Source organism: Thermoactinomyces mirandus, assembly GCF_013868055.1.
Classification (GTDB): domain Bacteria; phylum Bacillota; class Bacilli; order Thermoactinomycetales; family Thermoactinomycetaceae; genus Thermoactinomyces; species Thermoactinomyces mirandus.
This window is the reverse complement of the sequence record NZ_JACEOL010000030.1, coordinates 1-57,671: the sequence shown is the minus strand read 5'-3', so window position 1 is coordinate 57,671 and position 57,671 is coordinate 1. Positions and strand designations below refer to the sequence as shown.

The following is a 57,671-nucleotide window of genomic DNA, read 5'->3' as shown; positions in this document are numbered from 1 at the left end:
ATAAATCGTTCTATATTCTCATTAACGACTTGATTTTTTGCCTGTGAAACAGAAAATCCAGCTATGGCAAAAAGTTGTATCAGAATATTCGGTGTCACTGATTCTCCGGGGGCTACCAGAGGTGACGATATTGTTATCCGGCATGCAGTCAAACACCGGAACACCGGAGCACTTTAACTGTTTCCTTTTAAAGTAAACCTCTCTGACTTGGCTTCGACCAGATCAGCGAAGTACATACAAGAGATCGACGGATTGTCTGGATTGAGCATCAGGGAAAGCGTTTACATAAAACATCCAATATAGCAGCCTTCATCTGTTTCGGATATCCAGTTAATAACGCACTAATCGTCGGAACCGATGATAACCCGCTTTTCTTCCAATAAACGAGACAATTCAGTTTCTTTCAAATTCCCATTAAGCGAAATTACCTCCTCTAATTATGTTAACGACCATTTATCAACCATCCCCAACAGTTGAATTGGCATACGTTTCACAAATTCATCCGAAGCCCTTTTCTATTTTACTGGACTTCCATACAAACAGGCACTTCCGGTTTTTCATAGATTAATAGTGGATCTTGAAAAGATCCTACCAAAAGGCGGGAGGAGACAATATATGAAAGATCACAAAGTAAAGCGGGTCGTACTGGATCCGCATCGAAGGAAAAGAAAAGTGGTCTGTTTAAGACGGGGGGAATCGGTGCTGGTCAAATGTTGCCCTCATGCAAAACACAAGAAAACCTGTTTTCTGGACCCGGGTGAAGCAGTAAAAGTCCGTTGTGGCCGAAGCAAGGCTATTGTTATCTGCGGACACCGGATCAAACGCTGGAATCGTCTGCATCTGAAACCGGGTGAAGCTGTCCTGATTCGCTGTCGGCACTGTTAAAGACAGCATTTGACAATTTCTTTCCAGGTATTTGCCTGAGAAGCATTTTTAGAGCAGGGACTTCGAAGAAGCCTAAGCAGGCGAAACGCTTTGGGGTTGACCGGATTCCCGGCCATTTCCCTGAAGAAACGAAAACAGAACCAGAATCCCCTCAGGAAATCCGCTTTTTTCGTTTGTGCGCCAGATTATTGGCGCTTTTTTATTTTTCCGGGACAGATGTCGTTTTTTAATTTTGATGATTCTTTATTAATGTTTTGCAATCAATATTCCCAAAATTTCAAGGACTGTGCTAAAATAATTTATTAAATACCAAAAAGCCAAAGGATGAGTTGAGATGAGCAAAGTGTTGGATGAAGTTCACGCTGAACAAATTAAAGTAGAGGATATTCTCATTGCCAGCCAGAGATTGAAAAAAGTGTGTGTGCACACACCACTTGAACATAACCGCCTTCTGTCTGACAAATATGAATGTGACATTCATTTAAAACGGGAAGATTTGCAAATCGTTCGTTCATTCAAGATTCGGGGCGCCTATAACACAATTTGCTGCCTTTCCGAAGAAGAGAGAAGGCGGGGCATTGTCTGTGCAAGTGCGGGAAACCATGCGCAAGGGGTCGCCTATTCCTGCCATCATCTCGGCATTCCCGGGAAAATTTTCATGCCGACCACGACACCGCGGCAAAAAATCAACCAGGTCAAGCATTATGGCGGGGAGTTTGTGGAAGTGATCCTGACGGGCGATACGTTTGATGATTCGTTTCATCAGGCAATGGCCTATGTCGAGGAACATCAAATGTCCTTTATCCATCCGTTTGATGATTACCGGACGATCGTCGGTCAGGGTACGATCGGGATCGAAATTCTCAATGACCTGAAACAGCCCCCGGATTATGTATTTGTAACGATTGGCGGCGGCGGGCTGATTTCCGGCGTCAGCTCCTATATCAAAAGCGTATACCCGCAAACCAGGGTGATCGGTGTTGAACCGGCCGGTGCCCAAAGCATGAAGGAGTCGCTGAAAACCGGCCAGATAGTGAATTTGGAACAGATTGACCCGTTTGTGGATGGGGCGGCTGTCAAACGGGTAGGGGATCTGACCTTTAAAATCTGCCAGGAACATGTGGATGAAGTGATTGCGGTGCCGGAAGGGAAAGTATGTACCACCATTTTAAACCTGTATAACCAGAACGCCATCGTTGTCGAACCAGCCGGAGCGCTGGCAGTCTCTGCGCTTGACTTTTACCGGGAACAGATCAGGAGGAAAAATGTAGTCTGCATCATCAGCGGCGGCAACAATGATATCGACCGTATGCAGGAAATGAAAGAACGTTCCCTGATTTATGAAGGACTCAAACACTATTTCATCATCAATTTCCCGCAACGGGCCGGAGCGCTGCGCGAGTTTCTTGACGATGTGCTTGGCGAAAACGATGATATCACCCGGTTTGAGTATACGAAGAAGAACAACAAGGAGAACGGACCCGCTCTGGTCGGAATCGAACTGAAATACCGGGAAGATTATCCTTCCCTGATCGAACGGATGAACAGGAAAGGCTTTCCCTATATTGAAATCAATAACGATCCCCATCTTTTCCATTTGCTGATATGATCCCTTTTTCCGGGACAAAACCACCACGATCCCCGTCATCAAGGAAGTGGTGGTTTTTATGTATTCAAAACGCTCCTTCAATATGCTGCACTTCTGTCCGCATTCCCTGCCTGTCCCATAGAACGGAGATGACATCAAAGCGAAATGATCCATAATACACAGGATTTTCCCGTAAATACTGCAATGCCAACTGTCTTAATTTCTCCTGTTTCCGGTAACCGACAGATTCCAGGCCATACCCGAATTTGCCGCTTTGCGTCGTCCTTACTTCAACAAACACCAATTGCTGGCCTTTCAGGGCAATGATATCCAGTTCACCCTGGCGAGTTGTCCAGTTTTGGTCAATGATCTGATAGCCGTTTTCCTGCAGGTACCGTGCGGCCAGTTCCTCTCCCTGGCGGCCCACCCGTTTTCTCATGTCACCGCTCATGTTTTCTCCCCCAATAAAGAAAGCTGCTCTCCCTGCTCCTCCAGTGCGGAACGGACAGGAGCAAAACTGCGCCGGTGGACCGGTGACGGACCGTATTCGTAGAGTGCCTTGAGATGCTCGGAAGTGCCATATCCCATATTCCGCTCAAACCCGTAAACGGGATACTTTTTTGCGATTTCAGCCATCCACTCGTCCCGGGTGGTTTTGGCAATCACCGATGCGGCCGCGATGGAGTGGCTAAGGGAATCTCCCTTGATAATCCCCTGTTGGGGAACAGACAGATTGGGAATGGTCACGGCATCCACCAGCACGATTTCCGGAGCAGGATCCAGCTGGCTGACCGCAATCCGCATTGCCTGAAAGGTTGCCTGCAGAATATTGCAGCGGTCGATCTCACTGGCATCCACCATCCCGATCCCGATAGCAATTGCTTCGGCCTCGATACGATCCCTCAACCGCTGGCGTTCTTCTGCCGTCAACTGCTTGGAATCGTTCAATCCTTCCGCCTGGAACTGTTCGGGCAACATGACTGCGGCTGCGACCACAGGACCGGCCAGAGGCCCCCTGCCCGCCTCATCGATCCCGGCGATCAGCGACAGACCCCGCTGGCGAAATTGCTTTTCATAATGCCACATCTTTTCCAACCGCGCCTGCTCTTTCTGGTGGCGATTCTGCTCTCTCATATACCGGGCGGCCAATTTGCGTACACCGACTCTGGGATCGTCTTGCAACCGGGCCAGTTCCTCTTCTGTCAGCCGCTCCTTAGCCTCCAGCCATCTCTTAATTTCCGCGATCGTCTCCTTCATCCTTCATCTCCTCTTCTTCTCTCCAATCTTCAGGAAATTCCAGGGAAATTCTTCCCAAAAGGCCTGATCTCAATTCATGGATGACGAGATCAGCCGTTTTATCGTAATCGATGGTTCCGCCGCGCAACAGGCAGCCCCGCCTTTTCCCGATCGCTTCCATAAGCGAAATTCCGTCCAGATCCCCGATTTGTTCCAGTTTGTACCGCTTCGCCAAGGCTTCCGGATACCGTTCTTTTAAATAATTCAATATGTACAAAGCCACCTCATCCGTCGGCAAAATCTCTTCCTTGATGGCCCCGCTTGCCGCCAGGCGCAACCCTGTGGCCGGATCGTCAAATTTGGGCCACAAGATCCCCGGAGTATCCAGCAACTCCATGTTTTTGCCGACACGAATCCATTGTTGCGCTTTCGTCACTCCGGGCCGGTCTCCTGTGACCGTTTTTGATCTTCTGGCCAGCCGGTTGATCAGGGATGACTTTCCCACATTGGGAATTCCCAGCACCAGAGCACGAAACTTGCGGGACTTGATCCCCTTTTTTTCTCGCTTTGCAAACAGGGGAGCCAACAATGTTTCACAAGCGGGCAGGATCTGGTTTACCCCTTTGCCGGTCTGGGCGTCTACCGGCAGGACCGCGACTCCCTGTGCCTGAAAATAGCTGATCCAGTCCTGGTTTACCCGGCCATCGGCCAAATCGCATTTCGTCAGCAGGATGATTCGCGATTTTCCCTGGATGATTTCATCCATCATGGGATTTCTGCTCGACAGCGGCAACCTTGCATCCAAAAGTTCAAACACGATATCTGCCAGTTTCAGCTTCTCTTCCACTTGCCTGCGCGCTTTTGCCATATGCCCCGGAAACCACTGAATGGCCATCTGTATCACCTTCTTCAACTCTTTTGCCAGTAAGGGGGAATTTTTCCAGTTTTCCTCAAAAGAAGAAGGAGCCATGATCTACTCCTTCACTTTTAACAATTACAATTCTTTCAAATCAGTTAATGGCCAGTAAATAAATTCGGCCCGCCCAACCAGGTCGGAAACGGAAATGGAACCGATGGCCCGGCTGTCCGTACTGTTCAGCCGATTGTCTCCCAACACGAAAACCTTGCCTTGCGGCACCTTTATTTCATCAAAGTCCATGGTGCGGACATGATCGGCGATATAGGACTCCTCGACGATCTTGCCATTGATCAGGATCTTGTTGTTTTTTGCTTCCACCGTTTCACCGGGCAATCCGATCACCCGTTTGATAAAATCCTTGTCTTCACTCGCATGAAAGACAACAATTTCTCCCCGCCTGGGTTCCCTGAATTTATAGACCAGTTTGTTGACCAGTACCAAGTCTCCGGTAACCATCGTTTCCTGCATGGATGGACCGGATACCGTAAATGGCTCAAATACAAACAAACGAATAACAACCGCCAAAATCACTGCAACCGAAAACGCCTGAAACCATTCCAAAGTTCTGCTCACTTTTGATTCCATTCTCTCCTGTCTGATTCTTTCTGTACGAGGGATGTATGAGTTCATCGGCTTTTCCCCCCACTCGGCCTGATAGCAACGGGATGTGAGAAAAAGGGCTTGAGAAAACACTCCAAGCCCTTTTTCCTAAGCTTATTATTTTTGATGAATTTCTTTAATCCGGGCAGCTTTACCACGCAGTTTGCGCAAGTAATACAGTTTGGCACGGCGTACTTTACCACGGCGAATCACTTCGATTTTTTCAATACGCGGTGAATGCAGCGGGAAAGTACGTTCCACACCAACGCCATAGGAAATCTTGCGGACGGTAAATGTTTCGGAAATACCGCCGCCACGACGCTGGATCACAACACCTTCAAAAACCTGAATCCGCTCGCGTTGTCCCTCTTTAACACGCACATGGACGCGAAGCGTATCCCCCGCACGAAATTGGGGAATGTCCTTGCGAAGTTGATCTTCCGTCAATTCACGAATAATCGGACGCATATCCATCCAACCTCCTTTCTCGATTCACTGCTCAATACCCGTTTTCCTGAATAGAACGGAGTTATTTTACCATAAGTACATGATCGAATACAATTTAATCATCCTGGTCTGCCTTCCTGGACAGATTCTTTAAAAAAAGGTGATCCTCTTCAGTCAGCAAAGCAGTCTGAAGCAAGTCCGGCCTCCTCTGCCAGGTTCTCAGCAACGACTGTTCCCGCCGCCATTTTTCAATCCTGGCATGATGTCCGGACAGAAGGATTTCCGGCACTTTCAAACCGCGAAATTCAGCTGGCCGTGTATAGTGGGGATGCTCAAGGAGACCTGTCGAGAAGGAATCAGTTACCGCAGACATTTTGTTGCCGAGCACTCCCGGCACCAGGCGGCTGATGCTGTCGATCAGTACCATGGCCGGCAGTTCCCCGCCTGTCAATACATAATCACCGATGGAGATTTCTTCCGTTACCAAGTGCTCCCTGATTCGCTCATCAAACCCTTCGTAATGTCCACAAAGGATAATCAGCTGGGAATTCCTGGCCAATTGCTCTGCTTTTTTCTGCGTGAACGTTTCACCTTGCGGCGACATCAACAAAATGGGGGGACGTGGTAGGCCTTGCGTCAAGTCATCGACTGCCCGAAACAACGGTTCCGGCTTCAATACCATTCCGCCACCGCCGCCATACGGCACATCATCCACCGTACGGTGGCGATCCGTTGCATAGTCGCGAAAATTAACGACATTGGTGGTAATCAGCCCTTTTTCGCGAGCCTTATGAATAATACTTGATTGCAAGAATCCTCCAAACATCTCAGGAAAAAGGGTCAATACATCAAAGCGTATGTGTGCCAATACTAAGCCAGTCCTTCCATCCATTCAATCGTGATGCGCTTCTGACCGAGATCCACATCTTTGACAATCTCTGAAATATAAGGAATCAAGATCTCTTTCCCTGTTTCAGCAGATCGGACTACCCAAACATCATTGGCCGGCAGAGGCAGAATTTCCTTTACCTCGCCGATTTCTTTCCCATCGGTCGTCACCGCGGTCAACCCGATAATCTGGTGAAAATAATATTCCCCTTCTTCTTCGTCAACAGGCACCCGGTTTTCCCTTGTCACTGCCAGCAGACCCTTTTTAAAAGGCTCAGCCTGATCAATACTGCTCCATTCCTGAAACTTCAGCAGGTAAACAGATTTGTGCGGACGGCTTTTCTCCACCATCAGCCAGATGGGGTCCTGCTTACCGGGCGGGAAAAGGATGAGTCTGTTTCCAGGAGCAAAGCGGACTTCCGGAAAATCGGTGTTCGACTGAACTCGGACTTCCCCGCGAATGCCATGGGTACCTACAATTCGGCCAACAAGCAGATACTCGGAGTTCAAGAGAGTTCCACCCATATCCGTTTATTCTCCTTCCAGGCAGCCACTTTCGCAACGGTTCGGATCGACTGGATGATCCGTCCCTGTTTCCCGATTACCTTGCCTACGTCCTCATCAGCAACGGACAGCCTGTAGACGGTTATCCCATCCTTTTCATATTCATCAACATGAATCTGCTCCGGATGGTCAACAAGCGCCTTTACGATGTATTCAACCAGTTCCTTCATGGTTTGTCCTCCTGTCTATCAAGAAGACGTTATTTCTTGACACTTTTTTGTTCATGCATTTTTTCCAGGATTCCTTCTTTACGGAACAAGTTGCGAACCGTGTCGGAAGGTTGCGCACCGTTAGCCAGCCAGGAAAGTGCTTTTTCTTCATCGATTTTAACGGTAGCGGGATCAGTGATCGGGTTGTAGTAACCGATTTCGTCAATCGTGCGTCCATCACGGGGAGAGCGGGAATCAGCTACAACCACGCGGTAAAATGGAGCTTTTTTTGCCCCCATGCGTCTCAGACGAATTTTCACTGCCATGAATCTCACCTCCTCACCATGATTAATCCGTTATTCATGACATAAATGGAAAGCGGAAACCTCCGCGTTTTTTCTTTTTCTTGCCTTTTGCCATCTGTGTAAACTGCTTCATCATTTTTTTCATATCGTTAAACTGCTTGATCAGGCGGTTCACATCCTGGACGGTCGTACCGCTTCCCCTGGCAATCCGTTTGCGCCTGCTGGCGTTCAGAATCTCCGGATGGGATTTTTCCTGCGGTGTCATGGAACGGATGATCGCCTCGACACGAACCAGCTGTTTTTCATCCACCTGGACGTTTTTCAGACCTTTCATCTGCCCCACGTCCGGCAGCATCGAAAGCATGTCTTCAAGCGGCCCCATTTTGCGCACCTGTTGCAGCTGATCGAGAAAATCGTCAAAGGTGAAAGTCAATGTGCGCATCTTCCGCTCAAGATCCCTGGCTTTCTCCTGATCGACCGCGGACTGTGCCTTTTCGATCAGCGTGAGCACATCGCCCATGCCCAGAATCCGGGAGGCCATCCGGTCAGGGAAGAACGGTTCAAGGGCGTCGGTTTTTTCACCCGTCCCCACAAACTTGATCGGGCAATCGGTGACCGCCTTGACCGACAGGGCGGCTCCTCCCCGTGTATCTCCATCCAGTTTGGTCAAAACAACGCCGGTTAATCCCAATTGCTGGTTAAAACTTTCCGCCACGTTGACGGCATCCTGTCCGGTCATCGCATCCACGACCAGCAGGATTTCGTCCGGAGATACCTGTTCGCGGATTTTCCTCAATTCACCCATCATCTCTTCATCGATATGCAAGCGTCCGGCTGTATCGATGATGACATAATCGAAACCTTCCTCCCTGGCTTTTTCCACCCCGCGTCTGGCGATAACAACCGGGCTCTCCTGGTCCCCCAGCGAAAAAACGGGTGTATCCAGGCTTTCCCCCAAAACCTCCAGCTGCCGAATCGCCGCCGGCCGGTAAACGTCTCCTGCCACCAGAAGGGTACGCCGGTTCTGCTTTTGAAAATAACGGGCCAATTTGCCGGAAGACGTGGTTTTACCGGTCCCCTGCAATCCAACCATCATAATGACTGTAGGCGACCGCAAAGCCTGATTCAGTTTGCTTCGCTCTCCCCCCATCAATTGGGTCAACTCTTCGTTTACCACCTTGATCACCTGTTGACCCGGAGTGAGGCTTCTCATCACTTCCTGTCCCACGACGCGTTCTTTCACCCGGTTGACAAAATCCCTGACAACCCTGAAGTTGACATCCGCTTCCAGCAAAGCCAGGCGAACTTCACGCATCGCTTCCTTCACGTCGGCTTCGGTCACTTTCCCTTTGCCACGCAGTTTTCGCATTATCGATTGCATTCTTTCCGACAATCCTTCAAACGCCATGATGCCCCCTCCTCACATGGCTGATCAGTCAAGCTCGGCCAGTTCTTCCAACAACTCCCCGATACATTCGTATGCTTCCGGCATTTGGCGTAATTTTTCCCTGATCTTTTCCATGATCTGCTGCCGTTTCAGATGCTGTTTCACCAGTCCCAGTTTCTCTTCCAGATCCAGCATCCGCAATTGGGCCCGCTTTATCGCCTCATAAACTGCCTGTCGGGAGACTTCCTGATGTTCGGCAATCTCGCCGAGCGACCAGTCCTCTGAATAATATAACTCAAGCAACGCACGCTGTTTCTCCGTCAATAACAAACTGTAAAAGTCATATAATAAGTTCATTTTTGTTGTCTGATCCAACACGGGAGTCACACCCCACACAGACCGTCAAGGTCATATCCTTTACAGATGTATAATATAACGAAGACTGGAAAGGATGTCAAGGATTTTTCCTTGAACCCGGCAAATATTTTTTACGAATTCCCTTCTTCCGCTTCAATCATGTCCCTGAACAGCGCATGCAGAAACTGGTCGGAATCAAAATCCTGCAAATCATCCGCTTTTTCGCCAAGCCCGACCAGTTTCACAGGCAGGTTCAACTCATGGTTGATGGCAATCACCATGCCTCCTTTGGCGGTTCCGTCCAGTTTCGTCAACACGATTCCTGACACATTGACAGCCTGTCCGAACTGCCTGGCCTGAACCAGCGCGTTCTGGCCGGTTGTTGCATCAAGCACCAGCAGGACATCATGTGGCGCTCCAGGGCTTTCCCGTTGCACCACGCGATGGACTTTCTTCAATTCTTCCATCAGGTTCACCTTGTTTTGCAGGCGGCCAGCCGTATCGCACAGAAGGATATCCGCTTTCCGGGACCGTGCGGCATGGATGCCGTCGTAAATGACAGCAGCCGGATCGGACCCGGCCTGATGCCTGATCACATCCACGCCGATCCGCTGGCCCCACGTTTCAAGCTGTTCAATTGCTCCGGCGCGAAAAGTATCCCCGGCAGCCAGGATTACTTTTTTCCCTTCATTTTTGAACCGGTGAGCCAGTTTTCCAATCGTGGTCGTTTTGCCAACCCCGTTAACTCCCACAAACAGAATCACTGTCAGCCCGTCTTCATTCAACCGGAGATGCTGTTCCTGCTCATTTCGTTTCAGAATTTCGCTGATCACTTCCGATAACAGCGATTTCAGCTCAGCCGGTTCTTTTATCTTTCTCGCCTTCACTTCTTCGCGCAGACGTTCGACCAGGTCTATGGTGGTTTTCACGCCTACATCGGCACCGATCAGGATCTCTTCCAGTTCTTCATACAGATCCTCATCAATCCTGTTAGTTCTGCTGAACAAATCCGAAATTGCACTGACAAAGTTATGACTGGTTTTGCTCAAACCGGTCATGAACTTTTGTGTCACGGTTTCTGTCTTCTGTTGAACACTCTCTTTTAATTTTTGGAAAAAACTCATGCTTTTCCTCCTATTGTCCTAATTACTGACCGTCTCCGTTCTTTCTTTATCATACTCTTCCAACTTCACAGATACCAGTTTGGAAACCCCTGATTCCTGCATGGTAATTCCATACAACACATCGGCACCTTCCATGGTGTGCTTGCGATGGGTAATAATAATAAACTGCGTCTTTCCGGAGAAATGCTTCATGTAGCGGGTATAGCGGGTCAAATTGGCTTCATCCAGGGCAGCGTCCACTTCATCCAGCACACAAAACGGTACCGGCCTGATTTGCAGAACGGCAAACAGAAGGGCCAGCGCTGTCAAGGCGCGCTCTCCGCCAGAAAGCAGATTCAGGTTTTGCAGTTTTTTGCCGGGAGGCTGGGAAACAATGTCGATCCCTGTTTCAAGCAGGTTTTCGGGATCACTTAATTTGAGATCGGCGCGCCCTCCGCCAAACATTTTGACAAATACATCCTGGAACTCCACCCGGATCAGCTGAAAGCTTTCTTCAAACCGCCGGCTCATCTCATCCACCAATTGACGGATAATCTCAAACAACTTTTCCTTGGCTTCCAGCAAGTCGGCTTCCTGAGTCCTGAGAAAATCGTAACGTTCTTTCAGGCGCGCGTATTCTTCAATCGCGCCAAGGTTCACATCTCCAAGGGCGGCAATTTGCCCTTTCAGGGAACGCACATCTTTCTCGGCCTGTTTCGGTTCATCCGGCACCAAATACAACTGTTTGGCACGTTCAAAACTGATCTCATATTCTTCCGCCAATTTGCCGAGCAGATGGTTCAGTTCCACATCAAGGCGGTTGGCCCGCACTTCAAGTTCGTGCAAATGCCGGTCCTGTTTGCGGTGTTCCTGCTCGATCTGACGGGTTCCCTTTTCCAGGCCTTCCCGCTCAAAGAGCAGCTGTTCACGTTCCAGGCGGATTTTGTCCAGTTCCGTCTGGATTTTTGCTTTCTTCTTCCGAAGCCCGGCAATCGTTTCTTCCAGCCGGTTCATCTCCGACTTGCCGCTTTCCCGCCAGTTTTCCAGTTCTTCCAGTTCCATGGCGGCTTGCCGTTTCCGGGCGGAAAGACGTTCTGTTTCTTGCCTGATCCGATCCTGATTCTGATTCAAATGGGAAATTTCCTGATGCAAGGCTGATACCCGGATTCTCAGGCGGGTCGAGTGCTCATGAACCTCTTTTCGGGCATCGGCCTGTTCCTTCAGTCTGAACCGGACATCGCGAAGCTGCTGTTCCAGCATTTCCTGGGCTGACTCCAGGTCGGCCGTTTTCTGCTCAATCTCTTTTATCAGTGCCTGGAACAGTTCTTGTTGCCGATTGGCCTGCTCCATTTCCGCCAGCAATGTCTCTTCTTTTTCGGCCAGTGTTTTCTGAAGCAGAACCAGTTCCCGCTCCCTGCCTCTGAGCTCCTGTTCTCTCAGCCTCCGCTCTTCTCCCTGTTTCCGCACCTGTTCCCATTCGTCATCCAACTGTTCCAGAGCCCGGTTAACGTCGGCCAAAGCCTGCCGGATCCGATCGGTTTCTTCTTCATGCTCCCTGATCATCTTCTCCAGTTCATCAATCTGGCGGGAGCGTCCCAACAGGTTGCTTTTGTTTTGTTTGCGGCTGCCGCCGGTCATTGCTCCGCCCGGATTGACCACATCGCCATCCAGCGTGACCACCCGGTAGCGATATGACAGGGTTCGGGCCAGAACATTGGCCTGCTCCAGACTGCGTGTCACCAACACAAGCCCCAGCAGATAGGCAATCAGCTGTCGGTAACGCGCTTCACTTTTTACCAGATCAGCTGCCACTCCCACAAAACCATCCGCTTTGCGGCACTGTGCCAGTTCCCTTTCCTGGAGGGAACGCGGCCTGATCACGTCAAGCGGCAAAAAAGTGGCGCGTCCCAATCTCTTTTCTTTCAGATAGCGAATGCCGCTTCGCCCTGTTGCCTCATCCTCCACAACGACATGCTGCACGGCTCCTCCCAAAGCCGTTTCAATAGCTGCTTCATACTCCCCGGGAACCTGCACCAGCTCGGCAACGGCTCCATGAATTCCTTGCAAGTGAGGCACTTCCCGATCCCGGGCACGCAGCACTTCCTTGACTCCCTGCATAAACCCCTGATGTTCCGCTTCAACCTCTTTCAGCCAATCCAGTTTCGAACGCAGCCGGTTCATTTTCTGTTCGGCCTTGCGGGCTTCACTGGTCCATTTTCTTTCTTCCTGCTCCAGCCGTGTCCGTTTTTCGGCCAGTGATTGCACCTGCTCCGTGGCAACCTTTAACCACTGTTCAACCGATTCCAGTTCGCCTGCCAGTTGGGCGGCCAGTTGTTTATGTTCCTCTTTCTCCTTGTCCAGCTTTTCTTTGGCCTCGTCTATGGAAACCATCCGTTCCCCGGTCTTGTCCAGGTTTTCCAGAGCATATTGCTTTTCGCTGGCCAGTTGTACCAGTTCTTTCCCCTGAACCTGCCATTTCCCGGTCAACGACTGCAACTGTTGTTCACTGCCATCTTCGGATTCCGACAACTTCCCTTGAAGCGTGGACAATTCCTTTTCCATCTGTTCCAGAGCCTGTTTTTTTTGCTGCAACTGTCTGGAAACCTGTTTGTCTTCCTCGCGCAGACGAAGCAGTTCACTTTCCAGCCGGGCAATCTGTTCTGCCAATTGCCGTGCGTTTTGCTCACGGTTCTTAACCCGTTCCGTATGTACTTCTTTCTGCCCTTCGGTTTTTTCCAGTTCCTCACTGACCGCAAGCAAATCGGTCTGTACCTGCTCCCAATTCTTCTCCTGCTCATGCAGTCGGCCTTTCAATTTTTGCAGGGCAATCTCCTTTTTGCTAGCCTCCGTGGCCAGCGATACCAGCGTTTCCTTTGATTTGGCCGCCTCAAGAGTTACCTTTTTCCATTCCTCATGCAAGCTTTCAATTTTATGTACATACAAGCCGATTTCCACAAGTTTCAGCTTCTCTTTCAATTCTTTGTACCGCCTGGCTTTTTCCGCCTGGTCATGAAGCGGTTCGATTTGCGTCTCAATCTCGTGGATCAGGTCGCAAATGCGGGCGAGATTCTGTTCGGTGGCATCCAGTTTTTTTTCGGCTTCCTTTTTTCGTGTCTTGTACTTGACAATGCCTGCCGCCTCTTCAAAAATAATGCGCCGGTCCTCCGATTTGGAACTGAGAATCTCGTCGATCTTGCCTTGACCGATCATGGAGTAGGCATCTTTCCCGATCCCCGTATCCATGAACAATTCATGGATATCTTTCAAGCGGCAGGGTTGCCTGTTCAGCAAATATTCGCTTTCCCCTGAACGGTAAACGCGCCTGGTTACCGTCACTTCCGAATAGTCGACCGGCAAACGTCGCTCCGAGTTGTCAAATGTCATCGACACTTCGCAATAACCGACAGGTTTGCGGGTATCGCTTCCGACAAAGATGACATCTTCCATTTTGTTGCCGCGCAGCGATTTCGCACTCTGTTCCCCCAACACCCACCGGATGCCGTCAGTCACGTTGCTCTTGCCGCTTCCGTTCGGGCCGACAACCGCCGTGATTCCCGGCACAAACTCCAGTTCGGTCCGGTCGGCAAATGATTTGAAACCGCTCATTTCCAATCGTTTCAGGTACAAAAACACCCCTCCTCTCCCACGCAAACTCATTAAAATCAACTGATATATTTTAGCATAAAAAGCAGATTGGGTCTGTTGTTTCCGATCGATCAATATACCCGGCTGCCCAGCGGTGCATCATGGTCGATTTCCAGCAAAGTGACTCCGCCTTCCAGTGAGTCCACGCCCAATACCAGTACTTCTGACTGGAAATCAGCGATTTTCTTTGGCGAAAGATTGGTCACAGCCACGATTTTTCTTCCTTCCAGTTCTTCAGGGCTGTATCGTTGGGTCACCTGGGCACTGCTCCTTTTTATGCCCAATTCCGGACCGAAATCGATCCATAGTTTATAAGCCGGCTTTCGGGCTTTGGGAAAGGACTCAACACGGACAATCTGCCCAATGTGCATTTCCACTTTCTGAAAATCTTGCCAGGAACATGGGTTCATTCAAACTCAGTCTCCTTTCAGGTATCTATATTACTTGATTATATTTGGAGCAACAATTTCCTGTAAAAAAATAAGCCAGCTTCGCTTTTTTTCGAAATGGCTTATGGAGAGGCTATATGGATTTGTTGTTTTCATCTTTTTGGTATTCCCGCGGACAATTGCCGCAACATCTTTGCCCGTCATTGGCAGATAGTATAAACAGCATGTTTTTCGAATCCTGACAGCTGAACCAGGACACTGTTGAGGCGGTTGATAGAAACGCTTTAGCAGCTGGACCTTCTCCTGAAACATTCCCGCTTTCGCACCGTAAAGCAAATGGTGAAAATCATCACGGCATGGAAAGAAGCCCCTGTTTTATTTACCTGCAATTTTTCTTCGTACAGCCAAGTATACATAGGCGGCCAGATTCCCCCACAATACAGATCGCGAAATTCCTGTCAAGCGATGCAGGTAATTCCAAAGCGGCGAGATATGATGGGTAAATAACGTTTTCAATAATTGCTCACGCCAATATTGGCGGCTGTGTTGCAGGGGCACCGCTTTCCAGTCATGAAGCTGCATCTTTAACGTCATCCGTTTCCGACTCTGCCCGGCAAAGTGGATCAGGACATTGTCCATTGAAAAATCCAGCCGTTCATTTAACGCACTCACAGCATCTAGAGCAGGAACAACGACAGTAAAGCTGTATTGTTTGGCCAGCTGGGAGGCAGCCACCACCAGATCCGCCTGCATCTGTTCTGACCACTTTAACAGCAAGGAAAAGCAAAATTGCCTGTTTAACAAATCACGGGCGGGAAACAGGCCGGATGAATGGGATGACAATCCTTTCCGGGAAAAAACACGGGAACTCATCCGGTAAAACGTCGATCGCACGGCCTGAAGGGGGCATGAGTAACTCCCCTTTCTGTTCTGTTTAATAATAATATTTATTATCAATTATAAAGCACGGCCAGATAAAGGTCTATCCCCGGTAAAAAAAATAAGTTTCTGTCCAATCGGTGTTTTTAGTTCTCCTTCTTGTCCGCCAGTCTCTCCAATGTTTCCCGGATTCCTTCCAGCGCCTTGACTGCCCGCCACAGCAGAACCAGGGCAAAGATCGCTCCCGTGACCGGCACACAACAATCGCCATGATCGAAAATAATTGAAAGAGATATGGTGCGATGACTTCCACGATTTCTCCCCCGCTTTCAAAACAAAAACCACCGTTATCTATGTATGCGGTGGTTTCTCTCTTTTATTTCTTCCAGCCTTGCAGTGCCTTTAAAGCAGCCTGCTGTTCCGCTTCTTTCTTTGAACGGCCCGATCCCTGACCAAGCGGTTTGTTGCCCAAATACACTTCAGCCACAAAATGGCGGTCATGAGCAGGCCCCTGCATATCGACAATCCGATATTCCAACGCACCAAGCCGCTCCTGTTGCACCACTTCCTGCAATTGGCTCTTGGCATCCATCATGCTTGCCAGCCATTCCTCGCTGATTTTTGAAAAAACCACACGTTCCAGGAATTTTTTCACCTGATCCAGCCCATGGTCAAGAAACAGGGCACCGATAAACGCTTCAAATACATCGGCCAGAAGCGACGGACGTGTACGTCCTCCCGTCATCTCCTCACCTTTGCCCAACCTCAGATACTGGCCAAACCCCAGTTCTTTGGCAAAGGACGCGAGCGAAGGTTCACATACGACGCGTGCTCGGGTACGTGTCAATTCACCTTCGCTCATTTTGGGATAACGATGAAACAAATACTCGGAAACCGCCAGTTCCAGAACGGCATCCCCTAAAAACTCAAGACGCTCATTATCCGGATGGATGCCGTTATTCTTTTTCTCATGTGTGAATGAAGTGTGGGTGAACGCTTGCTGGAATAGTTTACGGTTATGAAACTTCAATCCCGTGATTTGCTCCAATTGCGACAGATTCATCCCATTCACCTCTTTTCATTATGTTTCAAGGTACTCTTTCAGGGCAATCGTCGCATTATGTCCACCAAAACCAAGCGAATTTGACAAAGCCGCACGGACCCGCATCTTGCGCGCTTCACCCGGAACGTAATCCAAATCGCAATCCGGGTCGGGATTTTCCAGATTAATGGTTGGCGGAACGAGTTGGTTTTTGATGCTGAGCGCTGCCACAATCGCTTCAATCCCGCCAGCTGCTCCAAGCAGGTGGCCGGTCATCGATTTGGTTGAGCTGACTGCCAGTTTGTATGCGTGCTCCTTGAAGGCTCCTTTAATCGCCATCGTTTCAAACTTGTCATTATAATCAGTGGATGTACCGTGAGCATTGATATAATCAAAGTCTTCCGCCTTCATGCCGGCATCCTTGATGGCCTGCTCCATGCAGCGTTTCGCTCCTTCGCCTTCCGGAGCCGGACTTGTCAAATGGTAAGCATCTGCTGTCATTCCATAGCCTGCTACTTCAGCAATGATATTTGCTCCACGTTTTTGTGCATGTTCCAATGTTTCCATTACCAGAATACCTGCACCTTCTCCCATGACAAACCCGTTGCGGTCTCTGTCAAACGGGCGGCTTGCTTTCTCCGGTTCATCATTCCGCGTGGACAAAGCACCCATCGCTGAAAAACCTGCTACTGCCATCGGCAGAATGGTTGCTTCGGTTCCACCCGCAATCATGACATCGGCGTCGCCGCGCTGCAAAATCTTGAATGCATCCCCGACACTGTGGGTTCCGGTGGCACAGGCAGAAATCGCCGCACTGCTCGGTCCTTTTGCCCCAACCTGGATGGAAACAATTCCGGATGCCATGTTGGCAATCATCATCGGGACAAAGAAGGGACTAACCCGGCGTGGACCGCGGTTAAGCAATACTTTGTGCTGTTCTTCGAGCGTTGCCAGGCCGCCTATTCCAGAGCCTATGTAGGTGCCAACCCGTTCGGCATCCACTTTGCTCATATCCAGGCCTGCATTTTCCAACGCCATTCTTGCGGCAGCTACGGCAAATTGTACAAAGCGATCCATGCGCCTTGTCTCTTTTTTATTGATAAAATCCAAGGGATTGAAATCTTTTACTTCGGCCGCGATTTTCACAACAAAATCCGAGGTATCGAATTGCGTAATCGGACCTACTCCGGATTTACCCTGGATCATATTGTTCCAAAAAGTACTGATATCATTGCCAAGAGGAGAAATGACTCCAAGACCAGTGATGACTACCCGATTCATCTGGTCCACCGCCTTTCCTCATTCATACGAAGATGTGTGTGAAAGTCCCGCATGAAATACGGGACTTTATAAAATAAGTATGGAAAAAATACTTATTTATTTTTTTCAATATATCCAACCACATCACCAACAGTGGTGATCTTTTCAGCCTCCTCATCGGAAATCTCCATATCGAATTCATCTTCGAGTTCCATGATGAGGTCAACCACATCGAGAGAATCAGCTCCGAGATCTTCTTTGATGTTTGCTTCCATGGTTACTTCGCTCGGATCAACGTTCAAGCTCTCAACGATGATTTTTTTCACACGCTCTAATGTTTCCGCAGCCATTTCTTTCACCTCCCTTTCGTATTATACGAAAACGTATTGACACAAGCAATCAGAAGCTTACATGGCGATCCCGCCATCGACGTGGATGGTCTGGCCGGTAATATAGCGGGCGAAATCAGACGCCAGAAATTTCACCAGTTCCGCGATATCTTCCGGTTTTCCAAATGTGCCAAGCGGAATCGCGGATAACATCTGCTGCTTGATTTGCTCATCCAGAACCGACGTCATGTCTGTCTCGATATATCCTGGCGCAATTGCGTTTACCGTGATGCCGCGGCTGGCCAGTTCCCTGGCTGTTGTTTTGGTCAGGCCGATGACGCCTGCTTTAGCCGCCACATAGTTGGCCTGTCCCGGATTCCCGATCACGCCCACAACCGAGCTGATGTTAATGATTCGTCCGCTCCGCCGTTTCATCATCGACCGGGCTACCGCCTTGGTACACAGGAAAACCCCTTTCAGGTTGGTATCGATTACCTGGTCCCATTCGGCTTCTTTCAGCCTCATCAGCAGATTGTCCCGCGTAATTCCCGCATTGTTGACCAGAATGTCTACCTGACCGAAGGAAGATTGCACTTCTTTAAAAGCCTTTTCCACCTGATCGCTCCGGGAAACGTCCACCTGGAATGCCGCCGCCTTGCGGCAGGTTTCCTTGATCTTTGCAACCGTCTCCTCAGCCGCTGAATGGTTTCCGGCGTAAAATATGGCCACATCCGCTCCCGCTTCTGCCAGCGAAAGGGCAATTGCTCTTCCGATACCGCGTGAACCGCCAGTCACAACGGCTACCTTATCTGTTAACATCGAGGACTCTCCTTCCGTCAAGCACTTCTACTGCCTGGTTCAATGTCTCGGGATCCTGGACCGAGATCGTTTTTACCTTGCGATTCACTTTTTTCACCAGTCCGGACAACACATTGCCTGAACCAAACTCGACAAAGGTATCCACACCCTGCTCAAGCATGTAACGAACACTGTCTTCCCATAAAACGGGAGAAGCCACTTGTTTGACCAGCAGCCGTTTAATCTCTTCTGCCTCTGTAACACTTTCGGCAATGGCGTTGGCAATGACAGGCACGACTGCCATATTGACGGAGATGGTCTCCAGATGACCTGCCAAACGTTCTGCCGCCGGCTTCATTAGCGAAGAATGGAACGGTCCGCTGACAGAAAGAGAAATGACACGGCGAGCCCCCGCTTTAGCGGCTTTTTCCCCCGCTTCCCTGACAGCCTCTTTGTGACCGGATATTACGATCTGACCGGGAGAATTGTAATTGGCCGGTTCTACTACATGCTTTTCCTTAGATACCTCATTGCATACCTCTACCAGCTTCTCCCTGTTCAGATTCATCACTGCGGACATGGCCCCGACACCGGCCGGAACCGCTTCTTCCATGTATGTTCCCCTTTTATGTACCGCAAGGACAGCATCGGCAAAGGAAAGAGAACCGGCTGCAACCAAAGCTGTATATTCTCCCAGACTGTGGCCGGCCACAAAATCCGGCATCACATCAGACTGCTCACAAAACGCCTCAAGCAGGGCAACACTTGTCGTTAAAATGGCAGGTTGTGTATTTGCCGTCAGGCAAAGCTCTTCTTCCGGGCCTTCAAAGCAAAGACGTGATAAAGGATATCCCAGTGTTTGATCAGCGATAGAGTAAATCTGTTTCGCCCGTTTATTTGTTTTGTAAATTTCCAAACCCATTCCTGCTTTTTGTGATCCTTGCCCTGGAAAAATAAATGCAATTTTACCCATTGTCATCCCTCCTCACGCAATTCATCTCAGGCCCACCTGATAACTGTTGCTCCCCAGGTTAATCCGCCACCAAAACCACACAGCACGATGGTGTCTCCCTTTTTGATCCGGCCTGCATGTATGGCTTCATCAAGCGCCACAGGAATTGAAGCGGAAGACATGTTTCCGTAGCGATCCAGATTGACGATGACCTTGTCCTCCGTCAAGCCCAGGCGCTTTACGGCCGAATCAATAATGCGGATATTTGCCTGATGGGGAACGAGAAAATCAATATTCTCTTTCGTCAATCCGGCTTTGGCAAGCGCCTCTTCCGTTGCGCTTCCCATTACGCGCACGGCGAACTTGAATACTTCCCTGCCTGCCATGTAAATATAATGCAGACGCTGATCCACCGTTTCCGCGGTGGCGGGCAAGCGGGAACCGCCAGCCTGGAGTTTTAACAGATCGCCCCCGGAACCGTCTCCGCCCAATACGAATGATTGAAAGCCGTATCCTTTTTCAACCGGTCCCAAAACAGCCGCGCCGGCTCCATCTCCAAACAAGACGCAAGTATTTCGATCAGTCCAGTCCGTGATGCGGGACAAGCATTCCACTCCTACGACCAACACGTAATTGTATACTCCGGTGGCAATGAACTGGGCGGCAGTGGAAATCCCGTAAATAAAGCCGGTACATGCAGCAGACAAGTCAAAAGTTGCAGCCTTGCTGGCTCCCAGCCGGTCCTGAACCAGACAGGCTGTGGCCGGGAAGTTCATATCGGGTGTCACGGTAGCTACAATAATCAAATCGATCTCCTCGGCACTGACCCCCGAAGATTTCAGGGCTTTTTCAGCCGCCTTGACAGACAGGTCCGACGACGCTTCTTCAGGAGCAGCAATTCGCCGTTCGCGAATGCCGGTCCTGCTGACGATCCACTCATCATTGGTATCCACCATTTTTTCAAGATCACTGTTGGTTAATACTTTCTCAGGCAAATAAGAACCTGTACCCAAAATACCTACCGATCTCATTTTCCCACTCCTCTGTTTAACGGGACAATTCCTCTTCGATTTGTGAAATCACTTCTTTCTCCAAGAATCGGCGGGCCTGACGAATTGCATTGAAAAATGCTTTCGCATCGGAAGAACCGTGTGCCTTGATCACAGGGCCCCGCAAGCCCAGGAGCGGAGCACCTCCATGCTCCTTATAATCCAATTCTTGCGCAAACTTCTTCAGGCGCGGCTTCAATATGGCTGCCGCCAGTTTTGTAAACAGGCTTGCCGTAAGTTCCTGCTTGAAACGGCTGAAAATCGCCTTCGCCACACCTTCGGTATTTTTCAGCAAAATATTTCCGCTAAATCCGTCACAGACAAGTACTTCACATGGCCCTTCCAAAATATCCCTGGCCTCAATATTGCCCACAAACCGGAGGGAATGGTCTTCTTCCAGCATCGAAAATGCTTCTTTGGTCAAATCCGTGCCTTTCCCTGCTTCTGTCCCGATATTCAACAGTCCCACGCGCGGGGACTCAAACCCCAGCACTTTTTCTGCATAGATGCTGCCCATTGTTGCATATTGGTGCAGATGCCCCGGCTTTGCTTCCGGATTGGCACCAACATCCAACACGAGAATCCCCTTGCCGGTTAGAGTCGGAAAGACAGGAGCGAGCGCGGGGCGATCCACCCCTTTCATCCTGCCCACGTGGAAAAATCCGGCAGCCATCAGGGAACCGGTATTTCCGCCGCTGATAAATGCATCAGCTTCCCCTTTTCGAACCATCTTGCATCCGACAACCATTGATGAATCTTTTTTGCGACGCACAGCGATGGCCGGTTTGTCGTCTGGTTCAATTATTTCCGTTACAGCATGAAATTCTACATCGGACAAAACAAATTTTTCGGCGATCTCCCGGGTACCAATCAAAACAATCTTCAGATCCGGCCATTTTTCCCTGGCAAGTCCTATTCCTTCCATTACCGCGTCCGGAGCGTGGTCTCCTCCATGTGCATCGATTGCAATCCGCATTATTGCTCCTCCTTAACAAGCTCCTTATCTTCCAGACGATATACATCAAATGTTCCCTGGAAAACTGTTTCGCCTTTCACCTTGGTAACCACATCTACCTGCAGCCTGGAAGACAGTTTTTTTACGACTATTGCCTTTGCAATACATTTTTCTCCAAGATAAACGGGACGTATAAAACGAATACCAGCTGCTCCTGTCAAAGCTACTTCTGCATCGGTGACTGCAACCGCGAGAGAGTTTGCCTGGGCAAACAAAATATGTCCGCGGGCAATTCCGTTGCGGGCAAACACATATTCTTTTTTTATTTCAAGGATGGAAACTCCGCTATGATCGAGCTGCAAATCGACCACTTCTCCGATTACTTCTTCCAGCGACAAAGATCGCACATGATCAAAATGGTTTTCTGCCATCAGCTTGATCCGTTCGCGCAATTCCGGAATCCCCAGTTCCAGCCTGTCTAAACGAATGGTTTGGATGCTGACGCCAAACCGCTTTGCCAGTTCTTCATCAGTCAGAAACGGTTCTTCCTTGAAGGCACAAGCTACCTGGCTTTGCCGCTCTTTTTTGGACAGACGCATATCGGAGTCACCACCTTTTGCGGATTATGAATTTTGTGATCTATTATTAATACCTGGTATTAAAATCAGTATATAAAAAAAACACTCCTTTAGCAATAAAAAACAAGAGCCTGACCAAATGACCTGCCGGCTCTTGTTTTCGGCTCCAAGCTGATTATTCATTGACTACTCCTTCAACTTCCGAACCTTTATAGTACCCACACTCTTTGCATACACGGTGGGACAGTTTTAGAGCTCCGCATTGCGGGCATTTTACCATACCCGGTACAGAGAGTTTGTAATGTGTGCGACGTTTACGTTTACGTGTTTTCGAGGTACGTCTGAAAGGTACTGCCATCAGTTTCACCCCCTCCAAGAATGTATCACAAGTCCGGGAAGTTTCACACGCCTTCTATCCGTCTGATTCATGCCAGTTCTCAAGTGCTGCAAGCCTTGGATCGACAGATTTGACCTGGCAATGGCAAGGGTCGGTATTCCGGTTTTTGCCACATACGGGACAAAGTCCCCTGCAATTTTCCCGGCAGATCGGGGCAGAAGGAAATTGGAGCAACAGGGCTTCTCGAACAAACGGGGTCAAATCCAGTTTATTTTCATGAACCAGATGTATTTCCTGCTCCTCGGAATCCACCGCCCGATACGGCTCATCGGTAAAATATTCCTGCAAGGCCGCCTCCAGAACCTGCCTGAATTCTGTCAGGCATTTGACACATAAAAATTTGGCTTGTGCCCTGATTGCGGCGTTTACAACAAACAAGTCAGGATCTATGAGCTCTGCACGGGCTTTCACATGGACAGGCCCCAGGTCTGTGAGTTCAGGCACTTCCCCGACCAAGTCAAACTGAATCGTTTCATGCTCCAGTAACAGGCCGTCATTTGCTTGTTTTAATTTGTGCAGGGAAATCTGCATGATTCCACTCCTTGTGTAAAAACAGGGTTATTATAAGATAACGAACGATTGCTGTCAATGTTCTTGACTTGGCAATCGTTTTAAATAATCAACCGCTTCTTCCAGTGACTTGACAGGAACGATATCCATGGCATAATTATATTTTTTTACTGTTTCCTTTGCCATTTTTTCATTTTGATCATGGGGTCCTGTATCTGCCGGGCAGAAAAATATATCGGCTCCTTTTTTGGCCGCGGCCATAATTTTAAACTCAATGCCCCCGATTTGCCCCACCTGGCCATCCTCGGTGATGATTCCCGTTCCCGCGATCTGATATCCGCGCGTCAAGTCTTCCTTTTGCAAGCGATTCAGAACCTCCAGGGAAAACATCAGTCCGGCGGAAGGGCCGCCTATATTATCACTGTCAATGTGTACCGGTGGGTTGGCGTGAATCTCCGCTTTCAGTACCGGGACGATCCCGAGCCCCGCTTTTAGCGGTTTTCCTTTTTCCCGGGGCAATGGTTGCAATGTTATAGTCAGCTTTTGTTGAACCTGGTTCCGCCTGACCAGAACCTCTACCTTTTCTCCGGTTTCTTTCGTGCCAAGATAACCGGAAAGCTGTTCTACCGACCGAACGGGCTGGTGATTAATCCGGGTAATGAGATCTCCTTCTTTCAGCGCATTTGGCTGACCGGACATCAAACGCAGAACTTCGACGCCTTTCACTTTCACCGTTATCGGCCTGCCTGCATAACGGTAAGCAGCAAGAATCGCATGGTTTTGCGATAAAGACATGCTTGCCGCCTGTCTGCGCTCATAATCTTCTTCTGATTCATTTTTGGCCAGCAGTTCCCCCTCCGGGATCAATTGCACATGATCCGACCATTTACTGTATAAATAATCGAACAAACGGCCTTCCCTCATGGAAATCGTGGTCAGGTAGAAATCCCCTTCTTCCCGGGAATATCCTCCTCTCACTTTTACCAACGGGCTTACATCCTCTGCCGACCCTGGTGAAATCACATAATAAGGGATAGGAACGAGAAACATAGAGCCGACAACGAGCAGGACAAGGCAAATAGCAATCGTGTTCCGAATCTGCCGTTTATTCATCTGAATAGACTCCATTGGATGAATTCTCTCCCTGCCAGTTTTGAATCAGTTCTTTCAGTTTTCCCATATGTGCCCTGGCCTCTTCTTCACCGCGCCTTATACATTCCTCGGCCCGGGAAAAAGAACTTACCTGGATATCTCCAACATCGGGATGAATCAGAAAATCGGCCATCGTCAAAATCTGACTCGTAATTTCCTTTTCCATAATAGTTAAAGTTTGTGTAATTACATCAAAAATATTTTCGATCTTTGACATCGGATTTCTGGGAATGACATCTACCCCGATCACCAGATCGGCTCCCAACTTTCGCACGGTGGAAACCGGAAGCCGGTCAATCACCCCGCCGTCGACAAGCACTTTATCCCCCATCTCGACCGGTTCAAAAATTCCCGGAATGGAAATGCTGGCGCGAACCGCCTGCTCTGCCGGTCCTTCGGTGAAAACGACCGGTTCCCCCTTTACAAGATCGGTTGCCACGATCGCTGTCGGAATATTTAGTTCTTCCAGATTTTTGTTATGGGCAAACAGTCGAATCAGTTCCTCAACCTTTTTTCCGACCACAAATCCTTTTTTGGGAACCGTAAAATCCAGCCAGTGCTTCCGTTTCAGCGAGCAGGCAACCTGCTCGCACATCTCGAGATCCAGGTCATTTGCGTAAAGAACCGCAATAATGCTTCCCATGCTGCTGCCGGCTATACAATCAACAGGGATTCCCTCTTCTTTAAAAACTTTTAACACTCCCAAATGAGCAAACCCTCTTGCGCCACCGGAGCTTAGAGCCAACCCAATCCTTGGTTTTCCCATTCTGATTCACCCTTTCTTTCCCAATATTGCATACCTTCAGCCGATTGGCGTCACATTTGGACAAAACGGTCTAAACAGGTATCTGTTTGCGTAAATATGTTACTGATGTAGCTTCCATGAGGAGAGAATGCATATGATCCCAAGCCTTCTCCGGAGTCAAATGAAAACCATTTTTCTGGCGTCAATTACTTTTTTTATTGCCGTAATTCTGGTACTGTATCCCGAGCAAGCGGTCAAATCTTCTCTCAGGGGATTACATATCTGGTGGGATGTCGTATTTCCGGCACTATTGCCATTTTTCATCACGGCAGAAATGATGATGGGCTTCGGAGTGGTCCATTTTCTCGGAGTGTTGTTGGAACCGTTGATGCGCCCGCTGTTTCGTGTACCTGGCGCCGGAGCTTTTGTCATGTCGGTCGGGTTGATTTCAGGAAATCCCATGGGCGCCAAACTGACTGCCCGTTTAAGGGAACAGAAGCTGATCTCCAGAGAAGAAGGAGAGCGTCTCATCTGCTTTACAAGTACAGCCGGTCCTTTATTTATTTTTGGGGCAGTGGCGGTTGGTTTCTTTGAAAACAAATCGATTGGGCTCATTCTGGCCGTTGCCCATTATGTCAGCACCATCATCGTCGGATTTGTCATGCGTTTCTATGAATCACAGGCTCCACCAACACCTCCGCCTGCCAAAAGAAAAGGTTTTATTTTGTCACGGGCCATTTCTGCGATGCACCGTGCCAGATTGCAGGACGGCCGGACACTCGGGCAACTGATCGGCCAGTCGGTGACATCAGCCATTCAAACCCTGCTTCTCATCGGCGGGTTTGTCATGATGTTTTCCGTGTTAACCCACCTGATCAATTATGTCGGGGTTACCGGACCGTTCATTCGTGCCATTGCCCAAATGCTGGTCTTCTTTTCCTTTCCGGCGGAATTGTCGGAGTCAATCCTTGTCGGTTTGTTCGAAATAACGGTCGGTTCGCAGGTTGCCAGCACAACTGATCCGTCTATCCCGTTACTGTTCAAACTGGCCATTGTCAGCCTGATCATCGGCTGGAACGGTCTTTCCATTCATGCCCAGGTGGCCAGTATGATTAGCCGTAGCGATATTCGCTACTATCCCTATTTTGCAGCAAAAATCCTGCATGGGTTTTTGGCTGCCTTCATAACCGTTTTGATTTATCCGTTGTTTGAACCTTACCTTCAGCAAACGCCAGCGATCATATCTGTCTTCCGGCCCTATTCTGCCTGGTTCTTATCATTATGGGACATTTTGCAGGGATTTGCCATCGCGGTAAGCCTGATCTGGTTTGTTGCCCTGATTTATCAGGAATTCAAGGAGTTGACCAATTCGTACCGTTATAACAAAACCCGCTGACAAAAATCAGCGGGGCAGACAAAGTACCGGTCAAAACTAGTCAGCAGGACATTCCAGATTGAATTTTTTTCTGAGCGCCAGTTCCACGTGTTCCGGTACAAGATCTTTGACATTTGCTCCATATCTGACCACTTCCTTGACCATGCTTGAACTGATAAATGAATATTCGTTGCTGGTCATCAGGAAAAAAGTTTCCACTTTTTCATTCAACTTCCGGTTTATGGAGGCAACTTGCAACTCGTATTCAAAATCAGAGATTGCCCGCAGACCGCGTAAAATGGCATGAGGGTTTTTCTTGCGCAAATAGTCAACCAGCAAGCCATCAAAACTCTCCACTTCAATATAAGGCATATGTACGGTAGCTTCCTCAATCAACCTGATTCTTTCTTCCACGGTAAACAGCGGTTTCTTGGACGAATTGACAAGGATGGCCACAATAATTTTGTCAAATACTTTGCTTCCCCGTTGAATGATGTCCAAATGACCATAAGTAATCGGATCAAAGCTTCCCGGGTATACTGCGACTTTCATCAGGCATCACAACCTTTCATTCTGCTTTTTCAAACAGTGATATGACTGTATCTCCATAATTCAGCCGGCGATAACATTGGTAACTCCCTATTTCCTGTGGCGGAATGCTCAATGACGAATGTTCCGCAACAATGATTCCGTCCTCGGTTAACAGGTCAAAAAAGGAGAGTTTCTCGATCACTGGCGTTAGCAAATTTTTCATGTATGGAGGGTCCATAAAAATATAATCAAATTTTAATTGACGTTTGTTTAATTTCCGGATGCCCGCCAGAACATCACTTCGGTAAATCTCAACTTGCGCGCTGAGTCTGGCAGCCTGCGCATTGGCCCTGGCCACCTTGCAACTGGCACGTGAGGAATCAATCAATATTGCCCTGTCTGCACCACGACTTACCGCTTCCAGACCCAGGGCACCGGTTCCACAAAACAGATCAAGAACCAGACCTCCTTCGAAAAAAGGACCAATCACTTGAAAAAAAGACTCCTTGACATGATCCGCTGTCGGACGAACGTGCTTTCCGGAAACCATTTTCAGTCGTGTTCCTTTGGCCGATCCTGTTATGATTCGCATTTCCATGACACCTGTCTTTATCGATATTCACATAAATGCAACACATTTTATCCTAACATATAAAAAAGCTAAAAAAAACTCAACAAAAATTAACAATCTATATGTATAATCTTCTGGAAAAAGGAAAATATAGTTGATGACAGCATCAATGATGTTGTCAAACCGCGGAGAAGACTTACGTTTCCCCAATAAGCTCTTCCTCCGGTTTCTCCTCTCCCATTGAAGTATCTTGCACGATTTTCGTGTAAAAGATGCTTGGGGCTCGCTGGAAAAAGCGAGCCATTTTTTTTGGTATTAGTTTTGGTTCATCCTTGTCAGAGCGGATTTTTCTTGTTCGGATCCGTGTCGTTTAATTCCGGGGCGCTGTCCATATCTCCGAATAACCAGTCATCCTGCCATTCATTATACGGGTTGGGCTGTTGTTCCGTTTCAAAACTGTGATTTTTGTTGGGTTCGGTTTCCTTTTCTGAAAGAGAATCATATAACTTTGATTCAACCTGATTCCAATCTTCCAGTTTGGATTCATCCACCTTTTTGGGGATCATTCCTGCTTTTTTACCTGCCACTTTTCTGGCCACCCTTTTTTTTCTTCGCATCGTCATTGGATTCTCCTCTCCTGTACGATTGTACATGATTAAACGTAATATACCTTATGTTTTCCGGATTGATTTGGCTTGTTGAAGCGCCTATGTGAGCGTGCCCAAAAAGGTTTAAAGAAAGCGGCGAATCATGTTGGCCTCGAAGGGAGTAATCACTTCTTCCATCACCATGGCATCGACAAATTTGGAGGATAACTCCGGCCAGCGCGGGGAACGTTGCAAGCGTTCGATTTCCTGTGGAGTAAATAACCGCCACGGCAACTCGCGCGCAAAAGACATAAGTCCGGCCGTACCATAAACGGCACGGATCTGTTTTGCCTGGCGAATCAGTGATTTGATTTTGCTGGCAGAAACTGCTTTTCTGCCTACCGTACGATTGATTTCTTCGGCAAGTTCACGGTAAAAAGCGTCACGCTGATTCATAAAAGCCCTCCCGTTGCAATGAATAATTCATCTTATGCAATAAAGGGAGCAAAAGTTTGTTATATAAAAACAAACCGGTCCCGTGACCGGTCTGTTTTTCGGAAACCTGCCAGTATCCATGATAATTCCAATATGCGTTCAATCAAAACTGGTCTGCGTCAGATTTTGTGCACACAAATACTCGTACAACGGTCTTGTCTCCGGTGAAGTCATGAAATCTTTCCGGTTCACGTAATCTGCCGCATCCGTTCGGGCCGCTTCCAGGATACGCAAGTCATGGGTCAAATCGGCAACTTTAAAATCCGGAAGGCCGCTCTGCTTTACTCCCAGAAAGTCACCGGGCCCTCTTAATTCAAGATCGCGTCTGGAAATTTCAAATCCATCCGTTGTTTCACTCATGATCCGCATTCGCTCAATCCCCGTTTCCGATTTGGGATTGGCAACCAGTACACAGGTTGACTTCCCGCCACCCCGACCAACGCGTCCGCGCAGCTGGTGCAACTGGGCCAGCCCAAAGCGGTCCGCGTCGTAAATCACCATCACTGTTGCATTGGGAACATCGACACCCACTTCCACAACCGTTGTAGAAACGAGTACCTGCACTTCATTATTAGCAAATGAACGCATTACTTCATCTTTTTCTGCCGAAGACATCCGTCCATGCAACAAACCGACACGAATCGGGGCCAATTCCATCGCCATCTGTTCAAATACTTCCTGCGCATTTTGCAGGTCGAGCTTTTCCGATTCCTCAATCAGGGGACAGATGACATATGCCTGGCGTCCCCTGGCACATTCCTTTTGCACAAACCGGATGATCCGGGGCCATAATTCCTTCTTGACCCAATACGTATCTACCGGCTGCCGGCCTGCAGGCATCTCATCGATCGTGGAAACATCCATTTCGCCAAACACGGTAATGGACAAAGTCCGCGGAATCGGAGTAGCCGTCATATAGAGCACATCAGGCACCTCTCCTTTTTCCCTCAGCATGGCCCGCTGTTTGACTCCAAAACGGTGCTGTTCGTCGGTAATGACCAGTCCCAGTTTCCAGAACACAACCGTTTCCTGAAGCAAGGCATGGGTCCCAACGACAACATCTGCCAAACCCATCTGGATCTGGCCAAGAGCATCCTTTTTCTCCCTGGCTGTCATCCGGCCGGTCAAAGTAACAACTTGCAGATTCCAAGGGGTCAGGAGCTTCTTCAAAGAGGATGCATGCTGTTCGGCCAGAATCTCTGTCGGCACCATCAATGCGCCCTGGTAACCGCTCAAATAATTGGCATACAGGGCAATCGCGGCGACGACGGTTTTCCCGGAACCGACATCTCCCTGAAGCAACCGGTTCATCTGAATCGGTTCCCGCAGATCGGACAAAATTTCGCTGACAACCTTTTTCTGGGCTCCGGTCAGGGGAAAAGCAAGCTGGTTGATAAAGGCCCGGATTTTTTCATTCTCAAACCGGTGGACCAATCCCTTCACTTCCTGCCGATGAAAACGACGCAGCCACATAATCTTCAATTCGTACAGAAACAGTTCTTCAAAAACCATGCGCCGGCGTGCCTGCCGCCCTTCTTCCTTCCCTTTCGGAAAATGAAGGTAATACATGGCACTGGCACGTGATATGAGCTTGTATTTTTTTCGCAATTCCTCCGGCAATATTTCCTCGATCTGGCGCCCATACCGGGTAAAGGCGGTATGGATCAACTTCCTGAGCCAGTTCATCCTGATTTTGCTGTTGACTGAGTACACCGGCTCCAAACGTCCCACGACCTTCTCTTTTTCACTTTCGCTCAGAAAAGTGCGATCGGCAATCAACTGCAAACGATGGCGATCCCATTTCCCAGAAACGACGATCGTTTGTCCCACCCGAAACCTGTTTTTCAAATACGCCTGGTTAAACCAGACAACCTGGATCGGTACGCCATCCGCCTGGACTCTCAACGTCATTCTTGACTTTTTCTTTCCGTACCAGCGCACGCTTGGCTGACCGTAAACCTGTGCTTCGACCGTCACCCGTTCTTCGTGTGAAGCTTCGGTCAAATCGCTCAAACGGTAATCCTCATAACGATAAGGGAAATATCCCATCAAATCGGCAATGGAATGTATACCAAGTTCGGCAAGGGCTTCCTTTTTCTGTTCCCCGACTCCAGGAAGGACTTCTACCGGTATCTCCTCAAGCTTCATTATTTTATCTCTTCATTGCCGAAAATCTTCCGCTCCAGAGCCCTTCCCGTCGGAGTTGCGGCCAAACCGCCCAAGGCCGTTTCCTTTAATGCATTTGGCATCATTTGTCCAACCCTGTACATCGCATCGATGACTTCATCAGTCGGAATGATGCTCTTTACCCCTGCCATTGCCATATCTGCAGCAACCATGGCGATTGCCGCTCCCATCGCGTTTCGTTTGATACATGGAGCCTCCACCAGGCCGCCAATCGGATCACACACCAGACCAAGCATATTTTTCATGGAGATCGAAACAGCTTCCGCTGATTGCGATGGTGTACCGCCTGCCATCTCAACCACGGCTGCCGCCGCCATGGCCGTCGCAGAACCGACTTCTGCCTGGCAGCCGCCCGCTGCTCCGGCAATAAATGCATTGTTGGCAATGCAAAATCCAATGGCTCCAGCGGTAAACAAAGCCCGTACCATCGTTTCCCGATCGGAGTTCAACAGTTCTGCGGCTGCATGGATTGCTCCCGGCAAGATGCCGGATGCTCCCGCAGTTGGAGTGGCAACAATCGTTCCCATTGCCGCATTCACTTCCGAAACGGCGGTCGCTCTTGAAACCGCATTCAAAATGGTGCTCCCTGACAATAAGGCTTTGGCATTTTGCTGGTATGTCCGGATTTTTTTCGCATCGCCCCCGGTCAGACCGCTATGGGAACAAATATCCTCAGTTAATCCCCGTTCTACTGCTTCACACATTACATCGAGACTTCTTTCCATTTCGGCAATAATTTCTTCCCGCGGCCGATTCGTCATTTCCGATTCTTGCCGGATCATTACCTCCGAGATCGGCAGACCGTTTGTTTCCGCTTGTTCAACCAATTCAGCAATTGTGCGAAATTTCATGTTTTCAACTCCTTTTCACGGAAAACCGCCGTTGTCTTTTAAAACGGCGGTGGTCTGTTTATAAAATCGCTACAGCATGAATTTCTTCCAAAGCTTTAACTTCAGATTCCACATTCTTGTCAATGGGTTGATCGGTTTCAATCGACATCAATGCCTGGGAACCTTTTTCCTTACGTGATACGTGCATAAATCCAATGTTGATTTCATGTTTTGCAAGAATGCTTGCCACATGCGCAACGACTCCGTATCGGTCTTGATGCAGGACGAGTAATACGGGATTGGTTCCTGTCAAACTGAGTTTAAAACCATTCAACTCCACAATCTCCATTTTCCCGCCGCCAATGGAGACACCCACGATCTCCATGATCCGGCCATCGTCATCTTCCAGGCGAATTCGGGCAGTGTTTGGATGGTCTGTCAATTCATCGGATTCATGAAAGTGAATATCGATTCCTCCCTGCTTTGCGATTTCCAAAGCATCAACCATCCGCTTGTCAAAAGTGTCAAAGTCAAGCAAACCGCCAGCAAGGGCAATATCAGTACCGTGTCCGCGATACGTTTGGGCAAAGGAACCATATAGCGTAATATCCGCACGGCGCGGTTTTTTCCCGAATATGGAGCGTGCAGCCTTGCCGATGCGAGCCGCACCGGCAGTATGGGAACTGGATGGTCCAATCATGACCGGGCCAATAATGTCAAATACCGTACGATATTTCATAAGCTCCTCCTAATCAAGATTTACTTCCGGATGAAAGTTCGTCCAGGGAAACCACAACACAGGCAACAGTTCCGGGTCCACAATGGGTGCCGACAGCAGGTCCAATATCTACCATGACTTTTTCCTTCACCTCAAGCAAATCTTCGATTTTTTCCATCCACAGATCTGCCAGCTGTTTGTTGTCAGCGTGCAGGGCAGCTACAGCGACGGGGCCGGCAGGAATTTTTTTCTTTAACAGTTCAAAGATTTTCTGGTTTGCCTTTTTTTGCCCCCGGGCTATATCTACCACGGCAATTTCTCCATCATCACTGATCGTAATAATCGGCTTGATATTTAACAGCGCACCAACCAGTGCTTTTGCTTTGCCAATCCGGCCACCTTTATGTAAATATTCCAGGGTGTCAACGGTAGCAAGCAGCAGCTCGACCTCGCGAATCCTCTCAGCCAGGTGCATAAGTTCGGAGAATGCTCTTCCCTCTTGAGCGGCCCTTGCAACCATTACCACAATGATTCCCAACGCATAGGTGACGGTTTTGCAATCAACCACTTCAATCGTGACGTCGGGAAATTCCTCCTCTACCATCGACTTGGCCAGTAAACAGGACTGATAGGTACCACTCATCTTGGATGATATGTGCAACGAAAGAATCTGTTTGGCCCCGTTATTGATCGCTTTTTTGTAGGCTCCTACTATATCGAGCGGAGATGGCTGTGAAGTTGTAGGGAGTTCCTCAATGGAACGCATTTTCCGGTAAAATTCATTGGGTGATATCGTAAGCCCATCCTGATAACACTTTCCTGCAACATGAACATTGATTGGTATTACAGATATTCCCAGGTCTTTTGCCAGCTGTTTGGGAATGTCCGCGGTACTGTCTGTAATAATTTTTACTTTTTCCATTCAGGTACCCCCTCTACTCGACAGCAAACAGGTAATGATATACCGGTTGTCCGCCATAGTGAACTTCAATCTCTATCCCCGGATATTGGCTCTCCAACGATTGCACGAGTTCTTTCGCCTGCTGCTCCTGAATTTCTTCCCCGTAAATAATTGTGACGATATCGGCACCCTCATCAATCATTTTATCTAATAATGTAAGAGCGGTTTTTTCCAGATTTTCCCCGACGATATCGATTTTTCCTCCCAGAATGCCGAGAAAATTGCCCTCTTTAATCTGGTGCCCGTTCATTTTCGAGTCACGAATGGCCTTGGTTACTTCGCCCGATTTCACTTCCTGAAAACCTTCCGTCATGTTTTTGATATTTTCTTCAGGAGATACTTCGGAATTAAAATTCAACAGTGCGGTCAATCCTTGTGGAATGGAACGTGTAGGCAAGACACTGACCGGTTGGTCAACCACTTCTTCCACCTGTTCCGCAGTTAAAATAATATTTTTATTGTTGGGAAGGATTAATACATGTTCTGCATGAAGCCGTTCAACTGCACGAACAAGATCTTCGGTGCTTGGATTCATTGTTTGTCCGCCTTCGATCACTTCATCCACGCCCATGGAACGGAAAATATCGGCGATTCCTTTTCCGGAGGCCACGGCGACAATCCCGTATTTTTTCTTTTCAGTCGGAACCACAACGCCCGTTTTTGCGGATGAAGGGCTACCATCCGTGACATTTGCATATTGTTCACGCATATTTTCGATTTTGATCCTGGTCAGGTCACCAAACTTCATCGCATAGTTCAGGGCATTTCCGGGATATTCGGCATGAATATGAACCTTGACCAGCTCTTCATCGGCCACGACCAGGATCGAATCGCCATATTGTCCCAGTTCTTTGCGGAAATCCTCTTCATTAAAGGGTTCTGTTTCCCGGCGGCTGGTAGTAAGGTCGATCATAAATTCGGTACAATAGCCATATTTTATTTCCGAAGGATCAATTTTGGACTGGGCATTATCGTGTGCCATGTCAGCAATCGATTTCGTTTCGGAAAGAGTTGATTCCACATCTATCGGTTCGCTGCCTTCACCGGATAGCGCAGCCAGTATTCCTTCATAGATATAAACAAGTCCCTGCCCCCCGGCATCGACAACGTTTGCCTGTTTCAACACCGGCAAAAGTTCCGGGGTTCTTGACAAAGACTTGCGTGCTTCCGCCAAAACCGTCTCCATAACTTCCCTGGCGTCATGGGTTGTCAGTGAGCGCTTCATTCCTGCTTCAGCCGCTTCACGCGCAACCGTTAGAATGGTTCCTTCAACAGGTTTGATTACAGCCTTGTAAGCAGTCTCTACTCCCTGCTGAAAAGCATCGGCTAACTGATGCGTGTTAATGGATTCCTTGTCAGCCACAGCTTTGGCAAAACCGCGAAAGAGTTGGGACAAAATTACGCCAGAGTTGCCCCGGGCGCCCATTAACAAACCTTTTGCAAGTGCTTGGGCCAATTCTCCAACCGTTCGGGCATTCAACACTTTTTCCATTTCATTGACGCCAGACGTGATCGTCAGACTCATATTGGTGCCCGTATCGCCGTCAGGGACGGGGAATACGTTTAATGCATTTACTTTTTCCAGTTTATTGTTGAGTGTATTCGCACCCGCCCGCATCATCTGTAAAAACTGTGCTGCATAGATTTGTTGCTGTGCCACAGTGCTCCCCCTTACTCTTCATTCACCAGTCGAACACCTTGCACGAAGATGTTCACTTTATTCACTTTCAAGCCTACAATTTGATCCAGTGTGTATCTTACTTTGGACTGTACATTATTGGCTACTTCAGAGATCTTTGTGCCGTAACCGACAATGATATACAGATCAATCACAATTTCGCCGTTTTCCTCGCGAACCTCAATTCCCTTGCTCAGATTTTCCTTGCGCAACAATTCGGTGATTCCATCTTTCAACTGACTGCGAGACGCCATACCAACCAACCCGTAACAATCCATAGCCGCAATGCCGGCAACAGTCGCAATAACATCATTCGCCACTTCGATCTGCCCAAGTTGGGTTGACACTTCTACGCTCATTCCTATCCCTCCTGGTGAGGTTTCTTTAGCTAACTAGGACAATTGTACAATAATAACATAATGAATGAAAGATCAACAATAATCATGATACTGAACCTGTACACTCCTTGCAAGTAATCAGGAGGTATGCTAAAATGTCCAAGTATTTAGTCCTACACATGGTGATTCGGTTGGAACGAGCGACAAACAGGAGGTGTCAATATGGCTCGGCGTTGTTTTATTACCGGAAAACAAGGTCATGCCGGAAATAAAGTGAGCCACTCTCACCGCAAAACGCGGAGAAAATGGGGCGCTAACGTTCAAAAAGTACGTATTCTTGTCGATGGAAAACCAAAACGCGTGTATGTCAGTGCCCGTGCACTGAAATCCGGCAAGGTAACCCGCGTTTAATGGCCAAGAAAAAAGCACCACAGGAGGTGCTTTTTTTGTTTTTATCACTGGTCTTTTTTAAAAGCTGACAAAATTGCCTTAACTACTCCGCCCAGAAATTTAGGCAGTTTGATGGTATAAAATTTCACCCCTGTTCACCCCTTATTCTGCAATTCATAAGGAACAAGAAAATCGCAGAAGACCCATTTTCAACTTATTTATATTCTATAGATTTCAATGTGTACCTAGAACATAAAGAAAAATTCCAACCAGGCAAGCCCATTTTCAGGACATAAAAAAACAAAAAGCCTGTAACCCGGGTCTTACAGGCACAGACTTTTCGAAAATTATATGACAAAGGATTGTTTTACCCTACAGGCTTAACTTTATTCACCAATCCGATCCCTGCTTTCCACAACCAGGCAAATACCTTCCTGAATGTTCACAACAGCCGGCACCTTCACCAGTTCATTGCTGATCCCCCTGGTATCCCCCCGATATAACGATTCACCGGCCAGTTTGTATTTCAGCCCATCCGTTCTGATTCCTGATACGATTTTGGACACGGGAAGCAGCGATACATATTTGAAATCGATGGAGGTAAATGTCATTTTTCCGGGGCCGGACATCAGACGAATACGGTTTGTACGGTGGATAATCACGGCTTTGATCCCCTGCTCGTCCAGCCATTCCAACAGGCCGACGTTGGCCATTGTGTGGTCAAAGCGCGCTCCTCCCATGGCACCCAGAATCAGGATCTCATCCGGTTTCCGTTCCACCGCACAACTCAAGGCGAAATGCATGTCGGTAACCGCTTTTTCTTCCGGAAGCGAAAGCACTGGAACGCCTTTTTTTCGCAATCTGTCCATATAAGAGATGCCGGTTGTGTCAAAATCGCCCACCGCCAGATCGGGAATGATCCCCGCCTTTTCCAGTTGCATGGCGCCTGCATCTGCCGTAATGATAAAGTTGGTTCCGGTACGGATCAAGTCCAGTTCCGTATCGGTCAGGTCCCCGCCAGCGATCACTGCCACCCTGTTCACTGCCATCGCCGGTTTCACCTCCGCCTCAGCAACTGCGGAGCTGACCAGTAGATCAAGCCTGTCACAATAACCGTGAGGATGACTTCCGGAAGAATGTAGGACAGATTATAAATAAATGAGTAAACATACAGTGATTGGCCGACAGGAGTATATGCCTTGAAAAAAATGATTCCGGACAAATAATGGGCCAGAAAGCGCAGGCTGCCGCCCAGAATTATGCCTGATGACATCCGTAGGAGCTGGCGTTTTTTGGCGACAGTTTCCTTCAGGACGGCCAGGCCCGCAAAACCCAATGCAGCAAAAGCAACCGGGTAGTCCAGAACCGCCTGGACCGGATGAATCACATACCCTCCTGCCAACAGCAAAATCAGACCTGCAATCCCTCCGCAAACGACTCCGGGCTTGATCCCGCGGCGCAGAGCAACGGCAGCAACGGGAATCATCGACAACGTGACCGATCCGCCATTGAGCCACATCTGAAAAGGGGTTATTTTATTCAGGACAACGGCAATTGCAGCCATTAGAGCTACTTCTACCATCGTGACAAGCCGTTTGCTGATCATTTCTTCTTTTCACCTGCAATCTCTGTTATTCAACAAGCATTCATCTATCATGATCTTGCCGCATCCCGGATCGCCTGGATGGCCTGGGCCCGATCAGCCTGTCCAAATACGGCAGAACCGGCAACCAGCACATCGGCTCCGCTTTCCACGACAGAACGGGCAGTTCCTGAATGGATACCGCCATCCACTTCAATCAGGACATGGGAAAGATTCTGTTCATCCAGCCGTTTACGCACGGCTTTGATTTTCGGCAATACATTTTCAATAAACTTTTGCCCGCCGAATCCCGGGTTTACTGTCATCAGCAGAACCATATCAATCTCTGGTAAAACAGGCTCCAGCACATGGACGGATGTCGCCGGATTGAGGACCACTCCGGCTTTGGCACCGTGATCCCTGATCAGCGAAATGGTGCGGTGCAAATGGGGACATGCCTCCTGATGGACTGTAATCATATCGGCACCGGCTTTTGTGAAATCAGCAATATAGCGATCCGGTTCCTCGATCATCAGATGCACGTCAAGCGGCAATTTTGTGTGCGGCCGGATTGCCTTTACGACCAGCGGCCCCAGCGTAATATTGGGAACAAAATGTCCGTCCATGACATCCACGTGAATCCAGTCGGCCCCTGCCTGTTCCACATCTTTTATTTCATCTCCCAGGTTGGCGAAATCCGCCGACAAAATGGAGGGAGCAATTTTAATCATCATGTATACCTCCTAACCATGGCTTCCTTGATTTCTGTCAAGAAATGTTTGTAGTGTTGGTAACGGCTGCCGGCAATCGCTCCTTGCTCAAGCGCATCTTTCACCGCACAATCCGGTTCATTGATATGCAGACATCCACGAAAACGGCAATCGGAAGATCGCACGTGTATTTCCGGAAAGCATTGCCCCAGCTCGTCCGGTTTCATGCCTTTAAACTGAAGCTGGCTAAAACCAGGCGTATCCGCCACTTGCCCTCCTTCAGCGAGGGGGAGCAGTTCCACTTGTCGTGTTGTATGACGGCCACGCCCGATTTTAGCGCTTACTTTTCCGGTTTCCAAAACCCGATCAGGCAACAGTTGATTCAGGAGAGAACTTTTTCCCACACCCGATTGGCCGGCAAAAACGGAAACTTTTCCTTTCAGGCATTGTTTCAGTTCCCCGATTCCTTCCTGTGTTTTGATGCTTGTGGCAAGAACCGGATAATTGGCCGGCTCGTAAACCGCCCGAATTTGCTCAATCTCCTCTTCATCGCGGATGAGGTCTTTTTTTGTCAGTACTATTACGATTTTCAATCCCTCGCGTTCACCATGAACCAGAAAACGGTCAAGCGGCATCTGCTGGTAACGGGGCTGCCGCAATGAACAGACCACCACTGCTTGATCGGTATTGGCGATCGGCGGGCGGATCAATTCAGAAGTACGGGGTTGAACAGAGGTCACCACGCCCTCGTCCAACCCCGTCTGTTCCATCTCTACCAAATCGCCAACCAGCGGGGTCAGCTTCTTTTTTTCAAACTTGAAAACTCCGCGCGCACGGCATTTGAACAGCTTTCCATCATCCGTGCGCACATAGTAGAACCCGCTGATTGCTTTCACGATTTGACCAATTGGCATAGGAGACCTCCTTTTTTTATTTTGCAGGAATGCACCCTGAGGTGGCATCAGCAACCGTAGGGGTATTGAGATAAACTTTTATCGTTCCGCCTTTTTTAACTGCTGATCCAGGTTCAGGTTCCTGTTTAAACACGGTATTCCTGGGTCCGGTACCATTTGCACACCAGAATTTTTTGATATGATAACCATTTTCTTTACTCGGCAAATTGGATTCATATTCTCCGGTATAATCTTTTACCATAATGCCGTCCAAACCGACTTTAAGCGTAATTTGAGTATTTGATGAAAATTCCGATCCGGCTTTGGGATTCTGTTCTGCCACTTGCCCGGGATCAGCATCGGCTACAAATCTTACTTCGGGCTCAGGCAGGTTATGCTGTTTCGCAAAATTCTTCGCATCTTCTACCGTGCTGAAAGATGGAATGGTCGTAACCGCTTGATTTTCTGTAGAACCACCGCCATCCCCGGTAAATAATCCCCAGACGGTAGTAAAGCCCCAAATGCTTAACATGACGATGACAGCAATGGTAAACAGGCCGAACAGCATTTTTTGCCACCACGGAAGGTTGGCCTGCACATTTTCCAGCCAGACGACTGTCCGTTGAAAGACCGTTTTTTCCTCATCGGGAATATTTTTCAATCGTTCGAGATTGGCCAGTGTCCGGTCACCAAGCGACTTTTTGGAAGCATGTTGTGATCTGCGGTTCTGCCCCGAACGAATTTCGGGCCGCTGTACCGGTGACTGATACTCCTCTTCTTCATAATTTCCGGTTGCCACAGGAGGATCATTGTCGGTTAACGGAATCGTCTGGTACATCTCTTGCTGCCGGCTGTTCCGCTGATTGACCCAATTAGGCTCCATATGGTGAGGCAGTTGCACCGCATACTGGATTTCTTTCATCATATCGCGCGCCGAAGCAAACCGTTGGTTGGGATCCTTGTTGAGTGCGCGCATAACCAGTTCCGCCAAAGCATCCGGAATCTGGCTGTTATAATTGCGCGGATCGACAGGGGTTTCCTGTAAATGTTTCAGGGCAATGCTGATTGCTGAATCTCCGTCAAACGGCAGGCGCCCCGTTAACATTTCATACATGACGACCCCCAGCGAATAGAGATCCGATTTTTCACCAATGACCCCTCCGCGCGCCTGTTCCGGAGAAAAATAATGGACAGAGCCCATCACCGATCCTTGCTGGGTAATGGTAGACGAACTGGCTGCACGGGCAATCCCGAAATCCGTCACTTTGGCACGTCCATTTGCGCCAAGCAAAATATTGTGAGGCTTGATATCACGGTGTACAATCTGGTTTTCATGAGCGTGCGCCAATCCATCACAGATCTGGACGGCAATCGCAGCCGCTTCCTGTACAGGCAGCGATCCCCGCTCCTGAATATACTGTTTCAGGGTTGGTCCTTCGACTAACTCCATCACAATATAATGGGTATACTGGTCGCGTCCCACATCATATACATTGACAATGTTCGGGTGAGACAAGCTGGCAGCAGCTTGGGCTTCCCGGCTAAAACGACGTATAAACTCCGAATCATTACTGAGGGATTCACTCAGGACTTTAATTGCCACAAAGCGGTTGAGCAGCAGGTCTTTTGCTTTATATACGACTGCCATTCCTCCGCCGCCAACGCGGCTGACTATCTCATAACGTCCCCCCAGCTTCTTCCCTTCCATCTGCATGGTCACTTTGTTCCTCCTTGAACCCAATTAAGATGTCGCTGACCTTCCTGTATGCCTTAGAAGAATAAGGGAAATATTATCTGTTCCGCCGGCGTCCAGCGCCAATTTGATCAGTTGATCCGCTTTTTCATCCAAAGACATGGTGGTGGAAGATAAAACAAGCCCGATTTCCCTCTCGTTAATCATAGTAGTCAGTCCGTCTGAGCAAAGGAGCAACATATCTCCTTGATTCCATGGGGTGTTAATCAGATCTACTTCTACCTCTTCACTTGTCCCGACGGCTCGCACAATCATATTGCGTTGTGGATGGTTTTTGGCTTCTTCTGCTGTAATTTGCCCATGTTTTCGCAGGAGATTCACATAAGAGTGATCTTCGGTCAATTGATAAAGCCCGTCTTTATGCAGTATATAAGCACGGCTGTCCCCCACGTGGGCCAGTACAATCTCCCTGGTATCAACGATCGACGCGATGACGGTCGTCCCCATCCCTTTATACTGGTTGTTTTCAGACGCCATTTTATATACTGTTTCATTGGCTTTACCGACTGCCTGAAGAAGCAAATTGCTTTTTTCATCTGTGGAAATATCCAAGGGTTGGGCAGCGACTACTTTTTCAATTGTATCGACGGTTTTGCGACTTGCCACATCTCCTGCCAAGTGCCCACCCATTCCATCCGCAACAATAGCAATCACAGCCCCGGATTTGGTCACAATCAGGCCCGTGCTGTCTTCATTAAGATCACGCACACGGCCTATGTCTGTGCGCCGTGCTAGCTCCATTCCGGTTACCCCTTTCCCTTTCATGTATTCCCTTGGTTGAACATTCAAAAAGAGGAAATACCGTTATCTCAACCTTTGCGTTTTCCTTGGAAATGATCTTCCCTGATGCAGGTTGCCCAAGCTGATCTTTTTACTGTCCATATTTAGCCCGCAATTGTCCGCATGCCGCATCAATATCATGACCATGCTCTCTGCGGATGGTTGAATTTACATGGTATGAGTCCAAAATCCGTTTGAAATCAAAGATTTGGCTCCGCAGTGTCCGCTTGTAATTGCGTTCCGGAACATAGTTTACCGGAATCAGATTCACCAGGCAATTCATATCCTGCAACAGCTTCCCCAATTCATGGGCATTTTCCTTCTGATCATTTTTTCCGCCGATCAAGGCGTACTCAAAAGTGATTCTACGCCCGGTTTTCTCCAAATAGTACCTGCATGCGTCCATTAAATCGGCAAGCGGATACTTGCGGCTGACAGGCATCAATTTTGACCGCAGTTCCTGATTGGGTGCGTGCAGAGAAATGGCCAGCCGCACCTGCCAGTCCTCGTCGGCAAACCGATAGATATTGGGCACCACGCCACTGGTGGAAACGGTAATATGCCTTTGTCCAATATTTAAACCACGGGGATGATTGATCATCCGCACAAAGCGCATGGTTGGCCCGTAATTTTCAAATGGCTCGCCGGATCCCATTACAACAACGGATTTGACCCGTTCATCGGATTGATCCAGGTACTTTTGGGCCATCAAAACCTGGGCAACAATTTCGCCGCTGCTCAAATTCCGTTTCAGACCGACCAGCGTTGATGCACAAAAGGTACATCCCATGCGGCAACCGACCTGAGTGGTCACACAGACGCTGATCCCGTAATCATGCCGCATCAGAACTGTTTCAATGGCATGTTGGTCATACAGGCCGAACAGAAATTTCACGGTTCCGTCTTGGGAAACCTGTCTGGCAATAATCCTGAGCGATTTCAGGTGAAATGTTTCCTCCAGTGTTTGCCGCAATACTTTTGGAAGATTCGTCATTTCCTGAAAGGAAACAACCCGTTTGATGTATAGCCAATCCATAACCTGCCTGGCTCGAAACTCCGGTTGGTTCTGCTCTTTCATCCATTCTTTCCAATTCTCGTAATCCAAATCATATGCTAAAGGTTTCATGCAATGTCTCACCAATTCCTTTGCTGGCAGCCATGTTTGAACAGGGAACGCCTGTTCAAAACTTTTCTTATTATATCATAGCAACAATGAAAGAAAAGAGACTGCCGATGAACATTTTTGTCTTCTGTCACAACCGGCACGGCTGGCCAGAATTCATCCCGATATTCGTCAAATCACTCTTTTATTTTTGAAACTTTACCCGTTCCTTTAATCTTATCCCGACTCCAGCCCGACTCTTCGCACTTCCACCTCATACCGGACACGAACAGGGATCTGGTTGTGATTGTGCATCCAATCAATTTGCCTGAAAAGCCGGGGATAGTAAGCATGGATATGTTTGCCGAATGTGAAGATATCGGTTCTGAAATCCTTTTGGGCTTTATCCACAAGCATTTTCGCCGCTTTTTCGTACTCCTTTTCCAATAAATGATTTATCAATTCATACTTTCGCGGATGATCCATCTGAAACGAATAGCACTCTTTGACAGCTATTTCTCCCTCCACCTTTACTGTTACATCGATCTGCGGCTTCTCAGATATATCAATGGTTCGAACAATATTACGGGGGACAAATATAATCCGCCCTTTCTTTTTTGGACAGGATATGGCCATCGGCCAGCCAACCATCTGCTTGCGGATTTGCAGCAGCGGGGTAACCAAGGGATGTTGAACAAGGCCAATCAACCGGTCATGCCTTAAAATGGCTATTCCTTCCCAGATGAACCGTTTTTCAGTAACACTGAATGCATTGAGAATGGGCGACTGCCTCACCGGATCCGAAAGATTTTCAGAAACCTCTCCCATTCCCAGCCAGGCGAAGCGACCATTATCAATGCCAGACCCAATGAGCGTGCGCAAATACTCAATCGGGATCTCTTCCAGAGGAACTTGTACTTTCAGCGCATCCTTTGCTTTTCCCAAAATAACAACAGGCCACAAATGACGGCGTATTTCCAGACTTCTTCTCAAACCGTCCAGCAAAGGAAATATTCCTTCTCTTGCCACCTCGTCACTGATCAGCAACAGTTGCATATGGCCGATAAACAAGGGGAAGTTGACTTTGGATTCAATCTGTTGCATCGCTTCATGGAAAGACCGGCCTTCTCCGGAAAATATCTCGACAGCTCCGTCGCCACCTACACCACCGCCATCGCCGCCTCCACCGCCACCTCCGCCGGTCGTCTTGCGCGGGCTGGGTACCTGAACCGATAATTCATAACCCTGGGGGCTTTTATCCACAGCCATTGCGGCTACCGTAGCCCTTTTTTCAAGTTCCCGGCTGTCCCAGCAGCCATACAGCAGGAAGGACGACAAGGTTAATATGGCAACCATGGCAAGCCATTTTTTACTTCGATGAAGAATCAATTTCAAGATTTACTTCCCCTTTCTTTCTCCGAATCACGGCTATAAGCAAAAGAACAAGCGGAACAAGCAAGGAAACCCCTATTTCATACACGCCGACGATTTCTCCATAAGTCCCTATTTCCGGAACATTTTTGGGGATCATTGCCAGGAGCAATAAACCAGGCATTGTCAAAAAGGAAATCCAGAGGCGATATTTCTCAGACAAATGAAAAAACCCGATAATCACTTGGACAAAGGCGGCATACAAATTTAATATGGATGTAAAAGCGGTCACCAGCCAGATCGATAAAATGACCGCTTCGATCCGTTCAAAAAACATATCTTCCAACTTAACCGATTTCGCCACTTCCAAAACAGGAAACATGATGTTTTTTACTTCTTCAATCCCCAGTACCCCCAGGGTAATCACACATAAATACCAGTAGGAAACGATTATTGAAATGAGGGAGATGGTGTGAATCTTTTTCATCTTCCCCGGTTCCTGATAAAAACCGGCAAATATCATAATGACCAGGTACCCCGCAAAAGAATAACCTCCTCTGAGAATGGCTTCTATAATATTGGAAAGGTTTATCTGAAACAGAGGAAGTATATTGGTAAAGTCTCCGCGCTGAACTGCCGCAAAAAGCATTAACAGGAACGGTGCCAGTGTAATCGGAAACAGGAATTCATTCAATTTGGCAATAACTTCAAGCTTACTGCCGGCACCAAAGGCAACTGTCAGAATCAAGATCAGCATAATCGCTTCAAGCGGCGTATGACGCAGCATGGAACTCGTGATCGTTTCCCCAAACATCCGCAAGACCGTACCAATTCCAAGAATAAAAAAAACGACCACCATCAGTACAAACGGGATGCTCAGAACCTTTCCAATCCATTTTTTTTGACTTCCCCCCAGGATTTCAGCTGTATACTGGGTAAATGTCATGCCGGGAAAGCGCTGACAAAGGGTACTGATCAGATATACCAGCACGAATACCAGGAAACCGGATAAAAAAATCACCCAGACCAAATCGTTTCCGGCCTTCTCTCCCACATCCCGGGGCAAAGTCATTACACCTACTCCAAACAGGGTGGAATAGAGCAAGGTAAAGGCCTGATAGGATGTAATTTTATCTTTGGATGCTGTTTTACGACTCATTTTCTTTCCTCACTTCATGTAACCTTGTCTGATTATGGGTTCTGAAGATCACGGGACGCTTTTTCATCCAGGGCCACGGAATGCGCACCAGGGAATCCTTGAGACCCTGCAAATTTAACGGTGAGAACGGGGACATATACGAAACTCCGAAAGACCGGAGTTGCACAAGATGAAGAAGAAGCAGCATCAAGCCGCACATAACGCCAATCAATCCGAACATGGACGCCAGGATCATCAACGGAAACCGGATTAACCGGACGGAGATGGCAGCATTATAGTTTGGATTGGCATAGGAACTGATTGTCGTTAAAGCAACTACAATTACAAAAGCCGGTGAAACAAGCCCGGCAGAAACTGCCGCATCCCCGATGACAAGGGCACCGACAATCCCGATGGTGGGTCCGATCGGACCTGGCAACCGGATGCTGGCCTCCCGCAGAATCTCAACACTGAACTCCATAATCAATGCTTCAATAATGGAAGAAAAAGGAACGGTTGCCCGTCCCGCCGCCATCGCAAGCGCCAATTGAAACGGAATCATTTCCGGATGAAACGAAACGAAAGCGATGTACAACGCCGGCAGCAATAAAGCAATAAACAGGCTGAGCAATCGGATAAACCGCAAAAAAGTGGATATTAAATAGCGCTCGTAATAATCTTCCGGGCTGTTATAAAACTGGCTGAATACAGCGGGGGCTATCAGGGCATGCGGTGTCCCGTCCACCAGAATCGCCACTTTTCCTTCCAGCAGGTGGGCCACAACGGAATCGGGGCGTTCCGTGTTTTGCATCAGGGGAAACGGTGTCCAGATCTGGTCCTGGATCAACTCCTCGATGTACCCTGTTTCCAAAATCCCGTCAATCTCAATTTCTCTGATCCGTTTTTCAACCTCTTTGACAATATCCTCTTCACTGATTTCTTCAATATACAGAACAGCGACGGTAGTTTTGGTCCGCTTGCCGATCGTATGGTATTTCACACGTAGGGAAGGATCGCGCAAACGATGCCGGATCAAGCCCAAGCTGGATGACAGCGTTTCATTCAAACTTTCAGTCGGGCCCCGCACCACCGATTCCGCCCGTGGTTCACCGACATTTTTGCCTGCCCAACCCTTGGTTCCAACCAAAAGCGCTTTCTCCAAATCATCAACCAACAGGATGGTATCACCGCTTAACAGGCCTTCTACCGCCTTCTTCATCTGCTCCAGTTCTTTTGTTTCCCCGGCTTGCACCTCGTTGACAATGGTCTCCCACGGTTCCCCCGGCAACGCTTCACTTTCCTTGAGTTTCATTAATGGCCGAATCAGGTAGTTTTGTGTGATATCCTTGTTAATCAATTCATCAAGGTAAACAACCGCCACTTTGATATTAAGAGTGTCAATCCTGAATTCACGAACAACCAGGTCCGAAGAATCCCCCAGAATTTTTTTGACGTATTCAAGATTCTGTTCGATATTTTTGTATACTGGAACTTCATCACTGATCACCCGTTCCAGCTGCTTCTGGTTGTATTCTTCCAATTTTTGCCTCTTTTTTCTTTCCCTGCGCAGAATACGAACCGATTTTTTCATTAATCATCACCATTCATAACTTGTCACCAATCCCATAAAATCATACATTTCGGCAAAAAAAAGCATCAGTGGAATATCCACTGATACTGGCAGAAAGCAATTTTGTTTAACATCGGTGGTTTCCCGCGCTGCCGGCCGGCTGTTCCGCAACCGGATCAACGTTTTTTGACAACGCGTGAAATAAAAAATCCATCGCTCATCAAATGGTGCGGCAATATTTGTACCCAGGCTGTTCCCGTTTGGGCAGCCTTTTTTACTGCAGGAGAAAGCTTTTCCACAAACTGGCGGTCCATTTCGAAATCCGGATGGCGCTTCAGAAAAGATTTAACCTGTTCTTCGTTTTCGCGGGGTTCCCACGTGCATGTGCTGTAGACAAGCGCACCTCCCGCTTTTAACAGAGGGGCTGCCGAATCAAGCAGAGACTTTTGCAGCCGGACCAGGGAATCGATATTCCTGGCTTCCTTGCTCCACTTCAGATCCGGTTTGCGACGGATCACACCCAGGCCTGAACAGGGAGCATCCAGCAGGATAGCATCAAACGTTCCGGGAGCAAACCGTTTGGCAAGCATGGTTCCATCCTGTTGCGCAATAGAAACAATTTTTATTCCTAACCGCAAAACATTTGACCGGATCAGGGACAATTTATGTTCATGGACATCACAAGCCAATATCTCGCCCTGATTTTCCATCAATTCCGCCAAATGCGTGGTTTTGCCGCCAGGCGCAGCACAAACGTCCAGGACTTTCATTCCCGGCCGGGGTGACAGGGCGCGTGCGACCAGCATCGAGCTTTCATCCTGAATCGTAAAAAAACCTTTTTGAAACCAGGAACTGTAGGCCGGGTTGCCGCCATCATGAATAAGAACTCCTTCAGGGGCAACCGCAGAGGCTTCGGCCTTCCCTTTTTCGCTTTCATGCCATAGTTTGATAAATTGGTCCCGCCCCATTTTCAGCTGATTGATCCGGATGCTTACTTTGGGCGGTATCTGGTTGGAAAGCAAGGCCGCTTTTGTCTCTTCCGCACCATACACCTGTTCCATCCGTTCAATCATCCACTCCGGATGGGAATACGATATCGCTTTTTCCCTGAGCGTTTGCGGATTCCGGGGAGGTGTCAGCCGCTGCTTTTTTCTCAGAAAAGAACGCAGAACTCCGTTGACCAGGCCGGAAATTCCCTTATGTCCTCTTTTCTTGCTGATTTGTACGGTTTCATAAATGGCTGCCCGCTCCGGAATCCGGTCCAGATAAAGCAATTGGTAAATGCCGATTCGTAACAGTTGCCGTACCCAGGGTTCCAGTGACCTGCTGCCTTTTTTCAGCAACTGGCCGAGAATCCAGTCCAGTGTGTTCAGCCGCTGGATCGTTCCATAAACCAGCTCGGTTACCAGACGCCTGTCCCGGTCATCCAGGCAGGACTGCCCCAATACCTGATTTAAAAGGAGATTGCTGTAAGCCTGTTTTGTTTCCAGCTGTACCAATATATCCAGTGCCGTCTCGCGGGCATTTGCGCCCCGTTCTTCAGACTTCAAACCTTTCTCCTTCCTTCATCTGCCGTCCATTGACAAACTGGCCGGCAGTCATTCGCCTTTTTCCGGCCGGCTGAACCTCGGTCAACCACAGAATTCCCTTTCCTGTCGCCACAGCAATGCCTTTTGTATCCAGTTTGATCACTGTTCCGGGTTCCCGGTCAACTTCTTTCTCTTCACAAACCGCTTTCCATACTTTAAACGGTTTGTCCTTCCAGATTGTAAAGGCGCCTGGCCACGGACAAAGTCCGCGCACCTGCCATTCAAGCTGCCTGGCGGAACGCGACCAGTCCATTTTTTCGTCTTCCCGCGTGATATTGGGGGCAAAGGTAACCTGTGATTCATCCTGCGGAATTGCTTTAATCGTTCCATCCAGCAGTCCGGGGAGAACTTCCCGCAAACATTCGGCTCCCAGTTTTGCCAGTTTGTCATGCATTGTTCCGACATCATCCTGGCTGGTAATCGGAATTGCCCGCTTAAGAAGCATGTCGCCGGCATCCAGTGCTTTCACCATATACATGATCGTGACGCCCGTTTCCTTTTCTCCATTGATAATGGCATGGTGAATCGGTGCACCCCCACGGTATTTGGGCAATAACGACGCATGCACATTAATGCATCCGTATGCGGGCGTTTTTAAGACAGCCTCAGGCAAAATCTGGCCATAGGCCGCTGTGACAATCAGGTCCGGATTCAATTCCAGGATCTGCCTTGTTGCCTCTTTCGACCGGAGTTTTAACGGCTGAAATACAGGCAGCCCGTGTTTCAGCGCTTCCACCTTGACCGGGGGCGGCGTCAGTTCTTTTTTTCTTCCTTTGGGCCGGTCGGGCTGGGTAACTGCTCCGATCACCTCAACCCGCTCTGTTTGCTCCAACAATGCACGCAAAGAGGGCACCGCAAAGTCCGGAGTCCCCATAAACAAAACCCTGACTTTGCTCAAGCGTTCTCCTCCTCCTCGGGACGGAATACCCTTGTTGCTACATCAATAAACAGAATTCCGTTCAAATGGTCGATTTCATGCTGCAACGCACGGGCAAGATAACCTTCCGCCTCCATTTCAAACTGATTGCCTTCACGATCCCGGGCAACTACCCTGACCCACTGGGAACGCTGAACCTCCCCCAGCAAGTTGGGGATGCTCAGACACCCTTCCGGCGGAGAAATCTGCTCTCCCTTTTGCTCAACAATCTCGGGATTTACCATTTCGACTAATCCCTCACCAATATCCACAACGATGACACGCTTCAGAATTCCGACCTGTGGAGCTGCCAGTCCGACACCCGGTGCATCATACATCGTTTCAGCCATATCGTCGAGCAGTTTGTGAAGCCGCTCGTTAAATTTGGTTACCGGCCGCGCTTTTTTCTTGAGAACCGGGTCCGGATACAGTACAATATTACGAATTGCCATAAAACAAAAAACTCCTTTCTATGTGATCCCCTCACTACAAAAAAGTCGGCGACGGGATGACAGGTTCCATTCCATCCCGGTCCAGACTGATTTTCAAGTCAGGATCATCAGTCAGATAAACGATTTCTCTCAAACTGTCCTTGACCGTTTGAACAGATTTGCTGTCCAGAGAATACTTTATCAGTATTTGCAACCGATATCGATCCTTAATGCGCGGAATCTGCGCTGGCACAGGACCGAGCATCTGGCAGTCCGGCGGCAGATTCCTTTTGATTCGAAGAGCAATTACCTGCCCGGAACGCATCACCTTTACCCGATCCGGGTGACTGACCAGTACGGAAAACATTCCGCTGAACGGAGGATAGTCATGAAGTTTTCTCAATCGGGTTTCCTGCTGGTAAAAAGCTGAAGTCTGGCGGCTGGCGGCCAAACTGATACTGTAATGTTCCGCGTTATAGGTTTGGATCACGACTTTTCCCGGTTTTTCATGCCTGCCCGCCCGGCCGCTTACCTGTGTCAACAACTGGAAGGTCCGTTCGGCGGATCGAAAATCGGGCAAATGCAGCATGGTATCCGCCGCAATGACGCCAACCAGAGTCACTTTCGGGAAATCCAGGCCTTTGGCAATCATTTGTGTACCCAAAAGCACATCTGCCCGGCCTGCCCCGAATGATCCCAGCAACCGTTCGTGCGCCCCCTTGCGGCCTGTCGTATCCACATCCATGCGAATGACACGAATTCCCGGAAAATGCCGCGAAAGCTCCGATTCAATCCGTTGTGTACCAACACCGAAGTGGCGAATATGCTTGCTGCCGCATGAAGGACAAACCTCCGGCACACGTTCGGCATACCCGCAATAATGGCAACGCACGGTCCGGTTGGTCTGGTGATATGTTAATGAAATATCGCAGTGGGGGCAAGTAAGGGTTTCCCCGCATTCCCGGCACATGACAAACGTTGAGAATCCGCGCCGGTTCAAAAACAGTACCGCCTGCTCGCCACGGTCAATGCACCGGGTCAATTCTTCACGCAGGCTTTCGCTGAACATGGACCGGTTGCCGGCCAGCAATTCCTTTCGCATATCGACCACTTTCATCTCCGGAAACGGGCGCCCATGTACACGTTCTTTCAGTTCAATGTGCTGATAGTATCCTTTTTGGGCATGCATCCAGGTTTCCAAAGAAGGCGTGGCCGATCCCAGAACCAGGGTGGCCTGATGCTTTTGCGCCCGCCACCAGGCAATCTGCCGCGCATGATATTTGGGATTTTCTTCCTGCTTATAGGAAGATTCATGTTCTTCATCGATTATGATCAAACCGATCTTCCTGAAAGGAGCAAAAATCGCCGAACGCGCGCCAATTGCGACCTTCACTTCCCCGTGGCGGATCTTGCGCCACTCATCATACCGTTCACCACTGGACAATTTGCTGTGCAACACGGCCACCTGTTCCCCAAAACGACCCTTGAAGCGATGGACCATCTGGGGGGTAAGCGATATTTCCGGCACCAACACAATTGTTTCCTGGCCCTGTTTTAAAACTTCGGCAATCGCTTGCAGATAAATCTCCGTTTTCCCGCTCCCCGTTACCCCCTGCAAAAGAATCGCTTCAGCCTTCCGGTGCCGGACCGAAGCGAGAATGGGAGCAATCGCCTTTTTCTGCTCCGGCGTCAAAGTGAGCGGTTCTGTCTTCTGAAAGTCCCGGTCCCGATACGGATCACGCAGTTCCTCCCGCTCTTCCACGATCAGACTGCCTTTGTCGACAAGACTTTGTACGGTACTGCGCGAGACCTGAAGTTTGGCCAGCAAATGTGGCAAGGCAATTTCCCCGGGGTTGGCCTGGAAAAATTGCAAAACTTCTTTCTGCCGTTTTGCCCGTCCGGACAATTTATCGATGGCCTCCTGCAGCTGACCGGCACTTGCCGGCTTCACAAATGTCGCTTTCTGTCTGGTAACACGGTCCCCCACTCTCTCTTCCAGCCCAATCAGTCCGTTTCCGGACAATTGCCTGAGACTCGAGGCGCTCACGCCAAAATTCAATGCCTCTTCCCAGGTACACTCCCCTATTTTTTTCAGATAGTCTAAAAAAGGCTGGCTGACAAGATCCCGGAGGGTGTCCGGTTCCTCTTTTTCTCCCAGGTAACGCACGATTTTCTGATATTTTCCTTTAAGAACCGAAGGCACCATCGATTGCAGGGCCGTAATGGTATGGCACAAATACTCATCCGCCATCATAAAACCCAGTTCAACCAGTTCAGGAGTAAGCGGTGGAAGGATATCCATCACTTCACTGACGGACTTTAACTTTCTTGTTTCCGACTGCTCCTTGAGCCGAACAACGTACCCGATCAATTTCCGGTGTCCAAACGGTACCTGAACACGACTTCCTACCCGGACCTCCGGCATGAGTTCTTCCGGAACCAGGTAATCATACGGGCGATCGGTAGCCCGAGCCGGTACATCCACGATTACTTCAGCAATCATTTGAGAACCAGTCCCCAACCAATGTCATCAATTTTCTGGCTACATCCAATTTGTTCATTTGCGGAAGTGAAAAAACTTTTCCATCACGGTCAAAGACAGTGACAATGTTGGTATCACTCCCAAAGCCTGAACCAGGCAAGCTTACGTTATTGGCAACGATATAATCCATGCCTTTGCGTTTCAGTTTATCACAGGCATACTCTTCAACATGATCCGTTTCTGCCGCAAATCCCATAAACAGTTGATGAGGCTTCTTCTGTCTGCCCACCAGGCTGGCAATGTCTTCTGTTTTCACCAGACGCAGGGAAATCTCTTCCTTGCTTTTTTTCATCTTGTGGTCCAACACTTCCCCGGGCCTGTAATCGGAAACGGCGGCTGCCTTGATAATGACGTCCACACTTGGAAGGTATTTCAGCACAGCCTCTTTCATATCCTTCGTCCGAATAACATCGATCCGCTTTATCCCGCCGGGAGTATCCAATGAAACCGGTCCGCTGACCAAAATGACCTCTGCACCTGCCTCACGGGCAGCCTGTGCCAAGGCAAAGCCCATTTTTCCGGACGAATAATTGGAAATATATCGGACCGGGTCAATCGGCTCCAGCGTAGGACCGGCTGTAATCAGCACTTTTTTGCCGGCCAGCCGGCGTTGCCTGGCAAAAAACGTTTCCGCCCACTCAACAATTCGCTCCGGTTCAGCCATACGTCCCTGCCCGACATAACCGCAGGCCAGTTGCCCCTCATCCGGATCAATGAAATACACGCCTCTTTTCTTCAATATCGCCATGTTTTCCTGTACAACCGGATTCTGGTACATGTGCACATTCATCGCCGGTGCCAGTACGATGGGCGCTCTGGTTGCGATCAAGGTGGTTGACAAGATTTCATCGGCCAGCCCGTGGGCCAGTTTGCCAATGATATTGGCAGTTGCCGGGGCGATGATAAACAGGTCTGCATGGTCGGCAAGATCAATATGACTGACCACTTCCGGGTTTTGTTCGTCAAACGTATCCACAGCCACATGGTTATGTGACAAAATTTGCAATGTAAGGGGAGTGATAAACTTCGTAGCCGAATCTGTCATGATTACGCGCACATTGGCTCCCCGTTGCGACAGTTGGCTGGCCACCGATGCTGCTTTAAATGCTGCAATTCCTCCCGTAATCCCCAAAACAATTCGTTTGCTGTTCACAATCCTTTCTCTCTCCTTATATGAGAATTCTAAAGTTTATTTTACCGCATCGTCTACCTGCATTCCCGGTTAAAATCAATTTGGTCTGCCGATATACACATGGCAAACGCTTCTTATTCACGCAAATGGCGGTTCAATACGCCAAATTAACAAATTTTGCCATTTCGGACATGCTGTTCGAAAAAGTACACCCGCACCAGGTCGACATAGAAAAATAACAACCTTTCAAGGTTGTTATTTCAAACTATAGAATAACTTTTATTTGGAGTCATTTTTATGTAAAGAAGCGATCAAGAAGCTTCAAAAAATCACTCTCAAACCATGTCGGCAAGCGCCTTATTTTTCTCCCGTGCGGATTGATGGAACCAAAATATCTGCCGCAATCTCTTCCAAAGCGATTCCCACATATTTTTTCGATTTCGGCTGAAGTTGCGGACTTTGGCCATCCAGCAATTTCCTTGCCCGTTTTGCAGCCATCACCACAATCGAATATTTGCTGTCTGATTTTGTCATAAGTAAATCAATTGATGGATATAACATGATCAAAACCTCCATCTTTTCCTAAGAGTTTTGATCGCTTAACTTCAGGCGATCTGTCCGGCAGTGTTCGGCCATGACAATGGCGCGAATGCATTCACACGCTTTATCCACTTCATCATTGATCACAACATAGTTGTAGTTTTTGATCTGGTTCAATTCATCGCTCGCTGCCTCAAGGCGTTTGTTCAGTAACGCTTCCGTCTCTGTTCCCCGGTTTATGATGCGCTGGCGCAACTCTTCAAATGACGGGGGAACCAAAAAAATAAAGACTCCCTGCGGGAACTTTTCCTTTACCTGCATGGCTCCCTGAACTTCAATTTCCAGAACAATATCCTGCCCTGAGGCTAACGTATTCTCTACAAAACGACGGGGTGTCCCGTAATAGTTTCCCACATACTGTGCCCATTCAATCAGTTGATCTTCTTCAATCATTTTTTTGAACTCGGGAACCGTCTTGAAGAAATAACTGACTCCATCCATTTCCCCTTCACGCGGAGCCCGGGTTGTCGCCGAGATTGAATATGTCAATTCCGGCATTTTCTGCCGCAATCTGGAACATACGGTCCCCTTTCCAACTCCTGAAGGCCCGGAGATAACAATTAGCAGGCCTTCGTTTACACTGTTCACTTTCATCATAAGCCCTTCCTACTCCACAATGTCTTCATGTTGCTCTTTGCTTGCCAGACGGTGAGCAACCGTTTCCGGCTGAACAGCTGACAGAATGACATGGTCACTATCGGTGATAATGACTGCTCTTGTCCTCCGCCCATATGTAGCATCAATCAAAACTCCCCGTTCCCGGGCTTCCTGGATAATTCGCTTGATCGGTGCAGAATCTGGACTGACGATAGAAACAATTCGGTTCGCTGAGACAATGTTGCCAAATCCAATATTGATTAATTTGATACCCAAAAGAGGTGCCTCCTCGCCCATATTCTGAATTGGTGGGAAAGAGCCTGAATTAAACCTTGTTTCCTACTACGCTATTTTAGTCCGTTTTCTGCCAGGAATCAATGTATTACTCAATATTTTGAACCTGTTCTTTCATTTTTTCCAGTTCACTTTTGCATTCAACAACAAATGTACTGATCATCTGCATATTGGCTTTCGAACCGATGGTGTTCACTTCCCGGTTCATTTCCTGGATAAGGAAATCCAGCTTGCGGCCAATTGACTCACCCTTCTCCATCGTTTGGTGAAACTGGGAAATATGGCTGTTGAGGCGGGTCAGTTCTTCGGTAATGTCCGCTTTCTCCGCCCAAACAGCCGTTTCAGTCAAGATGCGTTCCTCGTCAAGATCAGCCCCGGCCAGCCACTCTTCCAGCCGTTTCCGCAATTTCTTCCCGATATGTTCGGACACTTTCGGAGCCAGGACTTTCATTTCCCTGACATATTTACCCAACCGGTCCAGTCTTTTGAGAAGATCAACCCCCAACAGTTTCCCTTCTTGCTCCCTCATCCGTTTCAATTCCTGGCAGGCCGTTTCAACTGTTTGCAAAACAGCCTCATGGTGTGCATCGACAGTCGGCTTTACTTCTTCAATCAGCCACAATTCCGGCTTGTTGAGCAGATCAGCCATGGTCAAATCGGCTTTGACTCCCCATTTTTCGTTCAATATTTTTCCCGCCTGAACAAAACTTTCCAGCAAGCCCCAATCTACTTCCACTTTCCGTTCCGGGGGAAGCAATCCTTCGATGGTGACAAAGACATCAGCCCGACCCCGTCGTATCACGCTTTGCACCCGTTTCCGGATCGATTCTTCGATCGACATCCACCCATGGGGCAAGCGAATTACCATATCCAGAAAACGGTGGTTCATCGTGCGAATTTCTGTAACAATCCGGATTCCGCCATTTTCTGTTTCACCCCGGCCATATCCGGTCATACTAACTACATTGATATTGTTATCCATGATCCCAGTCTCTCCTTATCATAATCCCTTTCTATGATAATCAACCTGCTCCTGCAGGTTCCAGCAAGAATTCCTGCGAATCCTTTTGATTCATTTGAAAAAAAGGCGGATATCCCGGATATTCATCATTTTTTACGATTCTAGCAAAAACGTTTGGTATGCTTCTTACCATATTATTGATAGAATAAATCCGTATAAATTTGATTAAAGGAAGAAGGCAAAATGGCAAACAAACTCGTAAAAGGAACAGTCATCCTAAGTATCGCAACGTTATTTACAAAAATAATCGGCGCTTTATTCTGGGCACCTTTTCAAAACATCGCCGGTGACGAAACAGTAGGCCTTTATCGCATATCTTTTCCTTTTTACACGATATTGCTGATGGTGGCCTCAGCCGGAATCCCGATCACTGTTTCCAAATTCGTTGCCGAGCGGCTGGCCAAAGACGATCGATATGGAGCACGACGAGTTTTAAAAGCCGCTTCATTTATTTTAACATTAAGCGGTCTGGTTGCTTTCTCCATTCTTTTCTTTGGAGCCCGATTCATTTCACATGTATTGCTGGATAACCCGCCAACCGAGTCTTCCTTAAAAGTTTTGGCTTTTGCCATATTAATCGTTCCCATCATGGCCGTTTACCGGGGGTATTTTCAGGGACACCAGCAGATGATGCCCACAGGAATATCGCAGGTGGTCGAACAGATTATCCGTGTCAGTGTGGTGATCGGCCTTACATACTGGATGGTTGAAGCCCATTTTTCGCGGGAACTTGTTGCCGCTGGTGCAACATCGGGAGCCTTTGCCGGTGCACTTGGCGGATTGGCGGTGGTCCTCTGGTACAACAGGAAAGACTTGAAACTGCTGAAAAATGTCACACCGCCAAGCCCGACAGAAATTAAAACCCGGGAATCCTTATCGAAACTGGCCATGAAGATCATTCTTTATGCTTTGCCAATTTCATTGGGTACCTTGATTTTGCCACTGATTGGCCTGATCGATTCATTCACCGTCCCGCGCCTCCTGATGAGTCTGGGAAATACAGAAAGCATGGCCAACACCCTGTTTGGAATTTACGGGCGGGGAGAACCGTTTGTTAATGTCATTTCCACTTTTTCTTCCGCCTTGACCCTTGCCCTGATTCCTACCATCTCTGCACACATTGCCCGGCAGGAAATGGCGGCGGTAGAACACAAAATCAAACAGGCATGGCTGATGACCCTGGTGGTTAGCATGCCATCCGTCATGGGATTGGTCATTTTGGCCCGGCCCCTGAACATACTGATGTTTGAAAATGATTCCGGAACCCTGACACTGTCTGTCCTTGCGTGTTCCTCCGTTTTCAGCACTCTGGCCGTAACCAGTTCAGGGATTCTTCAGGGAATGGGCTACAACAAACTGCCTGTGCGGCATTTGATGATTGGAGCCGCCGTTAAACTGGCCGGCAACTTTGTGTTCATTCCCTGGTTTGGGATCACCGGATCAGCCATGTCCATGGTAGTAGCTTATTTTGTGGTCTGTTCATTAAATATGTGGATGGTCACCAAAAAAACCGGGCTTCGTCTGGATATCCGGCGGCAGTTTGTCAAACCCGCGCTGTCTGCCGGCCTGATGGGAATAACATTGATGGCCGCTTATCTGTTTATCACGCATTGGATCGATCCTTTGCAGATATCCCGTGTAGGAAATGGAATCTTGAGCATCAGCCTGTGTTTGCTTGGCGTCATGATATACAGTATTGTTTTACTGTTGACAAAAACAATTGGCGAAAACGAAATCCGTCTGCTTCCAAAAGGAACCCGGATTTTGGCAGCCTTGAAAAAAGTCGGGCTGATCAGGCCATCCGAACAGGAAATGACTGCTTAACAGGCAATAAAAAAGGCATCTCCAAAAGGAGGATGCCTTGAGGCTGTTGACAAAAGA

The 57,671-nt window shown here is 48.5% G+C and carries 63 protein-coding genes; 5 read left to right on the top strand and 58 right to left on the bottom strand.

The genetic code is table 11. The features are described 5' to 3' along the window. Positions 1–615: 615 nt before the first annotated feature. Positions 616–885, top strand: a complete 270-nt coding sequence (locus tag H2C83_RS09140) for a hypothetical protein (protein ID WP_181739966.1) — start codon at positions 616–618, stop codon at positions 883–885. A 334-nt stretch (positions 886–1,219) separates the two neighbouring features. Beyond that, a complete protein-coding gene (gene ilvA, locus H2C83_RS09135) occupies positions 1,220–2,494 on the top strand; it encodes a threonine ammonia-lyase IlvA (protein WP_181739964.1) in 1,275 nt (424 codons plus the stop codon). A 64-nt stretch (positions 2,495–2,558) separates the two neighbouring features. Here the strand turns inward: ilvA and H2C83_RS09130 are convergent, their stop codons facing one another. The 28 genes from H2C83_RS09130 to H2C83_RS09000 all read right to left on the bottom strand — a co-directional run bounded on the left by H2C83_RS09130 (position 2,559) and on the right by H2C83_RS09000 (position 25,129). Further along, entirely contained in the window at positions 2,559–2,924 is a 366-nt protein-coding gene (locus H2C83_RS09130) for a YraN family protein (protein ID WP_181739962.1), read from the bottom strand. Further along, positions 2,921–3,730 carry a ribonuclease HII gene (gene rnhB / locus H2C83_RS09125; protein ID WP_181739960.1) on the bottom strand — a complete coding sequence of 270 codons (810 nt, stop codon included), beginning with the start codon at positions 3,728–3,730 and terminating at the stop codon, positions 2,921–2,923. Before rnhB ends, H2C83_RS09130 begins: the two co-directional genes overlap by 4 nt. Further along, complete coding sequence (gene ylqF, locus H2C83_RS09120) at positions 3,705–4,604, bottom strand: ribosome biogenesis GTPase YlqF (RefSeq protein ID WP_181740172.1); 900 nt, start codon at positions 4,602–4,604, stop codon at positions 3,705–3,707. Before ylqF ends, rnhB begins: the two co-directional genes overlap by 26 nt. 99 nt (positions 4,605–4,703) lie before the next feature. Then, positions 4,704–5,258 (bottom strand): signal peptidase I, encoded by a 555-nt coding sequence (gene lepB / locus H2C83_RS09115; RefSeq protein WP_181739958.1) that lies wholly within the window; start codon positions 5,256–5,258, stop codon positions 4,704–4,706. 87 nt (positions 5,259–5,345) lie between these two features. After that, positions 5,346–5,696 carry a 50S ribosomal protein L19 gene (rplS, locus tag H2C83_RS09110; protein WP_181740170.1) on the bottom strand — a complete coding sequence of 117 codons (351 nt, stop codon included), beginning with the start codon at positions 5,694–5,696 and terminating at the stop codon, positions 5,346–5,348. Between the two features lie 94 nt (positions 5,697–5,790). Further along, on the bottom strand, positions 5,791–6,534 hold the full coding sequence (gene trmD / locus H2C83_RS09105) for a tRNA (guanosine(37)-N1)-methyltransferase TrmD (protein WP_181740168.1): 744 nt from the start codon (positions 6,532–6,534) through the stop codon (positions 5,791–5,793). Between the two features lie 11 nt (positions 6,535–6,545). Next, entirely contained in the window at positions 6,546–7,073 is a 528-nt protein-coding gene (gene rimM, locus H2C83_RS09100; RefSeq protein ID WP_312853887.1) for a ribosome maturation factor RimM, read from the bottom strand. After that, positions 7,070–7,297, bottom strand: coding sequence for a KH domain-containing protein (locus H2C83_RS09095; RefSeq protein ID WP_181739954.1), 228 nt, complete (start codon positions 7,295–7,297; stop codon positions 7,070–7,072). The genes rimM and H2C83_RS09095 overlap by 4 nt, the downstream gene beginning before the upstream one ends. A gap of 29 nt (positions 7,298–7,326) precedes the next feature. After that, complete coding sequence (gene rpsP, locus H2C83_RS09090; RefSeq protein ID WP_181739952.1) at positions 7,327–7,602, bottom strand: 30S ribosomal protein S16; 276 nt, start codon at positions 7,600–7,602, stop codon at positions 7,327–7,329. A gap of 34 nt (positions 7,603–7,636) precedes the next feature. Continuing rightward, positions 7,637–8,989 (bottom strand): signal recognition particle protein, encoded by a 1,353-nt coding sequence (gene ffh, locus H2C83_RS09085; RefSeq protein WP_181739949.1) that lies wholly within the window; start codon positions 8,987–8,989, stop codon positions 7,637–7,639. Positions 8,990–9,013: 24 nt separating this feature from the next. Further along, complete coding sequence (ylxM, locus tag H2C83_RS09080) at positions 9,014–9,346, bottom strand: YlxM family DNA-binding protein (protein WP_181739947.1); 333 nt, start codon at positions 9,344–9,346, stop codon at positions 9,014–9,016. Between the two features lie 110 nt (positions 9,347–9,456). Continuing rightward, on the bottom strand, positions 9,457–10,449 hold the full coding sequence (gene ftsY, locus H2C83_RS09075; protein ID WP_181739946.1) for a signal recognition particle-docking protein FtsY: 993 nt from the start codon (positions 10,447–10,449) through the stop codon (positions 9,457–9,459). A gap of 18 nt (positions 10,450–10,467) precedes the next feature. Beyond that, positions 10,468–14,055 carry a chromosome segregation protein SMC gene (gene smc, locus H2C83_RS09070; RefSeq protein ID WP_181739943.1) on the bottom strand — a complete coding sequence of 1,196 codons (3,588 nt, stop codon included), beginning with the start codon at positions 14,053–14,055 and terminating at the stop codon, positions 10,468–10,470. Positions 14,056–14,144: 89 nt separating this feature from the next. Then, on the bottom strand, positions 14,145–14,483 hold the full coding sequence (locus tag H2C83_RS09065) for a tRNA-binding protein (protein WP_181739940.1): 339 nt from the start codon (positions 14,481–14,483) through the stop codon (positions 14,145–14,147). 354 nt (positions 14,484–14,837) lie between these two features. Next, the gene (locus H2C83_RS09060; RefSeq protein WP_181739938.1) at positions 14,838–15,356 is read right to left on the bottom strand and encodes an IucA/IucC family C-terminal-domain containing protein; all 519 of its coding nucleotides are present in this window, start codon (positions 15,354–15,356) and stop codon (positions 14,838–14,840) included. Positions 15,357–15,487: 131 nt separating this feature from the next. Then, entirely contained in the window at positions 15,488–15,598 is a 111-nt protein-coding gene (locus tag H2C83_RS18725; protein ID WP_512700736.1) for a DUF8066 domain-containing protein, read from the bottom strand. A 119-nt stretch (positions 15,599–15,717) separates the two neighbouring features. Then, entirely contained in the window at positions 15,718–16,404 is a 687-nt protein-coding gene (gene rnc / locus H2C83_RS09055) for a ribonuclease III (protein WP_181739936.1), read from the bottom strand. A gap of 18 nt (positions 16,405–16,422) precedes the next feature. Beyond that, the gene (gene fabF / locus H2C83_RS09050) at positions 16,423–17,664 is read right to left on the bottom strand and encodes a beta-ketoacyl-ACP synthase II (protein ID WP_181739933.1); all 1,242 of its coding nucleotides are present in this window, start codon (positions 17,662–17,664) and stop codon (positions 16,423–16,425) included. Between the two features lie 92 nt (positions 17,665–17,756). After that, positions 17,757–17,993 carry an acyl carrier protein gene (gene acpP, locus H2C83_RS09045; RefSeq protein ID WP_181739932.1) on the bottom strand — a complete coding sequence of 79 codons (237 nt, stop codon included), beginning with the start codon at positions 17,991–17,993 and terminating at the stop codon, positions 17,757–17,759. 57 nt (positions 17,994–18,050) lie between these two features. Further along, positions 18,051–18,791 (bottom strand): 3-oxoacyl-[acyl-carrier-protein] reductase, encoded by a 741-nt coding sequence (gene fabG, locus H2C83_RS09040; protein ID WP_181739930.1) that lies wholly within the window; start codon positions 18,789–18,791, stop codon positions 18,051–18,053. Continuing rightward, on the bottom strand, positions 18,778–19,743 hold the full coding sequence (fabD, locus tag H2C83_RS09035; protein WP_181739928.1) for an ACP S-malonyltransferase: 966 nt from the start codon (positions 19,741–19,743) through the stop codon (positions 18,778–18,780). The genes fabG and fabD overlap by 14 nt, the downstream gene beginning before the upstream one ends. Positions 19,744–19,769: 26 nt before the next feature. Continuing rightward, positions 19,770–20,753, bottom strand: a complete 984-nt coding sequence (locus H2C83_RS09030) for a beta-ketoacyl-ACP synthase III (RefSeq protein ID WP_181739927.1) — start codon at positions 20,751–20,753, stop codon at positions 19,770–19,772. A 16-nt stretch (positions 20,754–20,769) separates the two neighbouring features. Beyond that, positions 20,770–21,747, bottom strand: coding sequence for a phosphate acyltransferase PlsX (plsX, locus tag H2C83_RS09025; protein WP_181739925.1), 978 nt, complete (start codon positions 21,745–21,747; stop codon positions 20,770–20,772). Continuing rightward, positions 21,747–22,319, bottom strand: a complete 573-nt coding sequence (gene fapR, locus H2C83_RS09020; protein ID WP_181740166.1) for a transcription factor FapR — start codon at positions 22,317–22,319, stop codon at positions 21,747–21,749. Before fapR ends, plsX begins: the two co-directional genes overlap by 1 nt. Positions 22,320–22,479: 160 nt before the next feature. Beyond that, entirely contained in the window at positions 22,480–22,662 is a 183-nt protein-coding gene (gene rpmF, locus H2C83_RS09015; protein ID WP_181739922.1) for a 50S ribosomal protein L32, read from the bottom strand. Positions 22,663–22,716: 54 nt separating this feature from the next. Next, entirely contained in the window at positions 22,717–23,232 is a 516-nt protein-coding gene (locus H2C83_RS09010; protein ID WP_181739920.1) for a YceD family protein, read from the bottom strand. A gap of 54 nt (positions 23,233–23,286) precedes the next feature. Beyond that, positions 23,287–24,324 (bottom strand): SepM family pheromone-processing serine protease, encoded by a 1,038-nt coding sequence (locus tag H2C83_RS09005; RefSeq protein ID WP_181739918.1) that lies wholly within the window; start codon positions 24,322–24,324, stop codon positions 23,287–23,289. Beyond that, entirely contained in the window at positions 24,317–25,129 is an 813-nt protein-coding gene (locus H2C83_RS09000) for a patatin-like phospholipase family protein (protein ID WP_181739916.1), read from the bottom strand. The genes H2C83_RS09005 and H2C83_RS09000 overlap by 8 nt, the downstream gene beginning before the upstream one ends. A gap of 133 nt (positions 25,130–25,262) precedes the next feature. Between H2C83_RS09000 and spoVV the strand changes: the two genes are divergently transcribed. After that, positions 25,263–26,504, top strand: a complete 1,242-nt coding sequence (spoVV, locus tag H2C83_RS08995) for a dipicolinic acid transporter SpoVV (RefSeq protein ID WP_181739914.1) — start codon at positions 25,263–25,265, stop codon at positions 26,502–26,504. 36 nt (positions 26,505–26,540) lie between these two features. On the opposite strand, the gene coaD is transcribed toward spoVV, so the two are convergent. The 10 genes from coaD to H2C83_RS08945 form a co-directional block, all read right to left on the bottom strand. Further along, positions 26,541–27,035, bottom strand: coding sequence for a pantetheine-phosphate adenylyltransferase (gene coaD, locus H2C83_RS08990; protein WP_220184088.1), 495 nt, complete (start codon positions 27,033–27,035; stop codon positions 26,541–26,543). Positions 27,036–27,051: 16 nt separating this feature from the next. Next, entirely contained in the window at positions 27,052–27,612 is a 561-nt protein-coding gene (gene rsmD / locus H2C83_RS08985; RefSeq protein WP_281364129.1) for a 16S rRNA (guanine(966)-N(2))-methyltransferase RsmD, read from the bottom strand. A gap of 308 nt (positions 27,613–27,920) precedes the next feature. Beyond that, a complete protein-coding gene (locus tag H2C83_RS08980) occupies positions 27,921–28,238 on the bottom strand; it encodes a hypothetical protein (protein WP_181739905.1) in 318 nt (105 codons plus the stop codon). A 78-nt stretch (positions 28,239–28,316) separates the two neighbouring features. After that, the gene (locus tag H2C83_RS08975) at positions 28,317–28,628 is read right to left on the bottom strand and encodes a hypothetical protein (protein ID WP_181739903.1); all 312 of its coding nucleotides are present in this window, start codon (positions 28,626–28,628) and stop codon (positions 28,317–28,319) included. A gap of 138 nt (positions 28,629–28,766) precedes the next feature. After that, on the bottom strand, positions 28,767–30,815 hold the full coding sequence (recG, locus tag H2C83_RS08970) for an ATP-dependent DNA helicase RecG (protein ID WP_181739902.1): 2,049 nt from the start codon (positions 30,813–30,815) through the stop codon (positions 28,767–28,769). Continuing rightward, a complete protein-coding gene (gene sdaAA / locus H2C83_RS08965) occupies positions 30,815–31,705 on the bottom strand; it encodes an L-serine ammonia-lyase, iron-sulfur-dependent, subunit alpha (RefSeq protein WP_181739900.1) in 891 nt (296 codons plus the stop codon). Before sdaAA ends, recG begins: the two co-directional genes overlap by 1 nt. Positions 31,706–31,763: 58 nt before the next feature. Further along, positions 31,764–32,423, bottom strand: a complete 660-nt coding sequence (gene sdaAB / locus H2C83_RS08960) for an L-serine ammonia-lyase, iron-sulfur-dependent subunit beta (protein ID WP_181739898.1) — start codon at positions 32,421–32,423, stop codon at positions 31,764–31,766. Positions 32,424–32,436: 13 nt separating this feature from the next. Then, positions 32,437–33,324: a fatty acid kinase binding subunit FakB gene (locus H2C83_RS08955; RefSeq protein ID WP_181739896.1), complete on the bottom strand. Its 888-nt coding sequence runs from the start codon at positions 33,322–33,324 to the stop codon at positions 32,437–32,439. A 13-nt stretch (positions 33,325–33,337) separates the two neighbouring features. Next, complete coding sequence (locus tag H2C83_RS08950) at positions 33,338–35,023, bottom strand: fatty acid kinase ATP-binding subunit FakA (protein WP_312853886.1); 1,686 nt, start codon at positions 35,021–35,023, stop codon at positions 33,338–33,340. Positions 35,024–35,034: 11 nt separating this feature from the next. Next, positions 35,035–35,400 carry an Asp23/Gls24 family envelope stress response protein gene (locus tag H2C83_RS08945; protein WP_181739894.1) on the bottom strand — a complete coding sequence of 122 codons (366 nt, stop codon included), beginning with the start codon at positions 35,398–35,400 and terminating at the stop codon, positions 35,035–35,037. Between the two features lie 201 nt (positions 35,401–35,601). On the opposite strand from H2C83_RS08945, the gene rpmB reads away from it, so the two are divergent. Then, positions 35,602–35,790 (top strand): 50S ribosomal protein L28, encoded by a 189-nt coding sequence (rpmB, locus tag H2C83_RS08940; RefSeq protein ID WP_181739892.1) that lies wholly within the window; start codon positions 35,602–35,604, stop codon positions 35,788–35,790. 44 nt (positions 35,791–35,834) lie between these two features. Here the strand turns inward: rpmB and spoVM are convergent, their stop codons facing one another. From spoVM to H2C83_RS08840, 20 genes are all read right to left on the bottom strand, one after another. Next, positions 35,835–35,918: a stage V sporulation protein SpoVM gene (gene spoVM / locus H2C83_RS08935; RefSeq protein ID WP_181740160.1), complete on the bottom strand. Its 84-nt coding sequence runs from the start codon at positions 35,916–35,918 to the stop codon at positions 35,835–35,837. 237 nt (positions 35,919–36,155) lie between these two features. Then, a complete protein-coding gene (locus H2C83_RS08930; RefSeq protein WP_181739890.1) occupies positions 36,156–36,818 on the bottom strand; it encodes a thiamine diphosphokinase in 663 nt (220 codons plus the stop codon). 8 nt (positions 36,819–36,826) lie between these two features. Next, positions 36,827–37,375, bottom strand: a complete 549-nt coding sequence (gene thiT / locus H2C83_RS08925; RefSeq protein ID WP_181739888.1) for an energy-coupled thiamine transporter ThiT — start codon at positions 37,373–37,375, stop codon at positions 36,827–36,829. A 47-nt stretch (positions 37,376–37,422) separates the two neighbouring features. Beyond that, on the bottom strand, positions 37,423–38,082 hold the full coding sequence (rpe, locus tag H2C83_RS08920; RefSeq protein WP_181740158.1) for a ribulose-phosphate 3-epimerase: 660 nt from the start codon (positions 38,080–38,082) through the stop codon (positions 37,423–37,425). Next, a complete protein-coding gene (rsgA, locus tag H2C83_RS08915; protein WP_181739886.1) occupies positions 38,082–38,975 on the bottom strand; it encodes a ribosome small subunit-dependent GTPase A in 894 nt (297 codons plus the stop codon). Before rsgA ends, rpe begins: the two co-directional genes overlap by 1 nt. Positions 38,976–38,991: 16 nt before the next feature. Further along, entirely contained in the window at positions 38,992–40,662 is a 1,671-nt protein-coding gene (pknB, locus tag H2C83_RS08910; RefSeq protein ID WP_281364135.1) for a Stk1 family PASTA domain-containing Ser/Thr kinase, read from the bottom strand. 33 nt (positions 40,663–40,695) lie between these two features. Beyond that, positions 40,696–41,496 carry a Stp1/IreP family PP2C-type Ser/Thr phosphatase gene (locus tag H2C83_RS08905; RefSeq protein WP_246333827.1) on the bottom strand — a complete coding sequence of 267 codons (801 nt, stop codon included), beginning with the start codon at positions 41,494–41,496 and terminating at the stop codon, positions 40,696–40,698. 82 nt (positions 41,497–41,578) lie between these two features. Further along, on the bottom strand, positions 41,579–42,613 hold the full coding sequence (gene rlmN / locus H2C83_RS08900; RefSeq protein WP_181739881.1) for a dual-specificity RNA methyltransferase RlmN: 1,035 nt from the start codon (positions 42,611–42,613) through the stop codon (positions 41,579–41,581). A 213-nt stretch (positions 42,614–42,826) separates the two neighbouring features. Next, positions 42,827–43,984, bottom strand: coding sequence for a Ger(x)C family spore germination protein (locus tag H2C83_RS08895; protein ID WP_181739878.1), 1,158 nt, complete (start codon positions 43,982–43,984; stop codon positions 42,827–42,829). Next, entirely contained in the window at positions 43,959–45,119 is a 1,161-nt protein-coding gene (locus H2C83_RS08890; protein WP_181739876.1) for a GerAB/ArcD/ProY family transporter, read from the bottom strand. Before H2C83_RS08890 ends, H2C83_RS08895 begins: the two co-directional genes overlap by 26 nt. Further along, positions 45,109–46,689 carry a spore germination protein gene (locus tag H2C83_RS08885; protein WP_181739874.1) on the bottom strand — a complete coding sequence of 527 codons (1,581 nt, stop codon included), beginning with the start codon at positions 46,687–46,689 and terminating at the stop codon, positions 45,109–45,111. Before H2C83_RS08885 ends, H2C83_RS08890 begins: the two co-directional genes overlap by 11 nt. A 155-nt stretch (positions 46,690–46,844) precedes the next feature. Next, positions 46,845–48,218 (bottom strand): 16S rRNA (cytosine(967)-C(5))-methyltransferase RsmB, encoded by a 1,374-nt coding sequence (gene rsmB, locus H2C83_RS08880; protein WP_181739873.1) that lies wholly within the window; start codon positions 48,216–48,218, stop codon positions 46,845–46,847. After that, the gene (fmt, locus tag H2C83_RS08875; protein ID WP_281364128.1) at positions 48,208–49,155 is read right to left on the bottom strand and encodes a methionyl-tRNA formyltransferase; all 948 of its coding nucleotides are present in this window, start codon (positions 49,153–49,155) and stop codon (positions 48,208–48,210) included. Before fmt ends, rsmB begins: the two co-directional genes overlap by 11 nt. Continuing rightward, on the bottom strand, positions 49,152–49,625 hold the full coding sequence (gene def / locus H2C83_RS08870; protein WP_181739871.1) for a peptide deformylase: 474 nt from the start codon (positions 49,623–49,625) through the stop codon (positions 49,152–49,154). Before def ends, fmt begins: the two co-directional genes overlap by 4 nt. A 34-nt stretch (positions 49,626–49,659) precedes the next feature. After that, entirely contained in the window at positions 49,660–52,125 is a 2,466-nt protein-coding gene (priA, locus tag H2C83_RS08865) for a primosomal protein N' (RefSeq protein WP_246333826.1), read from the bottom strand. Next, positions 52,097–53,302 carry a bifunctional phosphopantothenoylcysteine decarboxylase/phosphopantothenate--cysteine ligase CoaBC gene (gene coaBC / locus H2C83_RS08860; RefSeq protein WP_181740152.1) on the bottom strand — a complete coding sequence of 402 codons (1,206 nt, stop codon included), beginning with the start codon at positions 53,300–53,302 and terminating at the stop codon, positions 52,097–52,099. Before coaBC ends, priA begins: the two co-directional genes overlap by 29 nt. A gap of 333 nt (positions 53,303–53,635) precedes the next feature. Further along, entirely contained in the window at positions 53,636–53,839 is a 204-nt protein-coding gene (gene rpoZ / locus H2C83_RS08855) for a DNA-directed RNA polymerase subunit omega (protein ID WP_181739864.1), read from the bottom strand. Positions 53,840–53,860: 21 nt separating this feature from the next. Then, positions 53,861–54,475: a guanylate kinase gene (gene gmk, locus H2C83_RS08850; RefSeq protein WP_376766355.1), complete on the bottom strand. Its 615-nt coding sequence runs from the start codon at positions 54,473–54,475 to the stop codon at positions 53,861–53,863. 9 nt (positions 54,476–54,484) lie between these two features. Further along, positions 54,485–54,751 (bottom strand): extracellular matrix/biofilm regulator RemA, encoded by a 267-nt coding sequence (gene remA / locus H2C83_RS08845; RefSeq protein ID WP_181739862.1) that lies wholly within the window; start codon positions 54,749–54,751, stop codon positions 54,485–54,487. Between the two features lie 106 nt (positions 54,752–54,857). After that, positions 54,858–55,751, bottom strand: coding sequence for a YicC/YloC family endoribonuclease (locus H2C83_RS08840; RefSeq protein WP_181739860.1), 894 nt, complete (start codon positions 55,749–55,751; stop codon positions 54,858–54,860). Between the two features lie 222 nt (positions 55,752–55,973). On the opposite strand from H2C83_RS08840, the gene H2C83_RS08835 reads away from it, so the two are divergent. Continuing rightward, positions 55,974–57,614 carry a putative polysaccharide biosynthesis protein gene (locus H2C83_RS08835; protein WP_181739858.1) on the top strand — a complete coding sequence of 547 codons (1,641 nt, stop codon included), beginning with the start codon at positions 55,974–55,976 and terminating at the stop codon, positions 57,612–57,614. The last annotated feature ends 57 nt before the right edge of the window (positions 57,615–57,671 follow it).

Coding starts and splice junctions, on each gene's coding strand:
- H2C83_RS09140 (WP_181739966.1), top strand. CDS start 616: ATGAAAGATCACAAAGTAAAGCGGGTCGTACTGGATCCGCATCGAAGG.
- ilvA (WP_181739964.1), top strand. CDS start 1,220: ATGAGCAAAGTGTTGGATGAAGTTCACGCTGAACAAATTAAAGTAGAG.
- H2C83_RS09130 (WP_181739962.1), bottom strand. CDS start 2,924: ATGAGCGGTGACATGAGAAAACGGGTGGGCCGCCAGGGAGAGGAACTG.
- rnhB (WP_181739960.1), bottom strand. CDS start 3,730: ATGAAGGAGACGATCGCGGAAATTAAGAGATGGCTGGAGGCTAAGGAG.
- ylqF (WP_181740172.1), bottom strand. CDS start 4,604: ATGGCCATTCAGTGGTTTCCGGGGCATATGGCAAAAGCGCGCAGGCAA.
- lepB (WP_181739958.1), bottom strand. CDS start 5,258: ATGAACTCATACATCCCTCGTACAGAAAGAATCAGACAGGAGAGAATG.
- rplS (WP_181740170.1), bottom strand. CDS start 5,696: ATGCGTCCGATTATTCGTGAATTGACGGAAGATCAACTTCGCAAGGAC.
- H2C83_RS09095 (WP_181739954.1), bottom strand. CDS start 7,297: ATGAAGGAACTGGTTGAATACATCGTAAAGGCGCTTGTTGACCATCCG.
- rpsP (WP_181739952.1), bottom strand. CDS start 7,602: ATGGCAGTGAAAATTCGTCTGAGACGCATGGGGGCAAAAAAAGCTCCA.
- ffh (WP_181739949.1), bottom strand. CDS start 8,989: ATGGCGTTTGAAGGATTGTCGGAAAGAATGCAATCGATAATGCGAAAA.
- ftsY (WP_181739946.1), bottom strand. CDS start 10,449: ATGAGTTTTTTCCAAAAATTAAAAGAGAGTGTTCAACAGAAGACAGAA.
- H2C83_RS09065 (WP_181739940.1), bottom strand. CDS start 14,483: ATGAACCCATGTTCCTGGCAAGATTTTCAGAAAGTGGAAATGCACATT.
- rnc (WP_181739936.1), bottom strand. CDS start 16,404: ATGAATCTGTCGCAATTGGAGCAAATCACGGGATTGAAGTTTCATAAC.
- fabF (WP_181739933.1), bottom strand. CDS start 17,664: ATGAATCGGGTAGTCATCACTGGTCTTGGAGTCATTTCTCCTCTTGGC.
- acpP (WP_181739932.1), bottom strand. CDS start 17,993: ATGGCTGCGGAAACATTAGAGCGTGTGAAAAAAATCATCGTTGAGAGC.
- fabG (WP_181739930.1), bottom strand. CDS start 18,791: ATGTTAACAGATAAGGTAGCCGTTGTGACTGGCGGTTCACGCGGTATC.
- fabD (WP_181739928.1), bottom strand. CDS start 19,743: ATGGGTAAAATTGCATTTATTTTTCCAGGGCAAGGATCACAAAAAGCA.
- H2C83_RS09030 (WP_181739927.1), bottom strand. CDS start 20,753: ATGAGATCGGTAGGTATTTTGGGTACAGGTTCTTATTTGCCTGAGAAA.
- plsX (WP_181739925.1), bottom strand. CDS start 21,747: ATGCGGATTGCAATCGATGCACATGGAGGAGACCACGCTCCGGACGCG.
- rpmF (WP_181739922.1), bottom strand. CDS start 22,662: ATGGCAGTACCTTTCAGACGTACCTCGAAAACACGTAAACGTAAACGT.
- H2C83_RS09010 (WP_181739920.1), bottom strand. CDS start 23,232: ATGCAGATTTCCCTGCACAAATTAAAACAAGCAAATGACGGCCTGTTA.
- H2C83_RS09005 (WP_181739918.1), bottom strand. CDS start 24,324: ATGAATAAACGGCAGATTCGGAACACGATTGCTATTTGCCTTGTCCTG.
- H2C83_RS09000 (WP_181739916.1), bottom strand. CDS start 25,129: ATGGGAAAACCAAGGATTGGGTTGGCTCTAAGCTCCGGTGGCGCAAGA.
- spoVV (WP_181739914.1), top strand. CDS start 25,263: ATGATCCCAAGCCTTCTCCGGAGTCAAATGAAAACCATTTTTCTGGCG.
- coaD (WP_220184088.1), bottom strand. CDS start 27,035: ATGAAAGTCGCAGTATACCCGGGAAGCTTTGATCCGATTACTTATGGT.
- rsmD (WP_281364129.1), bottom strand. CDS start 27,612: ATGGAAATGCGAATCATAACAGGATCGGCCAAAGGAACACGACTGAAA.
- H2C83_RS08980 (WP_181739905.1), bottom strand. CDS start 28,238: ATGTACAATCGTACAGGAGAGGAGAATCCAATGACGATGCGAAGAAAA.
- H2C83_RS08975 (WP_181739903.1), bottom strand. CDS start 28,628: ATGAATCAGCGTGACGCTTTTTACCGTGAACTTGCCGAAGAAATCAAT.
- recG (WP_181739902.1), bottom strand. CDS start 30,815: ATGAAGCTTGAGGAGATACCGGTAGAAGTCCTTCCTGGAGTCGGGGAA.
- sdaAA (WP_181739900.1), bottom strand. CDS start 31,705: ATGAAATTTCGCACAATTGCTGAATTGGTTGAACAAGCGGAAACAAAC.
- sdaAB (WP_181739898.1), bottom strand. CDS start 32,423: ATGAAATATCGTACGGTATTTGACATTATTGGCCCGGTCATGATTGGA.
- H2C83_RS08955 (WP_181739896.1), bottom strand. CDS start 33,324: ATGGAAAAAGTAAAAATTATTACAGACAGTACCGCGGACATTCCCAAA.
- H2C83_RS08945 (WP_181739894.1), bottom strand. CDS start 35,400: ATGAGCGTAGAAGTGTCAACCCAACTTGGGCAGATCGAAGTGGCGAAT.
- rpmB (WP_181739892.1), top strand. CDS start 35,602: ATGGCTCGGCGTTGTTTTATTACCGGAAAACAAGGTCATGCCGGAAAT.
- H2C83_RS08930 (WP_181739890.1), bottom strand. CDS start 36,818: ATGGCAGTGAACAGGGTGGCAGTGATCGCTGGCGGGGACCTGACCGAT.
- thiT (WP_181739888.1), bottom strand. CDS start 37,375: ATGATCAGCAAACGGCTTGTCACGATGGTAGAAGTAGCTCTAATGGCT.
- rpe (WP_181740158.1), bottom strand. CDS start 38,082: ATGATTAAAATTGCTCCCTCCATTTTGTCGGCGGATTTCGCCAACCTG.
- rsgA (WP_181739886.1), bottom strand. CDS start 38,975: ATGCCAATTGGTCAAATCGTGAAAGCAATCAGCGGGTTCTACTATGTG.
- pknB (WP_281364135.1), bottom strand. CDS start 40,662: ATGGAAGGGAAGAAGCTGGGGGGACGTTATGAGATAGTCAGCCGCGTT.
- rlmN (WP_181739881.1), bottom strand. CDS start 42,613: ATGAAACCTTTAGCATATGATTTGGATTACGAGAATTGGAAAGAATGG.
- H2C83_RS08890 (WP_181739876.1), bottom strand. CDS start 45,119: ATGAGTCGTAAAACAGCATCCAAAGATAAAATTACATCCTATCAGGCC.
- H2C83_RS08885 (WP_181739874.1), bottom strand. CDS start 46,689: ATGAAAAAATCGGTTCGTATTCTGCGCAGGGAAAGAAAAAAGAGGCAA.
- def (WP_181739871.1), bottom strand. CDS start 49,625: ATGGCAATTCGTAATATTGTACTGTATCCGGACCCGGTTCTCAAGAAA.
- rpoZ (WP_181739864.1), bottom strand. CDS start 53,839: ATGTTATATCCATCAATTGATTTACTTATGACAAAATCAGACAGCAAA.
- gmk (WP_376766355.1), bottom strand. CDS start 54,475: ATGATGAAAGTGAACAGTGTAAACGAAGGCCTGCTAATTGTTATCTCC.
- H2C83_RS08840 (WP_181739860.1), bottom strand. CDS start 55,751: ATGGATAACAATATCAATGTAGTTAGTATGACCGGATATGGCCGGGGT.
- H2C83_RS08835 (WP_181739858.1), top strand. CDS start 55,974: ATGGCAAACAAACTCGTAAAAGGAACAGTCATCCTAAGTATCGCAACG.